Source organism: Aestuariivivens insulae (assembly GCF_022662195.1).
In the GTDB taxonomy this organism is placed as follows: Bacteria; Bacteroidota; Bacteroidia; order Flavobacteriales; family Flavobacteriaceae; genus Aestuariivivens; species Aestuariivivens insulae.
In genome coordinates, this window is the sequence record NZ_JAKMCS010000004.1 from 57672 (window position 1) to 115342 (window position 57671).

At 35.7% G+C, this 57671-nt stretch carries 57 protein-coding genes, 1 tRNA gene and 1 riboswitch (2 of these 59 cut by a window edge); of the genes, 34 read left to right on the forward strand and 24 right to left on the reverse strand.

What is annotated here, in order from left to right; all coding sequences use genetic code 11:
* The 3 genes in view from MR062_RS06225 to MR062_RS06235 are tightly spaced (each overlapping or abutting the next) and all read right to left on the reverse strand, a layout consistent with a single transcriptional unit that may run on beyond the window.
* Positions 1–273, reverse strand: partial view of a hypothetical protein gene (locus MR062_RS06225; protein WP_242203230.1) — the 5' end (the start) only. Its footprint begins 294 nt before the window's first position; the window shows 273 of its 567 coding nt (coding positions 1–273); it begins with the start codon at positions 271–273; its stop codon lies beyond the left edge, outside the window.
* On the reverse strand, positions 230–856 hold the full coding sequence (locus tag MR062_RS06230) for a hypothetical protein (RefSeq protein WP_242203231.1): 627 nt from the start codon (positions 854–856) through the stop codon (positions 230–232). The genes MR062_RS06225 and MR062_RS06230 overlap by 44 nt, the downstream gene beginning before the upstream one ends.
* Positions 849–1616 (reverse strand): TIGR04255 family protein, encoded by a 768-nt coding sequence (locus tag MR062_RS06235; protein ID WP_242203232.1) that lies wholly within the window; start codon positions 1614–1616, stop codon positions 849–851. Before MR062_RS06235 ends, MR062_RS06230 begins: the two co-directional genes overlap by 8 nt.
* Positions 1617–1847: 231 nt before the next feature.
* Between MR062_RS06235 and MR062_RS06240 the strand changes: the two genes are divergently transcribed.
* A complete protein-coding gene (locus MR062_RS06240) occupies positions 1848–2324 on the forward strand; it encodes a hypothetical protein (protein ID WP_242203233.1) in 477 nt (158 codons plus the stop codon).
* A 170-nt stretch (positions 2325–2494) separates the two neighbouring features.
* Here the strand turns inward: MR062_RS06240 and MR062_RS06245 are convergent, their stop codons facing one another.
* From MR062_RS06245 to MR062_RS06300, 12 genes are all read right to left on the reverse strand, one after another.
* Complete coding sequence (locus tag MR062_RS06245; RefSeq protein WP_242203234.1) at positions 2495–2932, reverse strand: JAB domain-containing protein; 438 nt, start codon at positions 2930–2932, stop codon at positions 2495–2497.
* Between the two features lie 67 nt (positions 2933–2999).
* Positions 3000–3650 (reverse strand): NUMOD1 domain-containing DNA-binding protein, encoded by a 651-nt coding sequence (locus MR062_RS06250; RefSeq protein ID WP_242203235.1) that lies wholly within the window; start codon positions 3648–3650, stop codon positions 3000–3002.
* The gene (locus tag MR062_RS06255) at positions 3643–4758 is read right to left on the reverse strand and encodes an AAA family ATPase (protein WP_242203236.1); all 1116 of its coding nucleotides are present in this window, start codon (positions 4756–4758) and stop codon (positions 3643–3645) included. Before MR062_RS06255 ends, MR062_RS06250 begins: the two co-directional genes overlap by 8 nt.
* Positions 4759–5052: 294 nt before the next feature.
* A complete protein-coding gene (locus MR062_RS06260; protein ID WP_242203237.1) occupies positions 5053–5307 on the reverse strand; it encodes a hypothetical protein in 255 nt (84 codons plus the stop codon).
* Between the two features lie 110 nt (positions 5308–5417).
* Complete coding sequence (locus MR062_RS06265) at positions 5418–6155, reverse strand: AAA family ATPase (protein ID WP_242203238.1); 738 nt, start codon at positions 6153–6155, stop codon at positions 5418–5420.
* Between the two features lie 111 nt (positions 6156–6266).
* Positions 6267–6677: a hypothetical protein gene (locus MR062_RS06270; RefSeq protein WP_242203239.1), complete on the reverse strand. Its 411-nt coding sequence runs from the start codon at positions 6675–6677 to the stop codon at positions 6267–6269.
* Between the two features lie 214 nt (positions 6678–6891).
* Positions 6892–7323: a hypothetical protein gene (locus MR062_RS06275; protein ID WP_242203240.1), complete on the reverse strand. Its 432-nt coding sequence runs from the start codon at positions 7321–7323 to the stop codon at positions 6892–6894.
* A gap of 9 nt (positions 7324–7332) precedes the next feature.
* Positions 7333–7671, reverse strand: coding sequence for a hypothetical protein (locus MR062_RS06280; protein WP_242203241.1), 339 nt, complete (start codon positions 7669–7671; stop codon positions 7333–7335).
* 2 nt (positions 7672–7673) lie between these two features.
* Complete coding sequence (locus MR062_RS06285; RefSeq protein ID WP_242203242.1) at positions 7674–8060, reverse strand: hypothetical protein; 387 nt, start codon at positions 8058–8060, stop codon at positions 7674–7676.
* Between the two features lie 11 nt (positions 8061–8071).
* On the reverse strand, positions 8072–8419 hold the full coding sequence (locus MR062_RS06290; protein WP_242203243.1) for a hypothetical protein: 348 nt from the start codon (positions 8417–8419) through the stop codon (positions 8072–8074).
* Positions 8420–8424: 5 nt separating this feature from the next.
* On the reverse strand, positions 8425–8847 hold the full coding sequence (locus MR062_RS06295; protein WP_242203244.1) for a hypothetical protein: 423 nt from the start codon (positions 8845–8847) through the stop codon (positions 8425–8427).
* A 35-nt stretch (positions 8848–8882) separates the two neighbouring features.
* A complete protein-coding gene (locus MR062_RS06300) occupies positions 8883–9743 on the reverse strand; it encodes a hypothetical protein (RefSeq protein ID WP_242203245.1) in 861 nt (286 codons plus the stop codon).
* 114 nt (positions 9744–9857) lie between these two features.
* On the opposite strand from MR062_RS06300, the gene MR062_RS06305 reads away from it, so the two are divergent.
* The 6 genes from MR062_RS06305 (at position 9858) to MR062_RS06330 (ending at position 13898) form a co-directional block, all read left to right on the forward strand.
* The gene (locus MR062_RS06305; RefSeq protein WP_242203246.1) at positions 9858–10100 is read left to right on the forward strand and encodes a helix-turn-helix domain-containing protein; all 243 of its coding nucleotides are present in this window, start codon (positions 9858–9860) and stop codon (positions 10098–10100) included.
* A 230-nt stretch (positions 10101–10330) separates the two neighbouring features.
* Positions 10331–10579 carry a hypothetical protein gene (locus tag MR062_RS06310; protein ID WP_242203247.1) on the forward strand — a complete coding sequence of 83 codons (249 nt, stop codon included), beginning with the start codon at positions 10331–10333 and terminating at the stop codon, positions 10577–10579.
* Positions 10580–10837: 258 nt separating this feature from the next.
* Complete coding sequence (locus tag MR062_RS06315) at positions 10838–11440, forward strand: hypothetical protein (RefSeq protein ID WP_242203248.1); 603 nt, start codon at positions 10838–10840, stop codon at positions 11438–11440.
* 119 nt (positions 11441–11559) lie between these two features.
* Positions 11560–11889 carry a helix-turn-helix domain-containing protein gene (locus tag MR062_RS06320; RefSeq protein ID WP_242203249.1) on the forward strand — a complete coding sequence of 110 codons (330 nt, stop codon included), beginning with the start codon at positions 11560–11562 and terminating at the stop codon, positions 11887–11889.
* The gene (locus MR062_RS06325) at positions 11886–12932 is read left to right on the forward strand and encodes a DNA cytosine methyltransferase (RefSeq protein ID WP_242203250.1); all 1047 of its coding nucleotides are present in this window, start codon (positions 11886–11888) and stop codon (positions 12930–12932) included. Before MR062_RS06320 ends, MR062_RS06325 begins: the two co-directional genes overlap by 4 nt.
* Before the next feature lie 6 nt (positions 12933–12938).
* Positions 12939–13898, forward strand: a complete 960-nt coding sequence (locus tag MR062_RS06330; RefSeq protein ID WP_242203251.1) for a HaeIII family restriction endonuclease — start codon at positions 12939–12941, stop codon at positions 13896–13898.
* Between the two features lie 207 nt (positions 13899–14105).
* On the opposite strand, the gene MR062_RS06335 is transcribed toward MR062_RS06330, so the two are convergent.
* A complete protein-coding gene (locus MR062_RS06335) occupies positions 14106–14678 on the reverse strand; it encodes an outer membrane beta-barrel protein (RefSeq protein WP_242203252.1) in 573 nt (190 codons plus the stop codon).
* A gap of 347 nt (positions 14679–15025) precedes the next feature.
* Between MR062_RS06335 and MR062_RS06340 the strand changes: the two genes are divergently transcribed.
* Positions 15026–15427 carry a hypothetical protein gene (locus MR062_RS06340; protein ID WP_242203253.1) on the forward strand — a complete coding sequence of 134 codons (402 nt, stop codon included), beginning with the start codon at positions 15026–15028 and terminating at the stop codon, positions 15425–15427.
* 138 nt (positions 15428–15565) lie between these two features.
* Complete coding sequence (locus MR062_RS06345; protein WP_242203254.1) at positions 15566–15907, forward strand: hypothetical protein; 342 nt, start codon at positions 15566–15568, stop codon at positions 15905–15907.
* Here the strand turns inward: MR062_RS06345 and MR062_RS06350 are convergent, their stop codons facing one another.
* Entirely contained in the window at positions 15908–17101 is a 1194-nt protein-coding gene (locus MR062_RS06350) for a site-specific integrase (RefSeq protein WP_242203255.1), read from the reverse strand.
* A gap of 325 nt (positions 17102–17426) precedes the next feature.
* Here MR062_RS06350 and MR062_RS06355 point away from each other — a divergent pair, with 325 nt between their 5' ends.
* A complete protein-coding gene (locus tag MR062_RS06355) occupies positions 17427–19244 on the forward strand; it encodes a DUF885 domain-containing protein (protein WP_242203256.1) in 1818 nt (605 codons plus the stop codon).
* An 82-nt stretch (positions 19245–19326) separates the two neighbouring features.
* On the opposite strand, the gene MR062_RS06360 is transcribed toward MR062_RS06355, so the two are convergent.
* Together MR062_RS06360 and mce are read right to left on the reverse strand one after the other, a co-directional pair.
* Positions 19327–19400 (reverse strand) — tRNA-Ile (locus MR062_RS06360).
* A gap of 76 nt (positions 19401–19476) precedes the next feature.
* Positions 19477–19881 carry a methylmalonyl-CoA epimerase gene (gene mce, locus MR062_RS06365; RefSeq protein WP_242203257.1) on the reverse strand — a complete coding sequence of 135 codons (405 nt, stop codon included), beginning with the start codon at positions 19879–19881 and terminating at the stop codon, positions 19477–19479.
* A 76-nt stretch (positions 19882–19957) separates the two neighbouring features.
* Between mce and rbfA the strand changes: the two genes are divergently transcribed.
* Complete coding sequence (gene rbfA, locus MR062_RS06370; RefSeq protein WP_242203258.1) at positions 19958–20353, forward strand: 30S ribosome-binding factor RbfA; 396 nt, start codon at positions 19958–19960, stop codon at positions 20351–20353.
* Positions 20354–21571, forward strand: coding sequence for an ABC transporter permease (locus tag MR062_RS06375; RefSeq protein WP_242203259.1), 1218 nt, complete (start codon positions 20354–20356; stop codon positions 21569–21571).
* Positions 21572–21838: 267 nt separating this feature from the next.
* Here MR062_RS06375 and dusB read toward each other — a convergent pair whose 3' ends face one another.
* The gene (gene dusB / locus MR062_RS06380; RefSeq protein WP_242203260.1) at positions 21839–22834 is read right to left on the reverse strand and encodes a tRNA dihydrouridine synthase DusB; all 996 of its coding nucleotides are present in this window, start codon (positions 22832–22834) and stop codon (positions 21839–21841) included.
* A gap of 125 nt (positions 22835–22959) precedes the next feature.
* Here dusB and lepA point away from each other — a divergent pair, with 125 nt between their 5' ends.
* From lepA to MR062_RS06405, 5 genes are all read left to right on the forward strand, one after another.
* Positions 22960–24756 (forward strand): translation elongation factor 4, encoded by a 1797-nt coding sequence (lepA, locus tag MR062_RS06385; protein WP_242203261.1) that lies wholly within the window; start codon positions 22960–22962, stop codon positions 24754–24756.
* Positions 24757–25285: 529 nt separating this feature from the next.
* Positions 25286–26692: a glycogen synthase gene (locus MR062_RS06390; protein WP_242203262.1), complete on the forward strand. Its 1407-nt coding sequence runs from the start codon at positions 25286–25288 to the stop codon at positions 26690–26692.
* Between the two features lie 6 nt (positions 26693–26698).
* On the forward strand, positions 26699–27964 hold the full coding sequence (locus tag MR062_RS06395; protein WP_242203263.1) for a glucose-1-phosphate adenylyltransferase: 1266 nt from the start codon (positions 26699–26701) through the stop codon (positions 27962–27964).
* A gap of 3 nt (positions 27965–27967) precedes the next feature.
* Positions 27968–29878 (forward strand): 1,4-alpha-glucan branching protein GlgB, encoded by a 1911-nt coding sequence (gene glgB, locus MR062_RS06400; RefSeq protein ID WP_242203264.1) that lies wholly within the window; start codon positions 27968–27970, stop codon positions 29876–29878.
* Positions 29879–30012: 134 nt separating this feature from the next.
* Positions 30013–32415 (forward strand): glycoside hydrolase family 31 protein, encoded by a 2403-nt coding sequence (locus tag MR062_RS06405; protein ID WP_242203265.1) that lies wholly within the window; start codon positions 30013–30015, stop codon positions 32413–32415.
* A 117-nt stretch (positions 32416–32532) separates the two neighbouring features.
* On the opposite strand, the gene MR062_RS06410 is transcribed toward MR062_RS06405, so the two are convergent.
* Positions 32533–33318, reverse strand: a complete 786-nt coding sequence (locus MR062_RS06410) for a PhzF family phenazine biosynthesis protein (RefSeq protein ID WP_242203266.1) — start codon at positions 33316–33318, stop codon at positions 32533–32535.
* Between the two features lies 1 nt (position 33319).
* Positions 33320–35167: a cation:proton antiporter gene (locus MR062_RS06415; RefSeq protein ID WP_242203267.1), complete on the reverse strand. Its 1848-nt coding sequence runs from the start codon at positions 35165–35167 to the stop codon at positions 33320–33322.
* Between the two features lie 104 nt (positions 35168–35271).
* Here MR062_RS06415 and MR062_RS06420 point away from each other — a divergent pair, with 104 nt between their 5' ends.
* The 6 genes from MR062_RS06420 (at position 35272) to MR062_RS06445 (ending at position 43366) form a co-directional block, all read left to right on the forward strand.
* Positions 35272–36120 (forward strand): universal stress protein, encoded by an 849-nt coding sequence (locus tag MR062_RS06420; protein ID WP_242203268.1) that lies wholly within the window; start codon positions 35272–35274, stop codon positions 36118–36120.
* The gene (locus MR062_RS06425) at positions 36117–38321 is read left to right on the forward strand and encodes a SulP family inorganic anion transporter (protein WP_242203269.1); all 2205 of its coding nucleotides are present in this window, start codon (positions 36117–36119) and stop codon (positions 38319–38321) included. The genes MR062_RS06420 and MR062_RS06425 overlap by 4 nt, the downstream gene beginning before the upstream one ends.
* 72 nt (positions 38322–38393) lie before the next feature.
* A complete protein-coding gene (locus MR062_RS06430) occupies positions 38394–39254 on the forward strand; it encodes an MBL fold metallo-hydrolase (RefSeq protein WP_242203270.1) in 861 nt (286 codons plus the stop codon).
* A 20-nt stretch (positions 39255–39274) separates the two neighbouring features.
* Complete coding sequence (locus MR062_RS06435) at positions 39275–40882, forward strand: S8 family peptidase (RefSeq protein ID WP_242203271.1); 1608 nt, start codon at positions 39275–39277, stop codon at positions 40880–40882.
* 81 nt (positions 40883–40963) lie between these two features.
* Positions 40964–42778, forward strand: coding sequence for a M1 family metallopeptidase (locus MR062_RS06440; RefSeq protein WP_242203272.1), 1815 nt, complete (start codon positions 40964–40966; stop codon positions 42776–42778).
* Between the two features lie 6 nt (positions 42779–42784).
* On the forward strand, positions 42785–43366 hold the full coding sequence (locus MR062_RS06445; protein WP_242203273.1) for a DUF922 domain-containing protein: 582 nt from the start codon (positions 42785–42787) through the stop codon (positions 43364–43366).
* 14 nt (positions 43367–43380) lie between these two features.
* Here the strand turns inward: MR062_RS06445 and MR062_RS06450 are convergent, their stop codons facing one another.
* Both MR062_RS06450 and MR062_RS06455 read right to left on the reverse strand, forming a co-directional pair.
* Entirely contained in the window at positions 43381–44538 is a 1158-nt protein-coding gene (locus MR062_RS06450) for a succinylglutamate desuccinylase/aspartoacylase family protein (RefSeq protein WP_242203274.1), read from the reverse strand.
* A 3-nt stretch (positions 44539–44541) separates the two neighbouring features.
* On the reverse strand, positions 44542–46428 hold the full coding sequence (locus MR062_RS06455) for a CBS domain-containing protein (RefSeq protein ID WP_242203275.1): 1887 nt from the start codon (positions 46426–46428) through the stop codon (positions 44542–44544).
* A gap of 650 nt (positions 46429–47078) precedes the next feature.
* Positions 47079–47175, forward strand: a riboswitch (TPP riboswitch).
* Positions 47176–47282: 107 nt separating this feature from the next.
* Between MR062_RS06455 and thiS the strand changes: the two genes are divergently transcribed.
* The 11 genes from thiS to MR062_RS06510 all read left to right on the forward strand — a co-directional run.
* On the forward strand, positions 47283–47486 hold the full coding sequence (gene thiS, locus MR062_RS06460; RefSeq protein WP_242203276.1) for a sulfur carrier protein ThiS: 204 nt from the start codon (positions 47283–47285) through the stop codon (positions 47484–47486).
* Positions 47487–47536: 50 nt separating this feature from the next.
* A complete protein-coding gene (gene thiC / locus MR062_RS06465; protein ID WP_242203277.1) occupies positions 47537–49396 on the forward strand; it encodes a phosphomethylpyrimidine synthase ThiC in 1860 nt (619 codons plus the stop codon).
* Between the two features lie 184 nt (positions 49397–49580).
* Positions 49581–50162, forward strand: coding sequence for a thiamine phosphate synthase (locus tag MR062_RS06470; protein WP_242203278.1), 582 nt, complete (start codon positions 49581–49583; stop codon positions 50160–50162).
* Positions 50163–50384: 222 nt separating this feature from the next.
* Entirely contained in the window at positions 50385–51167 is a 783-nt protein-coding gene (locus MR062_RS06475; RefSeq protein ID WP_242203279.1) for a hydroxymethylpyrimidine/phosphomethylpyrimidine kinase, read from the forward strand.
* Positions 51154–51795, forward strand: coding sequence for a thiamine phosphate synthase (thiE, locus tag MR062_RS06480; protein WP_242203280.1), 642 nt, complete (start codon positions 51154–51156; stop codon positions 51793–51795). The genes MR062_RS06475 and thiE overlap by 14 nt, the downstream gene beginning before the upstream one ends.
* 2 nt (positions 51796–51797) lie before the next feature.
* Complete coding sequence (locus MR062_RS06485) at positions 51798–52568, forward strand: thiazole synthase (protein ID WP_242203281.1); 771 nt, start codon at positions 51798–51800, stop codon at positions 52566–52568.
* Between the two features lie 121 nt (positions 52569–52689).
* On the forward strand, positions 52690–53844 hold the full coding sequence (gene thiH / locus MR062_RS06490; RefSeq protein ID WP_242203282.1) for a 2-iminoacetate synthase ThiH: 1155 nt from the start codon (positions 52690–52692) through the stop codon (positions 53842–53844).
* 367 nt (positions 53845–54211) lie between these two features.
* Entirely contained in the window at positions 54212–54589 is a 378-nt protein-coding gene (gene rnpA / locus MR062_RS06495; RefSeq protein WP_242203283.1) for a ribonuclease P protein component, read from the forward strand.
* A 101-nt stretch (positions 54590–54690) separates the two neighbouring features.
* Positions 54691–55509, forward strand: a complete 819-nt coding sequence (locus tag MR062_RS06500; RefSeq protein WP_242203284.1) for a DUF4349 domain-containing protein — start codon at positions 54691–54693, stop codon at positions 55507–55509.
* A 2-nt stretch (positions 55510–55511) separates the two neighbouring features.
* Positions 55512–57146, forward strand: a complete 1635-nt coding sequence (locus MR062_RS06505) for a S41 family peptidase (protein ID WP_242203285.1) — start codon at positions 55512–55514, stop codon at positions 57144–57146.
* A 67-nt stretch (positions 57147–57213) separates the two neighbouring features.
* Positions 57214–57671, forward strand: the 5' portion of a protein-coding gene (locus MR062_RS06510; RefSeq protein ID WP_242203286.1) for an OmpA family protein. It continues 406 nt past the right edge of the window; only the first 458 of its 864 coding nucleotides appear in the window; its start codon is at positions 57214–57216; the stop codon falls past the right edge of the window.

Genomic DNA, 57671 nt, shown 5'->3' on the forward strand with positions numbered 1-57671 from the left:
TTTACTTATCTTTTTTATAAAATTAGGTGTTGTATAATCAAGCCTATTAACTGAAACTTCATCTTTTTTTGCTGGAGTAGTAAAAGAATTGTTTCGCAAAGAATCATCATTCTTTATATTCATTGGAGAGAAAATAGTCCTTGTGATTTTCTCTGAATCATCAAAATCATTTGAAATATCTAAATTGACTTCACTCTGTAAATCGCTAATATTATTTGGATCTAATTTATTAGACAGCCCTAATATGTTGCACAAGCACTTCAATATTCTCATCTGAAATTTCTAAATTATCAAAAAATAAAGGTTCAGAAGAATTAAATTTTGCAAAATATGAAAATGACTTATTTCCTACCTCTAAATAAACTTTTTCATTTAGGTTATTCATCCATTCAAAAGAAATAGTTCCGTGAGGATTAGGATAAAAATCGTCTATTCTTCCAATTAAATCATCCTCAAGTAAATTTAATAAATAAATAGTATTGCCAGCACTTTCAACTTCTAGAGGTAATGCTTCATAACCATCCCAATTATTAATTAAAGATTTGAAAGAAAGAATATTTTGGATTACTTCTTTTTTTGTGAATCTAACTGTTTTTAATTTGTTTGCTGTCTCTATAAGATTGTCTATCTGCAAACCACAATTATAAACTTCATCAATTGAGGTTTCTTGTACCTCTTTGTTTATAGTATAAACAGATTCTTTAGCATAAATACCAGGAGACGAACATAATAATGCTGTACCTAAAACACCTATTTTTAAATTTTTAAAAAAGGGAGTTGTTGCATCATTATAATCTTGAATTAAGATATCTAAATCAGTTTCAGTCTCTATTATGTTATATCCTTTATTATCCATTATTTAATAGATTTTTAGCATTATCGTTTATCAATGTACAAAAAACATTGTAGGTTTCTTCATTAATTTCATCAAAAATTGAACCAATATCTGTTAATTGACTAATTGAATGCTTTACTAATTCAATATCAATAATTACTTGCCCAATTTTCATGTTCTTAATAGGCGGTATATTCATACCATATTTAATGTTAAGATAATAGTCGTCATTCCTATAATTAACTGACTGTAAATTATGATTAATCAATTCAGTGTTAGGAAATGAATCAATATTACCTATAACACTGTTATTTAATAAAAAATATAAAATCCCATTTGGATTATTATTGTTATCAAACTCAATAATATTGATTTTTTTTAAACTAATTCTACCTAAAGTATCTAATTTATCTTTGAAAAACTTGTTAAATAACTCAAATAAATTCCTAATATCGTCAGATGACTTGTACGCCGTATTATCAAATGACAATTGTAAAAAAGAATCATTAATATCTAAAGTAGTAAGACCATCACTTGATTTTAAGACAAAGCTTTCTTGACCTTTTAATTGTTCAAATCTGGGATTTTGATTACCTAATGTTATTTGAACACCATTACCTTGAGCTTTTATAAATCTTGGGAAAAAATCTGAAAAAACAGATTTAACAAAATCTTCATCTTTTAATACTTCTGTATTCTTTTTAAAATCAATTTTAAAGATTACTTTTCTTAAAAAATTTCTTTTAAAGATTTTATATTCTGATTTTTGAAATCCAAACACTCTGTAAAATGATTAAAACATTATTCGGCGAAATTACTAAAAAATTAAGATACTAACTAATAAAACTACACCTAACACCATGTCCTATTAATTGCTTGTTCACTGCCTACTTACGAAACTTCCTCGGAATTTTCTATCTGTGATTTATTTGCTAAATTAGGTGTTTAAACCACGCAACTAATCTTATACAAAACTGTTGTAGCACATTAGGACCTAACTCAAATGAAAAGAATGAACATCTATATAATCTTTGGAATTTTAGCATTAATCGGAATAGTTGCGTTTAGTAGTTGGAATTCAAAACGGAATTTAAAAACTAACAAAATTGTTAGAAATCAGATAGAAAATCTAATAACGGAGAAACAAGAAACAATTCGGACTTTAACATTGGTGGTTGCTTACGATTTTGGACAAAACCTGGAAACAATAACGGAAAAAGCAACACCTGAAATAATAAAAAGCACAATGGATTCAATTAACTGGAATGAATTTCACATGGTGCAATTAGAAGATGAAAGTGATAATGGGTTTAAAGGTTTACATGTTAGTGGAAGTTTAGTAGAAGATGGATTGGCATCTGGATTTGTCACTGATGACGACCATATTTTAATGGTAAAGCCAATAAAAACTGTCAAACAAATGACTGAAATATTGCTTGACTTCTTAGAAGGAGAAGAATACTGGCGAAGTAAATATGAATATAAATAACATGCTACAATTACGTGTCTTATGAAAAGCACTAGTCTAATTCTCCAAAGTTAAAACTCATATTGCTTCAGACTAGAAAAGGATATTCCCCTCTACTGGGGACGAACCTAAACTTGCAATCACCTGAAAAACCAATAGGTTACACTACCCCATAATAAACAGGCACCTTTTTAGACACCTTCATCTGCAAAACTGTAGTATGCACGTCTAGAAATAATGAGGTTATCCAGCACATTAATATCTAGGTATTCAGATGCCTTTTTAATCTTCTTATAAAGGTTTTTATCTGCTTCGCTAGGTCTTAAATTGCCGCTAGGGTGATTATGGGCTAAAATAATCCCACAGGCTGCCGATTTTATTGCTACTACAAACAAAAGCTTTAAATCTACCAATGTTCCAGTCATGCCTCCCTTGGATAAAGTATGCATACCCAAAACCTCATTATTTCTATTTAGAAGCATTATTTTGAACTCCTCGTAAAGTTCAATGGAATCCATGTTCCAGTGTTCTAGAAATACTTTAAATGCCGTTTTACTGGATGTTATCTTAGTGCCCTTCATCTTCCTAGGTCTATACCTTAGTTGTATCTCTGCTATTTGATTTTTCATAATTTAATGCATAAAAAAAGGGCAGCTTCTGCTACCCTTAAAATTTAATTAATATTGATTTTTTGAACTAACGGTAAGTCCATTTAAACCCTCCTGATTTTTCTCTTTCGCCTCTACAACATCTGGTAATACATGTTTTTGAAACGCCTGATTGCCTCGAAGCTTCAGAAGCTGATTCATAAGAAGCCAATAATTGTCCTCCTAATGAATATTGACATACTTCCTTTCTTCTGGAATCGATTTCAGGAGCAAACGGTTTCTTAAATTCATAACTCCAATAATAGCCTCCATAAATTTTGTTTACATTTAAACAAGCCCTGGAAATATGCTGTTTGGTTGAATTTATTGCTTTACTAGCATCATCCAAACAATCATACCTGCTTATCAGGCTTCCATCGTTTAAGGAGTATTGATACACTGATTTTTTAAATCCCCCTCCACAATCTTCGTTATACCCATCTTCTTTGGCATTAAACTCCAATATATAAAGTTTTTCCTTTTGGGCTAGCTCATCAATTGAGTAAACTGTATCAATTTGCTGCCAGTTGAAGGCTTCAGGACCATAAGTCCTGATAGCCTCCTGAAACTGGTTCAGCCTATTTGAAGTTGACCTTCTTTCATGATCAAGTCTACGTTTTTCAACGGTAGATGACGTAGCACCCACATACACTTTACCATTTTCCTTGTTTTCTACCAAATACAGTATATGCTTACTCATTTTGTTGCGCAACTTGCGTAAGTTGCTCTTTACTCAAATCATAAACATAATTTCCTTTTGGTCCTTTTGGTGTTAAAACACCATTCTTGACTACATTTCTAAGCGTATAATCAAAGCTTCTGCTTGGAATTGTATTATTTGAAACAAACTCCCGTTTTAATTCGGAACTTCTAATTTCAAAATATTCTAATTCCTCAGTCACCTTATTATTTTCAACGGCTTTTGACTCTAAATAATCAATTACCATATCATAATAAGAAGCTGACTCCTCTCCTAAGTTCGAAATAACTTTATGTTCAAACTTAGATTCTTTTGGAATTAACCAATTGGTATCATTTGAAATTTCATACGTAAGAACCATATCCTTGGGTTCCACATAACGATAAAAAACTTCTTTTAAATACCTCTCATTGGTTACTTGATTCCAATTGAATCCTATAGAAAAATCCGCTTCCTGTGACATCACAGAACTCCCGGCCATACTTTCCATGGTCAGCGGACCTCCGGATAGTTTATTGGCATGATGAATAACTATTAAACAAATAGAATTATCATATGCCAAATTTCTCAGCCTAGCTAGCACATCTTTACAAGCATCTCTACTCGTTATATCTGCATTAACAATTCTGGTTAAACTATCCACAATGACTACATTCGGCTTTTTTAAATTAACCAAATTCTCAAATCCTTTCCAGTCTTCTTTAGAATATAAAAATCTTGGAAAATCCTGTGCAGATAGAAGAACGTTGCCATTAAACAACTTGCATTCTTCCTCTGTTAAAGATTTCATTTGATTATTCATTCTTCGAGTTCTATTTCTATAATTTTCCTCAAAATTAGCTATCAGAACCTTCTTTGGTTCTGCAATCAATTCACTACCGAAAAATTGATTTCTTCCTGTAGCTAGTGACATGGCTAAATTTTCAGAAAATATAGTTTTCCCAGATTTACTAGGTCCGAAAAAGTATCCAAATGACACATCTTCGATTCCTCGCCAATAAAATTTTGGCTCTGGTTCGTTTTTCAAAACTTCACCTAATTGAATAGGACTTTTTACATCATATATAGAGCTTTCTCTCTTCGTTTTCTCCATACTTTGCTCTTTCATTTACTTTTATATACGCCCTATTAACGCAAAAAATTAATAATAGCACCATCGTAAATAGGATTGATCCTAAAATTTTTATATACTAATTACACGTAACTTGCGCAATACACGCAACATTACAGGTTAAACCGATAAAAAAAATTGAAAGGGGTTAAGATAGTTATTTGGCTTTTTTAAGGCTCTATTGCCACCAATGTACTGTTAAAACTCATAGGCTCTTAACCAGTGAATTACAAAAGTACTAAAAATATCGATTACTTTTATTTTTGGTGATTTAAAAATTGTTGGATTGATTTAATCATCTACTATAATCTCAAAATGATGGTAATAGTAAAACTGCCCTTTAATCTTATACACAGTTTTAAGTTCCATAGTCACCTTTACCTCTTCGACCCATACTTCCTGACCAGTTTTTAGGTCACCCACATCCTGCAATACAAGTACTTTAAAAGGGCAAAACAACAACTTCAACAGATTGTTCCATGTCACCACGTAAAGCTCCTTAGGATTGCTATATCTGAGCCATTCAGCCAATTCCTTTTCGTTCATTTTATATTTTGTTTTTTAGATGATTTTCTTCATAAACAGCTATAATATTAATTTGACGAAATACATTCAGCTGGGTAACTTGTTGCAAAAAAGCTGTATTATTTACCTTTTCACGCATTTTTTCCTTCAACTATTTCTTCCTTTCGAATAACCTGAGAATCCTTTTCAAACTTCAGCTCATTATTACACCATTCACGAATTTTTTTACCTGTTCCAGAGTTAATTATAAACTTATCACTGGATTCAAAAAGAGATGTTCTGTTCTTGGTAACTTTAGCAAAATGTTCTGAGTCAATTTTAAAAACCAAGGAAAATTCAAACTCTATGTCATTCCTTTGTATAGCCTTTAAGCCAATTTTTTCAGGTACTATCTTCCCATTAATATTATTTAAAACATAATTCTGTTTAGTTCTCATAGTGGCAATTATATGGACATCTGCATATAATATTTTATTTATAAATTCATCCTGTAAAGGGGTAATTTGTTTCCAGTTCATAAATGAATTTTTACCATCAAGCTTTGAGTGAAGCTCCAAAAGGTATGTCCAGCAATGAGAAATTGAATCCAAAACAATAACTTCAATACCTTGATTTATACATAAATCAATGGCTTTAATATATTTACTTGGGCAGTAAGGAGGTTTTAGAGTTAAGACATTAAAATCCCCTAGGTGGGCGTAAAGGTCAGCTGAACCACCTTCTGAATCTATAACTGCTACTTTAGAATAATCATCATTAGTCAAACCCTTAGCCAATAATAAACTTGAATAAGTCTTGCCAGTTCCTGAACATCCTTGAATGGCTAATTTTATTTTTACTTTTTTTCGTTCTGATTTTCTTAGTTCCATAATTGAATTGTTTATTGTTTATACTTTTTTTGATTACACTATCTAATAATTTGTGACATAAAAAAAAGAGCCACATCACTGTAGCCCTCGTTTAAGTCTTCTTGATCGTTGTCATGCCACCACTTCTTCATCAACCACATGCTCCCCTACAATGCTTTCTTCTGCCAATGGTGTTAGCGGAATGGCTTCTGTTGGTTTCTTGCCCAGCAATCTTTCTATATCCACGGATGCTCCTGGCAATTGTGCCACAGCCCTCCCTGCATAGTCCCCTTCAGCCTGTATGGCTAGGCTGATACGCTTGCCCACTTTAAAGATATCTGGGTGTGCCATAATGCTCCTGCTGTAAAAACGGGTCAAAATGTCCTCTTCGCCACCATCTGGGTATTTGATCTTGGCTGTTCCCAAATGATAAGGGGTTTCCTTGTGGTTGTTTAGGGTCAATACTTCTTCCCTGATCTCTGTAATACTTGCTGGAATATGGATTTCAAATAATCCTGTTTCCTTGTTCTGTCTTTGTACCATTGTAAAAATGTTTAATCGTTAATAAATAATTTTCATGTCCAAACCACGGGGGGATGGAACAGAAACAAATGCGAGTAGGGGGTGATCTTTAGATTAAACCACGCTTACGTTGGTTCCAAATTTTTAAAATTGAAAAAGAATGGGGGGTACCAACAAAATATTGATGGTTTCAAAAACTCAAAACCGATCTGAAATTTGGGTAAAAAAAATTTTTTTATTGCTTGACCAGATCAAAAAATAACTGGCTTGAACCTTTGGAGGAAACCATTAGGTTGAGCTTCCCCTGTTTTTTGTAGAAGGTTACCTTTTCTCTTGCCTGTCCATCTAAATGTTCGGCTAGGCATTGATATATGTGGTATTGTATATTGTCCTTTTCAATGGTTTCAACTGGTTCCACCACCCTATAGGCTAATATCTTATTAGGTATCCTTGGGTCTTGGACGATGATGTCCCCTACACCTTTTTCTCCATCAATAGCTATTGCAATATTGAACTTGGTGCTTTCCGTAAAATCCTCATTTGGATTGGCATGGTCTGTATAGCTGGCCCTTTGGCTTACATATGTACCGTTAAACCCTTGGGCATATAGTCCCAAGTTAAGGCACATAATCAGCACCAATGCACTAAACTTGAATAGAATTCCCATAATATTTATTTAATCCCAAAGGATAGCGCCTATTTTAAACTGAAGGTTAAAACTGTCACAGCTTGGACATCTATAATAGCCATCTGTTAGGATGTTATCGAAGCTTTGTACAATTTCATTTTTACCCTTTTTGCCAATAAGCTTTTTATTGTTATAAGGGATAACTTTCCGTGAGTTGCAGTCTGGACAAACCAAGGGCTCAGCTTTTAAATTGCCCTCCACCAAATCCTTACAATTAGTGCAATAACAAGGAAAGTACTGTACCGTTCTATAGTTAAGCATACCGCCCCCTACTGAGGATTCCTTTTCATAACCACATTTACAGATTGCCTTAACGGTTGATCCCATATCTAATTATTGCTTTCCTTTTTCATTAGCTTTAATAGAAAAATCATTATTGTAACAATGGCAAGGACAATAACGGTAATAGAAACGAATTTATATTGCTCCTTTCTTTTGTTTTCTTCCCTGTTTCTTATAATCAGTTCCTCTAGATCTTCTCCTTCATTTAATGATAAACTTGGATTTAATCCATAGTCATATTTACTTTCTCCATAACTGGTATTTCTTCCCAATTCTGTTGAACCAGTATTAGAAATCCTGTATTTTGCACTAGTTGAATCTTTTGCAATATCATATAGACTTATTTGTTTTGAACCTTTAGAAGGATACTTTACTGTGTTATTTTGTTGGATGGCAATGTTAAGCACCATTGCCAATATTATTATTGTCTTCATGTTGTTTTATTTTAAAAAGGCATGCTACCTTCTCTAAGAGGTCTATTTCTGCACTCTTCAATCCTAAATTCATCTTCAGTTTCTTGATGAATAACATATCTAATAATAAATTCATCTGTTTCAGGGTGGTGAAAGCTATAAGCTTTAGCAGTTGGATAACAATATTTACATTTAGAAGGTTTCGCTATAAGTGAATTTACTCCCTGTTTCATTAAGCCATCAAAAAGCTTTTGAAGTTCTGTAATGAATTCTTGTTTTGTACTATGGGAATAGTATAATTCATCAAGTTTATTCAGGCGATCAATGTTAAGTTCCTCAAAAGCACCCAAGACCCCTTTTGTTAATTCCTTCAATTCCATAAAACCTATGCTCTTAATTCTTCCAAAATAGAAACAACAATAAAATTAACATCACTGCCATATTTACTTTTGGAATCCTCATTCACAATTTGATTATAAGATTGCTGAATAATGGCATACAGTTCATTGATATTAACCAATAACATTGGTATTATATCATCATCAACATCTGCCAAATACATCATCATTATGAACAATGGGACATCACCATAGCAACTATCCAATATGATGTCCAATTTATCTCTATTAATGAATTTGGTGTTTGGCAAATGTGTGTTATATGTTTCAACAAGAACCCCAAGATTTTCTATTAATATATCAAAATCGGAATTGCATAATGGAACTTTTTGACCAACATTTATATGTGTGTTAATTAATTGATTCATGAAAAGCAATGGGTTGTTCTCTAAACTTAAAATATAGGACATTGTATTTGTTTATTTATTTTGTTAATGCTTTAGCTTTAATAGGTAATTATATCTACACTTGAAATATTGCCGTTAAAATCAGTATAGCTTATTCTAGCGGGATAGCCTTCTTTATCGTATTGATAGGTGGCATCATACAATAATTCCCCATTCTTATATACTTTGGTAACGTTGTTCCTGAAAAGCTTTAAACCCATATCCTCCGAAGAGATATAGTCAAACCCTGTACAGGTATAGATTCCAAGTATGCCAAAGCCCTGGTTCAATTGAAAAAATGGATTGGGGTTGTTATCATATTCAAAGGTGTAATCATAATTATCATTTAACTCCCCTGATGTATCGTACTCCTTTTTGTTTAGGTTACTTATATTTCCACCTGAATAGGTTAAGGTCACTTTCTCCCATAGACCTATTTCCCTTAGAAACCATTCTGCCGTATGTAAGGTTCCATCGGAATTATAAATAAATTGGTAATTTATAAATGTTCCATCTGCCTGCATCTTGACAAGCTTTTTATTTTCATATACAAAGTTTAACACATAGGTGTCGTTTTTAGCCTTAAAAGCATCTAGGTCAAAAGTATTTGGATCAAAAGTGCCTCCCTCAAAACTTGTAAACCCATCATAGCGCTTTGAGACTTTTCCAGCACTGTTATATTCAAAGTGGTACAATGTTCCGCTACAGTTATCTAGGTATACATAGGTAAGCCTATCGTTCTCATAGATAAACTGTGAGCCATCATCATAACTTGACGGGTCTTTCTTTAGAATTTTTTTAATGTACTTCCCATTTTGTTTAGGAGGTTCTTCTTGATTGTCATTGGTGCTTTCATTACTGCTACAGGCTGTTATAAGGAACAGCAGTAACATACTTGTTTTTAAAAATGTTGTTTTCATTGGTTTAAGTTTTAAGTTAACGGATAGTATTTTGGTTAATAAATATAAAAAAAACATATTTGACAGAACATATATGTTCTGCTGTTTTTTTATCAAATAGAGCAAATTTGTTCTATGGCTAAAAAACCATTAGATAATTTTGATTCTGAAACAATTATTAAATTGGGTAGGCGTATAAAGTTTTTACGTAATGAAAGAAATATGACCCAAATGGACGTAGCCGTGTTGTTGAATATAGACCCCTCTGCTGTTAGAAGATATGAAAGAGGCAGGGTTGAAATGGGGTTTACTACATTAATGAAGTTTGCAGAAGCTTTACAAGTTACAGTTAATGACTTGCTTTATTCTGAAGAATAGAATAACAGACCTCTCCATTTTGATAAAAAGTAGGCTTATTATCATGTCTGAACCAATATAGTCCTTTGTTATTAATTCCAATTTTATCTTGCAAACTTAACTTTCAATACATATTTTAGATAAGTATTATGCTTATATTTATGATTGAAAAGTTTACAATTGATCAAATTAAATCTGAATTAATTAATTCTTGCATAACTTTTAAACCTAAGTCTTTCAAACCATATTTAATGGCTGATAATGTTTCTGTTGATTTCCCTACTAAGAAAAGGTTTTACAAATTCTTTAAACGTATGGTAAAATGCGCTAAACATAATTCTAAAGGACAATTAATTCCTATAATGAAGTTTACGGAAAGCAAAATTGAGCAAAAAGAATATAGCCTGAGTTTCTATGATGCCTATCACAAATATTCAAGGTTAACCTTACCAATAATTGAGACCGAAGAAGTGCTACATTTGGATATTAATCCTTTTTAATATTATAGTAAATAACACTTTTAAAAGATTAGACCTCTTCAATTTTGATAAAAAAGTGGATTAGTTGTCACCAACTTGTCAAGTTCTAAATACTTTTATCACTTATCTAATAGATTTAAATTACTCAGAGAATATAATTTAATCCTAGGCTCTCGCTACTAATCTAGGTTTATTAAATTTATGTTGCCAACAAATGATATTTTTTCATTAAACCACAGTTTTGCAGCATTCATAATAAATTTATAAATCATAACTATCATGGAAAGAAGAACATCAGTTAGACGGATTATGTTAGACTTATTATATATCAAGGAACAAGTCAAGGAGAAATTTAAGGACAATAAAAATTACATGGAAATATTAAACTATTTAGATAAAGAAGATTATTTAGACGATGATATACCCCTGCCCAGTTTTAAGCAAATAGAACAAGATACTCGCATCAAATCTTACCATATAAGGAAACGGTTAATTGATATGTATAATATTCTTTTTAGTTCCGATGAAGACGTTGAGTTAGATTTTAAATCCTCTGAAATTTATTTTTACTTACAAAACAATAAAGAATACGCTTCATTTAAATGCAAAAAACTTAATTACATTCCTAGAATTGGAGAAAATATGGACCTACCATTTATTAAAGAAAAAGTGGGTTGTGATTATTTTTACGTAGATGACATAAGACACTACTACTATAGCAGAAAACAAACAATTTACATCTATTTAAAATCTGGTATGTTTAACTCTTATTGGTATACTAGACTTCATGAGGCTGAAGAAAAAAAAGAACTGCCTTTTAAGGATTTTTATAATCTCTCCGATTGGGAGTTAAAAAGGAGATTATTATTCAAAAAGCCCTAATGAGGTGCTAAAAAATCAAAAACCTATTTATTCTAAAAACCAAAAGAGCTAAAATTTTCCCTCAACACTACTTGAATATTGAGAAAATTATTTAGATTTGTCAAAAAATGACAAGTCTTATGAAAACCACATTTGGTGAATACATCCGACTTCTAAGAACCGAAAAGGAACTCACATTAACTCAACTAGCAGCCAAACTGAATTTGGACTCTGCAAATTTGAGCAAAATAGAAAACGGAATACGAGATTTTGACGAAAAAAGACTGCCAAAATTGGCAAAAATATTTGGTCTCAACCTAAAAGACCTGCGAAACGAATATATTACCGACCAACTCGGAAAAAAAATTTACGAAACAAATTGCACAAAACAACTATTGAAAGTTGCTGAAGAAAAAGCAGAATATCGTAGAACCCTAAATAAAAACTTTCAAACAGAAAAAACAGTATGAAAATAGTATCATTTTTTGCAGGAGCAGGCGGACTTGACCTTGGATTTCAAAAAGCAGGTTTTGATGTGATTTGGGCTAATGAATATGACAAAGAAATTTGGGAAACCTATGAAAAAAACCACCCAAGCACAACTTTAGATAGAAGAAGCATTGTAGACATTCCAGCTAACCAAGTACCAGAATGTGATGGAATTATTGGAGGTCCACCTTGCCAAAGCTGGAGTGAAGCAGGTTCTTTACGTGGAATTAATGACAAACGTGGACAGTTATTTTTCGACTTTATCAGAATTTTAGAAGCCAAACAACCTAAGTTTTTCCTTGCAGAAAATGTGAGTGGAATGCTTTTAGGTAGACATAGTGAGGCTTTAAAAAACATCAAAGAACTATTTAAAAATGCAGGAATTGGATATGAACTATCATTCAAAATGCTCAACGCATCTGACTTTGAAGTTCCACAAGACAGAAAAAGAGTGTTTTTTGTAGGAATAAGAAAAGACCTCGATTTTAAATTTCAATTTCCAAAACCATTAAAAGAAAAGATTACACTTGAACAAGCAATATCAGATTTAAAAGATAGTGTTGTCCCTGCAAAAGAAGGCAATAAAACCAATAAAGAAAATTGTAAAGTTTCCAATCACGAATATATGATTGGTGGTTTTTCATCTATGTTTATGTCAAGAAACCGTGTAAGAAGTTGGGATGAACAGTCATTTACTATTCAAGCAGGTGGAAGACACGCGCCATTGCATCCACAAGCACCTAAAATGAATTTTATTGAACAAAATGTTCGTGAATTTGTCAAAGGAAAAGAGCATTTATATAGACGTTTAAGTGTAAGAGAGTGTGCAAGGATACAGACTTTTCCAGACAATTTTGATTTCCAATATGATAACATTTCAGCAGGTTACAAAATGATTGGAAATGCGGTTCCAGTAAATCTTGCAAAACACATGGCGTTGAGCATCAAATCTCAAATTGAAAGTGTCAAAAAGTCATTTACGAAAACAAAAAAAGAAATTTTAGAATTAGAAAATACATTATAATAAAGTATGGCAAGTCAGACTATTAATGGAAAAGCGTTTGAGTATGCTTTACTTTTAGAGTTTTATGAACGCTTAAAGAACATTACGAGCGTTTCAATCAGCGAAAATGAACCTTATCAAAATGCTAAAGGTTGTTTCGATTCTTTTATTGAGGACGAACAAGATACTTTTAGGATTACAGCAAGTGCAGCAATTAACTTTTTAATCGATATTGAACCAAGGCTATCAAACGGCATCAATGAAAATGACGTTTTGGTTTTAGAAATTGTTAGCGACCAAGCAGGACAAACAGGAGATGTTCGTGATGTTTTAATGATTCGTTCACTTCAAAAATGGGAAATTGGAATTTCTGCAAAAAATAATCACAGAGCCGTAAAACATTCAAGATTATCATTAAATATTGACTTTGGGAAAAAGTGGTTGGGAGTTCCTTGCTCACAAAATTATTTCAATGAAATCAAGCCAATTTTTGATATGTTGACTGACCTAAAAACAAAAGATAAATCCACTAAATGGATTTCGATTGATAATATGCACGAAGTAGTCTATGTGCCCATTTTAAATGCTTTTCGAAAAGAGCTTTTACGACTTGACAAAGAAAACCCAAATATTGTTGCCGAAAATTTAGTTCAGTATTTGATTGGTAATGAGGATTTCTATAAAGTAATCAAGGGAAAGAAAAAAGTTGAAATTCAGGCATACAATCTTAACGGTTCACTGAATTTACCTTTTGAATCCATAAAACCTAAAGCTAAAATTCCGAAACTGAAACTTCCAACAAGACTAATCGAAATTGTTTACCAAGACAATTCAACTACAACATTATTAGTTTCATTAAACGAAGGTTGGCAAATATCGTTCAGGATACACAATGCAAGTTCAAGAGTTGAGGCATCTTTGAAATTTGACATTAATCTAGTGAGCGCACCTCATACCTTATTTACTAATCATATTTTTATAGCATAATGCAACGCCTAAAGCCATAAACATATGCAATTCGCGCCAGCCAATGCTAAAACCAAAAATTGCTAAAGAGTATGTCTTTAATGCTGAAAAAACAAACTGAATAAAAAAGCCAATGGGTTAGCTATGGTAACCGTTGCTCAATCCCATAATTTTGAAAAGAGGAGCTAACCACTCTCCTTCAACCTATTAATCACCTAGCTAGTCCTCCTAAATATTAACGCCCAATCCAATTTTAATAATATGAACTGCTCCGTTATACCTAGAGTTAACTATCGGTTTCTCAACCTCTAATAAAATATAATCATACTGAGCTTGCACAAAAAAGCCATTATATATATTATACTTTAACCCTGGATTAATATTTAATCCACTTTGGGTATTATTAAAACTCATAGCGACACCATAATGTCCACCAATTTTATCATCTCTTCCTTTGGTTTTAAAAATCATTGAGGAATATCCCAACCTTAAATAAGGATTAAATTTTAAAACGTTAAACTCAACAAATATTTTAGGCTGGATAACATAGGACTTAATATTAAATTCAATTACAGAGTCATCACTCTTTAAAACACCTACATTTAGAGCCAAACCCAAACTTAAAACACTGTTTTTATAAGCCTTATAGTTAAATTCAGTATCTATAACACCATTATAAAAATCATTAATGAAATTGTGATCAAACGGGATGGGGTGATTTAATCCTACGGTAAATTTTGAATCCTGGGAAAAACCTTTAAATAATACTAAAAGCAAGATAAAGAATAAGGTTCTTTTCATAAAATAAGAGGTTTAAAATCAAGACAAATGTAGGAATAATAAAAGCAGACTTATCAGGAAGAGCTTCTTATTTTTTTTATCTCCAAACTAATCCTCTTCTGTGCTACACTTTACCTTATTTATAGTTAGGGCAAGGTAGGCAGGTTAAAATCTAAAAACCATTTAACCCCAATAACTTTTTACTAAAAACCACCTACCCACCCTACCTACTATTTATTTTACCTTCTTAGAAATCCTATTAATAAACCAACTAATCCTCTTTTAAAATTAGTTAAATGACTACTTGTAGACGTAAGTTATTTCCCTATATTTGAACACTAAATAACACCGTATTATATAATCTATTTATGAAGCTTCTGAAGTTTTTATGCTCTATCTTATCTATTACTGTATTCACATTCTCTTGTTCCAACTCAGATAGCCAACCTGAAGAGGTAGCATTAAAAGAGGTAACACATAACGTCATATATTGGGAGTTTACACCAGACACAGGTAACAACACATCAAGATTACGCTATGAAATAGAATTCCAAAATCCAAATGATGTAGCTATTAACGGGTTTTATAGAATAACCCAAAATGCTGATGGCTTTGTAACAACCCTTTTCTCCTCTAATAAATCTCCTTGCTATGAAATAGAAGCTAATTCCACCTGCACTCTTAGTTTTGATGAAGAAGACTCACATGATTTAGGAAAATTAAACTCTATTAATTTAATATCTGTAGAATATAATATTGAAGAAAAATAAGCAGTATTGTATTAATTAACAATAGTCATGAATAAAGCAAAACATCTTTGTTATTTACTTTTGGGAATTACACTCTTAGCATGTTCCAGTAGTGTAGATGAAAATGAAGAATCAATTAAATGCTTTAACAAAAACTCCATGGAATCATTTGTAATGGAGCCTGGCCAGTGTGTTATTATTTCAGAGAACCCAGACATGAAATTAGTTTTGATTGGATTTGAAAATCATATTAAGTCTAATGATATGACCTATAAAACTACTGTAACAGTTAGACTAGAGGAACTTAACTTCACATGGGAGACACTCCATGAAATTAAGGACGACCCAGACACTGAAATAATAAAATTTACAGGAGAAATCCTTACTGGAATCAATGAGGATTCCTATGCAATTTTTGTTGATGATATTGAATTTACTGAAACAGAAACTGAGTTTATTTTTCATAAAGCAACTATTAGAGTGAAGTACTCTACCAATTAATTAGCCACCTCCCTTTAACCTTTCCATTTCAAGACTAATCCTCCTTTGGACTACCTTTCCATAGCTATCTTGTGTTATTTTCATATTACTATGCCCAAGTAGTTCACTAACAATCTCCATTGGCACATCATTATATAACAATACAGTACTAGCAAAAGTCCTTCTAGCCATATGGGTGGTTAGCTTTTTATCAATACCCACAATAGCGCCAATTTCCTTCAGATAAGAATTGTACTTTTGGTTACTAATCCTAGGAAACACATGGTTTTCATCACTTAAATACTTATCCAATATAGCTTCTGCTTTAGGTAATAATGGAACGGATAAGGCTTTGGATGTTTTCTTCCTGTTCATCTTTATCCACCTGTTACCATCAAAACCAATTACAATATGTTTAGGCTCCAAATCCATAAGTTCCCTGTACGGTAACCCTGTATAGCAACAAAAAACAAATAAGTTCTTTACAAACTTTAACCTAGGTTGTGAAAACTCATGTACTTCAAGCTTTTTAAGCTCCTCTGGAGAAAGGAATACTATACTGTTCTTGGTTCTTTTAGCCTTGTAGAGCATAAACGGGTCTTTATCCAAGTGACCTTCAGCTACAGCAATCCTAATAGGCTTTCTAAAGCGCTGTATCATCTTGTTAATAGTAGCTTGACCCAAACCTTTCTCTGTCTTTAGATAGTACTCAAAATCGGCTAAGAACTGTAATTTCAACTTATTTAAAGGGAAATCATTACGCTTATGTTTATGCTTTATAAAATCCTTTACATGTTTATACGCATAATCAAATTTTATCCACGTAGCTCTTTGTATATCAATACCGATTAGCTTTTTTAAGGACTCTAGATAGCGTTTAAAGGCTTCTACGGCTCCTTGCTCCTTTTGTGTTTTTTCTCCTTTATATTGCAGGTATATGTCCTCTACGGTAAAACTTTCTTCCTTAACCTGTAGCATTAAAAAAGCCTGACTAAGTTTGGTCTTAATCAGGCTTAATTGTGTGTTCTTTAATTCTGCATCTGGTTCTGGTGGTTCAACGTATTGTTGTTTCCTGCTCCAGTGTTTAGGGTTGATGAATAGTCCTGTAGAGAATACTCTCCTAATCTTATTATAGGTGATTCTACACATTATGGCACATAAACCTTTACGGTTTGCTTTACGCTTATTAATATTGAATAATATATTGAGTTTCATGATAATTAAATTTTAAAAATGGGTGTCTTTTAATTTGTAGTTGGTACCTCAATAGGTGTCTTTTTTAGAAGAAAAAACTTGACAAGTTGGCATTTTAAAACATAATCCTGTTTTAACAGGAATAAACAACAAAAGAATAATAATTAAAATAGGTTTGTCAAACTATATTTTGATAATTAATATGTATGAATTATCTTTAAACAAAACACAAAATCACCTTATAATGAAAGTATTATAAAAACAAACTTAATTGTGTTTTGGCATACCTACTGTTTAACGTCAGCCAAAAGTGAACTTTTATAGGTTGATTTTTAAGAGAGAAAAAATGAAATACTTATTATTAAAACTAATACTGCTTCTTTGTTCAGTTACTTTATTCATTTCTTGCAAAAAGGAAAACACAAAAGTATATATTGAGATTGCAGCAGAGTCTAAAAAGCTAAATGACTTTTTTCAAATGAGTTTCGAAAGAAAATTAGATAATAGCCCACAATTTCAAACATTACTGGGAATTAAAAAAGATTATGGAGAATTGGATGATATTTCTCCTTCTGCCGATGAAAGAAAGTTAATGATAAAGAAAGAAGAATTACAATGGTTAAATGACTCAATTAATACCAATGCACTTTCTAAAGATGCGTTATTAAATTATAAACTGTTTAAGCAAAATATTGAAAATAATATTTCAGATTATAAATACAGATTGTACAACTATCCTGTAAACCAAATGTATGGAGCACAATCTTGGCTGCCATCAGTTTTAATAAGTATGCATCAAATAGATAATATTAAAGATGCAGAAGATTATATTTCTAGATTGAATGGTTTTAACAAATACTTTACTCAATTAGTTGAAAACTTAAAAGAACGTGAGGCAATAGGTGTTATGCCCCCAAAGTTTGTATATGACAAAGTGATTCAAGATTCAGAAAACATTTTAATAGGTCAACCATTTGATAAATCAAACAAGGAAAGTACGTTGCTGAAAGACTTTATGAAAAAAGTGAACAACTTAGATGCTGATGACAAAATTAAATTTAATTTAGAAAAACAAGCAAGAGAGGCTCTTTTAACCTCTGTTAAGTCTGCATATGAAAAACTTATTTCTTTTACCAAAGAACAGAAGACTAGGGCTAATAACGATCATGGTGTTTGGAAATTTCCTGATGGCGAAGCCTTCTATAACAATGCATTAAATAGAACAACTACAACAAATTTAACAGCAGATGAAATCCACAATATAGGGTTAGCAGAGGTCGATAGAATTCATGAAGAAATGAATGTTATACGAGAGAAAGTTGGATTTAAAGGAAGCTTAAAAGAGTTTTTTCAATTCATTAAAACAGACAAACAATTCTATTATACAGAAGATCAAAAAGGAAAAGATGCTTATTTAAAGGAATCATCCAATCTAATTGATAGTATGAAAGCAAGATTGGATGATTTCTTTATCACTAAGCCCAAAGCTGATATAATAGTAAAAGCAGTTGAACCATTTAGAGAGAAATCGGCTGGAAAAGCTTTTTATTATCCGCCAACAGAAGATGGTTCTAGGCCAGGAATCTACTATGTTAACTTATATGACATGAAATCTATGCCAACATACCAAATGGAAGCCTTGGCATACCACGAAGGATTGCCGGGGCACCACATGCAACTTTCTCTTCAGAAAGAATTGGAAAACGTTCCTATGTTTAGAAGACATATAAAATATATCTCTTATGTAGAAGGTTGGGGATTATACTCAGAGTATCTCCCAAAAGAAATGGGTTTTTATGCCGATCCTTACTCAGATTTTGGTAGATTGGAGTGGGAATTATTTAGAGCGTGTAGATTGGTTGTAGATACTGGAATTCATGCTAAGAAATGGACACGTGAAGACGGAATAAAATATTATATGGATAATACCCCAAATCCTGAATTAGATATTATTAGGATGGTAGAAAGACATATTGTGATGCCAAGCCAAGCAACAGCTTATAAGATCGGAATGATGAAAATCTTAGAATTACGCAAAAAAGCAAAAAATACTTTAGGAGATAAATTTGACATTCGTGAGTTTCACGAAGTTGTTCTTTCAAATGGATCCATTCCTCTAAATGTTTTAGAAAACTTCGTAGATGAATATATTAACTCTTATTAATATTTCACCCCCCAATATTGCCCACTTAAAATAAAAAAGCCTCGTAAACAAAGTGTTTACAAGGCTTTACGATTTCAAATCGTGGTCCCACCTGGGCTCGAACCAGGGACTTTCTGATTATGAGTCAGATACTCTAACCAACTGAGTTATAGGACCTATTAGTTTACACTAATATTGCTCTTTTAAAAGAGTGTGCAATATTACTACATATTTTATAACTCTACAAGAAATTTTATGGCTTTATCTCTTCGCATAACTCTATAAGCACCCCATTGGTACTTTTAGGGTGCAAAAAAACCACTTTTTTGTTATCGGCCCCTAGTTTTGGACTTTCGTTAAGCACAACAAAACCCTCTTCTTTTAAACGGGATACCTCTGCTTCTATATCATCAACATCAAACGCAATGTGGTGAATGCCCTCGCCCTTTTTCTCAATAAACTTGGCAATAGGGCTATCTGCATTTGTAGCCTCCAAAAGTTCAATTTTATTGGGCCCTATTTGAAAAAACGACGTATTAACCCCCTCACTTTCCACAGCCTCTATTTTATAATGTGGCTTACCAAATAATTTGGAGAATAGCGCGTTAGACGATTCCAGACTTTTAACGGCAATACCTATATGTTCAATTTTATTCATTTAGTTCCAAGGTGTTAATACAGTAAATTTTAAACGTAAAGGTAAATAATCTTTAAATATCAATTACTTTTGCATTATGGAAGAAAGTCAAAGACAAAAAAAGATAGCATCCGTTTTACAGCGCGATTTAGCAGAAGTCCTTCAAAACTCTGCTACACAAGGAGGGATGCGGGGCATTTTAATTTCGGTATCCAAAGTAAAGGTTACTGTAGATTTGTCCGTTGCCAAAGTGTATGTAAGTGTATTTCCTAACAATAAAGCCGCCGAAATATTAGAGGGCATTACCTCTAATGCCCCCTTAATAAAGCATGAACTGGCACAGCGTACCAAGCACCAATTACGCCGTATGCCCCAATTGGAGTTTTTTATTGACGACTCTTTAGAATACATCGATAAAATAGAGCAGTCCCTAAAAGGAAAGGATAACCCTATTGCAAATCCAGACTTGCTCGACAAAAGAAAAAAATCGTAGTTGAATGTCCCACTCTACATAGCAAAGCGCTACCTACGCTCCAAGAGCAGCAACCATGCTATTAACATTATATCCTATATCGCATTAACTGGCGTTGTTTTAGGAGCCGCATCCTTATTTGTCGTATTATCGGGCTTTGCCGGATTAAAAGACTTTACGCTTCAGTTTTCAACCATTATAGACCCCGATTTAAAGGCCCAGGCCGCTATTGGAAAATCCTTCGTTTTAACCGAAGAAGAAACCCTTAAGCTCAACCAAATTTCAGACGTAATAGCCTACTCGAAAGTTGTTGAGGAGCGTATTTTTATTAAATCAGACGATAAGTCCTACCCCAGCGCTTCCATAAAAGGTGTTGACGATAATTTTAAACGGGTCAATACCGTCGATTCAATATTGGAACAAGGCAATTGGCTTAGGGAAAAAACAAACCAGATTGTTGTGGGCTCGGGCATTTCCAGCAGCCTTTCCTTTGGTGTTTTAGACTATAACAAAACCATTAGCATTTATGTGCCCAAGCCCGGAAAAGGGCAAATCACCTCTGCCGAAAAAGCGTTCAATGCCGTTAACGCGGTTAACGTTGGTGTCTTTTCGGTTAACGAAACCCTAAACGACACCTATGTGTTTGCTCCCTTAAGCTTGGCACAACACCTATTAAACTACCAACCCAATCAAATTTCGGCCATAGAGTTTAAACTCAAGGATGGCGCCGATGAGACTATAGTAAAACAACAAATACAAGACGTTTTAGGCGATAAAGTAATTCTTAAAAACAGGGCACAACTCAACGACGCACTGTACAAAATGTTAAACACCGAAAACTTGGCCGTTTACCTCATTTTTACCCTAGTGCTTATTATTGCGCTATTTAACGTTATTGGGTCCATCATCATGATGATTTTAGACAAAAGGAACAGCCTGCAAACCCTATTTAACCTCGGTACTACAATAAAGGATATTCGTAAAGTCTTCTTCATTCAAGGTAGCCTAATGAGCATTTTGGGCGGACTCATTGGTATAATGGTAGGTCTGTTACTAACCTTAAACCAGCTTTACGGCCCCATAGCATTAAAAGTGTTCATAACCCCCACATTGCCCTATCCAGTACAAATAAAAATCGTTAACATTTTTATAGTCCTGTTCACGATTTCGGTATTAGGCATTTTGGCTTCCAGAATAGCCTCCGCAAGGATCACTAAAAATCTGGTACAGGATTATTAATTTTTTTTGGGCAAGTGCGCTTATGGCGCACCGCGCTATCCACTATAGTTTTTTAAAATATTCAAGGTTTTTCAACAACTATAATTGTTAGCCATCTTGGTTCTTGATGCTTTGCGCTTTGGCTCCCTTACTGGATATTTTAAAAAAGCTGCCGCTACTATCGCTCTTGCGGGATAGTGCCATTTATTAACACAAAGGCTTCAATCTCCGTCAATCCCTATCAATCTCAATCAATCCTTTCAAAAGGCAAACAGAAAAGTAAACTAATTATTCCGTAAATTGATAATCCGAAAACTTTTCCAAGACCTCATCGAAAGTAGCAAACACATCCTCGGGCCTATCGCTGGTTACCATTTTGGTACGGTATTCCTTAAAATGCGGAATCCCCTTAAAATAATTGGTGTAATGCCTGCGGGTCTCAAAAACCCCTAAGGTTTCCCCTTTCCAATCTATGGCCATTTGCAAATGCCTACGTGCGGCCTCCACACGCTCCTCTATTGTAATAGGAGCCATATGTTCGCCCGTTTCAAAATAATGCTTCACCTGCCTAAAAAACCACGGATTGCCAATACTGGCACGGCCAATCATAGCCCCATCCAGCCCATAGCTGTCACGCATTTCCACAGCCTTTTCAGGCGTATCCACATCACCGTTACCAAATACGGGAATGTACATACGCGGATTATTCTTCACCTCGGCAATAGGCTTCCAGTCGGCATTTCCCTTATACATTTGGGCTCGGGTACGCCCATGAATGGCAATGGCCTTACAGCCCACATCCTGAAGCCGTTCGGCAACCTCAACAATTCTAATGGAATCATGGTCCCAGCCCAAGCGTGTTTTTACCGTAATGGGAATATTGGTACGCTTCACCATTTCGGCAGTAAGCTGTTCCATAAGGCAAACGTCCTTTAAAATTCCAGCTCCAGCACCTTTGCTCACTACCTTTTTAACAGGGCAACCAAAGTTAATGTCAATAATATCGGGGTTCGACTTTTCAACAATATCAATAGTTTGCAACATGCTATCCAGATTGGCCCCAAATATTTGGATGCCCACAGGGCGCTCCTTCTCATAAATATCCAGCTTCATAACACTTTTGGCAGCATTACGTATTAAGCCTTCGCTGGACACAAACTCAGTATACACCACATCGGCACCTTGTTCTTTACAAAGCGCACGAAACGGCGGATCGCTAACATCTTCCATTGGTGCTAACAACAACGGGAAATCGGGCAGTTCTATGTGATCTATTTTTACCAAGCTTAAAAATTTGGTGCAAAATTACTCTTTTTTGTTGAATCTCCCCCCAGAACCTTAAAAACCTAGCAAGTCTGAACAAAAAATCAGCTATATTTGCAAATTCAATCTAGGCATAGATTCCACTTATGAAGCACATTAGAAACTTTTGCATTATAGCACATATAGATCATGGTAAGAGTACCCTTGCCGATCGTTTGTTGGATTTTACGGGTTCGGTAACCGATAGGGAAAAACAGGACCAGTTATTGGACAACATGGACCTGGAACGCGAACGTGGTATTACCATTAAATCGCATGCCATACAAATGGACTTTGTGTACAAAGGTGAACAATATATATTAAACCTTATAGACACCCCTGGTCACGTCGATTTTAGTTACGAGGTCTCCCGTTCTATTGCTGCTTGCGAAGGTGCTTTGCTTATTGTGGATGCCGCACAAAGCATTCAGGCACAAACCATATCCAACCTTTATTTGGCTTTGGAAAATGATTTGGAAATTATTCCCGTATTAAATAAAGTGGACTTGCCTAGTGCCAGCCCCGAAGAAGTAACCGATGATATTGTAGATTTACTGGGCTGCGACCCCGAAGAAGTTATTCACGCCAGTGGTAAAACAGGTTTTGGCGTTGATAATATATTGGCCGCCGTTATAGAGCGTATCCCTGCCCCTAAAGGCAGCCCCGATGAACCCTTACAGGCTTTGATCTTCGATTCGGTTTATAATCCGTTTCGTGGCGTGGAAACTTATTTTAGGGTGATAAACGGTTCCATTAAAAAGAACCAGAATATTAAGTTTATTGCTACGGGAAAAACCTATTTTGCAGACGAAGTAGGTACACTTAAACTCAAACAATTGCCTAAAAACGAAATAAAAGCAGGCGATGTAGGTTATGTTATTACAGGAATTAAAGAAGCCAAAGAGGTTAAGGTTGGTGATACCATTACCGATGCCAAACACCCTACCAAGAATGCTATTTCTGGTTTCGAGGATGTGAAACCTATGGTGTTTGCTGGTATTTATCCTGTCGATACCGAAGATTACGAAGAACTTCGTGCCTCAATGGAAAAACTCCAACTTAACGATGCTTCCTTAGTATTTCAACCCGAAAGTTCTGCAGCTTTGGGCTTTGGTTTCCGTTGTGGGTTCTTGGGAATGCTCCATATGGAAATCATTCAAGAACGTTTGGAGCGCGAGTTCGATATGACCGTTATTACTACGGTTCCTAACGTATCGTACCATGCCTATATTAAAAAGCATCCAGACGATATCATTATTGTTAATAACCCTACCGACCTTCCCGATCCTTCAACATTAGATCGTGTAGAAGAGCCTTACATAAAAGCCACCATTATTACCAAGGCTGATTTTGTGGGCAACGTCATGAGCTTGTGTATTGAAAAACGGGGGATGATTACCAATCAAACCTATTTAACGCAAGATCGGGTGGAGCTTAATTTCGATATGCCTTTGGCCGAAATAGTTTTCGATTTCTACGATCGTTTAAAAACCGTTTCAAAAGGCTATGCCTCTTTCGATTATCATCCTATTGGTATGCGACAATCCAAACTGGTGCGTGTAGATATTCTATTGAACGCACAACCCGTCGATGCCCTTTCGGCCTTAATACATGCCGATAATGCACAGAATATTGGCAAAAAGATGTGCGAAAAACTAAAAGAGCTTATTCCGCGTCAGCAATTCGATATTCCAATACAAGCTGCTATTGGGGCTAAAATTATTTCTAGGGAAACCATTAAAGCGCTTCGTAAAGATGTTACCGCCAAATGCTACGGAGGTGATATTTCGCGTAAGCGTAAGCTGTTGGAAAAACAGAAAAAAGGTAAAAAACGCATGCGTCAAGTAGGAAATGTTGAAATTCCACAACAGGCGTTTATGGCTGTATTGAAGTTGAATGATTAGCAATTAGCGTTATTACAAACTACCAACCTATTAGTTTTCTATCTAAATTTTATTCATTTTTTAATTATATGATTGCGATTATTGTAAGTATTTAACTAACAATATCTCATTTTCGAGAATATTATTAATCAATCACATAAAAACCTTTATTTTCTTTAAAAATAGTGGTTCGGCAAAGAAAGTATGCAATAATTTTGTATGTTTAAAGACACATCCAAGCAATTACATGGCTTGGGGTTATCAGTTAATAAGTTAATGGTTATTATGTGTTAACCTGTATTCAATTAATCATAGTAAACCTTAAAAACATTAAATCATTGATTTTAAATCTAATGTGATTTCTCTTTGTAGCGTTTTCGGGATTAGGAATGGTGAAATTCAATTGTTTTATGTTTTTGTTGTAATTTACTAAAGGTTATTTACAGTTAATCCAACAATCCGTAATACTAACTTAATAACCTGTTTGTTTTTTTGAAACCGAAAAATTTTGTGCTTCAAAGCACATTATTTCAACTAAGAACCAAAGCCTGTGAATATAATCCATATAAGTGCTGAATGCTATCCCGTTGCCAAAGTTGGTGGTCTTGCCGATGTTGTTGGTGCTTTACCAAAATACCAAAATACTGCAGAGACCTCATCTCAAGTAATCATGCCTTTCTACGATGTAAAATTTACAAAGGAACATAACTTTACCCCAATATTTGAATCGGAATTGGATTTAGGTGAAGAACAATACCAGTTCCGTATTTTAAAGCTTAGTGAAAATGTATTGGATTTCGATATTTTCTTTGTCGATGTTCCTGATTTAATATTTAAGGATTATGTATATTCCTTTGATGATACCAAACGCTTTTTGGCCTTTCAAATAGCAGCTTTGGATTGGATGCTTACCTGGGACAGTTTACCAGATGTTATCCATTGCCATGACCACCATACAGGATTGACCCCTTTTATGCTTCAAGAGAGCCATAAATATGAAGCCTTTAGAAAAATCCCTAACATACTAACCATACATAACGCCCAATACCAAGGCTGGTTCTCTCATGATAACGTAAATTTAATCCCGCCTTTTAATTTTAATAATGTAGGCTTGCTAGATTGGGGCGGTCAAATAAACCCTTTAGCAGCAGCCATAAAATGTGCCTGGAGGGTTACTACGGTATCGCCTAGTTATATGGAGGAATTAAAAACCAACGCCAATGGTTTAGAACATTTATTAGCTCAAGAAAGTACCAAATGTATAGGTGTTTTAAACGGTATAGACACCAAGGTTTGGAACCCTGAAACCGACGATTATATTGTTAAGAACTACAACGAAAAAACCATTGACCCTGGAAAAAAAGCCAATAAAGAACATCTATGTGACACCTTTGGCCTAGATAGCAACAAGCCTCTTTTTGCCTTTATAGGAAGGTTGGTTGGCGAAAAAGGATCCGATTTATTTCCTGAAGCCTTTAAAATAGCATTACAAAATCCAGACCTATCTATACTCCTTTTAGGCTCTGGCAATAAAGACACCGAAAGCCAATTAGAAGCTTTAAAAGACACCTTTAAAGGGCATTACAATGCCTTTATTGGTTACGATGAAAAACTGTCGCATATCATTTATGCAGGAGCAGATTTTCTGTTAATGCCCTCTAGGGTAGAACCCTGTGGGTTAAACCAAATGTATGCCCTGCGATATGGCACCATACCAATTGTAAGGAGCATTGGTGGATTAAAGGATACGGTAACTGATATCTCAGAAGATAATGGCTTCGGTATATGCCATGACCATGTTACGGTAGATGAAATAACCCATGCCATTGAAAGAGGAGACCAGCTGTATAAAAACCAAACTCGGTTTAAGGCTTTAAGAACACAAATAATGAAGATAGACCATTCTTGGGATGCTTCAGCAAGTCAATATATTAAACTGTATAACTCTATAAACTAACTCGCTATGATAAACGACAAAGTCTTATCCATAATTTTAGGAGGCGGTCAAGGCTCCAGATTATACCCCCTTACAGAAAAAAGGTCAAAACCTGCGGTTCCTATTGCTGGAAAATATCGATTGGTAGATATTCCTATCTCAAATTGTATCAATGCAGACATAAAACGTATATACGTCTTAACACAGTTTAATTCAGCTTCATTAAATCGCCATATAAAGAATACTTATCATTTTAGTTTTTTCAGTTCGGCTTTTGTTGATGTATTGGCAGCTGAACAAACACCGCAAAACAAAGGATGGTTTCAAGGTACTGCCGATGCCGTGCGCCAAAGTATGCACCATGTTGTAAGGCACGATTTTGAATATGCCCTAATCCTTTCTGGCGACCAGTTGTACCAAATGGATTATGATAAAATGATAAAAGCCCACGAAGAAAGCGGTGCCAAAATATCCATTGCGACTATTCCGGTAAACGAAAAAGATGCCACTGGTTTTGGGATATTAAAAGCAGATGAAAACAACGTCATCACCTCTTTTATTGAAAAACCAGACGCCAGTTTATTACCCGAATGGACATCGGATGTTAGTGATGATATGAAAGCTCAAGGGCGAAATTATTTGGCTTCAATGGGTATCTATATTTTTAACAGGGATTTACTAATTGAGTTAATGAATGATCAATCCACCATAGATTTTGGTAAGGAAATTATCCCTCAAAATATCGAAAAACACAAAACCCTTAGTTATCAATATGAAGGTTACTGGACCGATATAGGAACTATCGAATCGTTCTTTGAGGCCAATATTGGACTTACCGAAGACATTCCAAAGTTTGATTTATACGACAAGAAAAAACGAATATATACCCGGGCCCGTATGTTGCCAACTTCAAAAGTATCGGGAACTATGTTGGAAAAAGCAGTTATTGCAGAAGGCTGTATAATTAGTGCTGCCAAGATAGAAAAATCGGTTATTGGAATCCGTTCTAGAATAGGTGAAGAATCAACAGTAATCAACACCTACATGATGGGTTCGGATCACTACGAAAACACCTTGGATATAAACAGAAACGAAGTCGAAATCCTTATGGGAATAGGTGAGCGTTGTTTTATAAAAAATGCCATTATAGATAAAAATTGCCGTATAGGTGATGATGTTAGAATAAATGGCGGGAAACACCTTGAAGATACCGAAACAGATACCTATGTCGTAAGAGACGGTATTATTGTTATTAAAAAAGGGGCTATTATCCCCAACGGAACTGTAATTTAATATATGACAAACGTAATAGCCCACACTCTTTTTTCTGAGTTCGATATCAACCTGTTCATAGCGGGAAAACACTACCGTTTATATGAAAAATTTGGGTCGCACCCACTTACCATAGACGGTATTCAAGGCACCTATTTTGCAGTATGGGCACCCAGTGCCAAGCAAGTCTCCGTTATCGGTGATTTTAATTATTGGAATGGCGAGGAATATCAACTTAACGTAAGGTGGGACGCTTCAGGTATTTGGGAAGGCTTTATTCCACATGTGGGCAAAGGTAATTTGTACAAGTACAAAATCCATTCACACCATAACGGTATTATAACCGAAAAGGCCGACCCTTATGCAAGACGGGCAGAGCATCCGCCCAAAACAGCATCAATAATATGGGACGACAACTATAAGTGGAAAGATAACCAATGGATGAAAAAGCGTAAAAAGCACAATGCTTTAGATGCGCCCTATTCGGTTTATGAAGTGCATTTAGGCTCGTGGAAAAAACAAGTGCAAGAAAACCGCTTTTTGTCGTATTACGAACTGGCAGACGAATTGGTAAACTATGTTAAGGACATGAACTTTACCCATGTCGAGCTTATGCCCATTATGGAGTTTCCGTACGATCCGTCATGGGGCTATCAAGTAACAGGCTATTTTGCACCAACATCCCGATTTGGCTACCCCGAGGAATTTAAATATCTGGTCGATAAATTACACCAAAACGATATAGGCATTATTTTAGATTGGGTACCATCGCATTTCCCAGAAGACGCCCATGGCCTAGGCTTTTTTGATGGATCACACTTATACGAGCATCCCGACCCCCGTAAAGGCTATCATCAAGATTGGAAAAGCTTGATCTTTAATTACGGGCGCAATGAGGTAAAATCCTTTTTAATAAGTAACGCTATATTCTGGCTGGAACAATACCATGCCGATGGATTGCGGGTCGATGCCGTGGCATCTATGCTCTTTTTAGATTACTCTAGGGAAGACGGTCAATGGGAGCCCAATGTTTATGGCGGTAGGGAAAACCTGGAGGCGATTGCCTTTTTAAAAGAATTAAATGAAGAAGTCTATAAATCGTTCCCCGATGTACAAACCATTGCCGAAGAATCAACAGCCTTTCCCGGCGTTTCCAAGCCCGTATTTTTAGGTGGCTTGGGGTTTGGCATGAAATGGATGATGGGATGGATGCACGACACGTTGGAATACTTTAAAAAAGATCCTATTTACAGGCAGTACCATCAAAACGATATTACCTTTAGTTTAGCTTATGCCTTTACAGAAAACTTTATGTTGCCTTTGTCTCACGACGAAGTGGTATATGGCAAAAACTCTATTTTAGGCAGAATGCCAGGAGACGAATGGCAACGCTTTGCCAACCTACGTTTGTTATACAGTTACATGTTTACGCATCCAGGAACAAACCTAATGTTTATGGGAGGGGAGTTTGGCCAATACAGCGAATGGGACTTCCAAAGCAGCTTAGATTGGAACCTATTGGATTACGAACCACATAAAAACTTTCAAACCTTTTTTAAAGCCCTTAATTCTTTTTATAAAGAAACCCACGCGCTATTTGAAAAACAATTTAGCCACGATGGGTTTGAATGGATTAGTTACGACGATCACCAAAACTGTGTCATGTCCTATATAAGAAAAGGGAAGGATCCTAAAAATGATGTCGTGGTAGTTTGCAACCTTACGCCAGCCGCTAGGAAAGGCTACAAAATAGGCTTACCAAAAAAGGGGAAACTTAAAGAAATCTTCAATAGCGACCAAACAACATTTGGGGGTAGTGGGGTATCTAATAAACGTGCCCTAACTATAAAAGAAGAGCCTTGGAACGGAAAAACGTTTTCGGCTAAAATTACGCTTCCTCCGCTAGGGGTCGCTATTTTCCAATTTCAGCCTTAATATATTGATACTTTTATGATTATATAGCTAATTGTTTGATTTTAACGCAAACAATTAGCTGTATTTTTACTAAATATAAAGGCTTAAAACTTAATATATTTTTTACTTTCGTTGTTTAATTAATTTCATCTTTTATGATATTAAATACAGAACTAGAACATAAAGGGAACCTGTTTCCTTCCAAAATAATTTCATACGAAAAGAACCTTAACGTACTCTCATTTAAAACCGAAAATGGCGTTGTTTTACAAGTTACCGTTCGTCGCGATAGTATCTTACGTTTTAGATATACCACAACAGGTATTTTTGATAACGATTTCTCTTATGCCATTACAAAATATGCCAGTAGAGGGTATAACCATCTTGAAGTAACCGAAGATGAAGACCAATACATTATTACAACCTCAAAGCTTATTTGTCACATTTCGAAAGCAGATTTAAGAATATCTATTTTTGACGCTAAGGACAACTTACTTGTTTGTGAAGACGAATTGGGATTCCATTGGGAAGAAAGCTATGAGCTGGGTAGTGATATAGTTAAAATGTCTAAAGCGGCACAGCCAGGGGAAAGTTATTATGGTTTAGGTGACAAACCTGTTGATAATAACCTAAAAGGAAAGCGTTTTGAAAACTGGGTAACCGATTCTTATGCCTACGGCAGGGACACCGACCCCATTTATAAAGCGATACCCTTCTATACTGGATTACACCACAAAAAGGCTTATGGTATCTTTTTTGACAACACCTTTAAAACCTTTTTCGATTTTTGTCAGGAACGTAGAAACATTACCAGTTTTTGGGCTCATGGTGGAGAAATGAACTACTATTTTATCTATGGTCCAGAAATGTCTGAAGTAGTTGCCAATTACACCGATTTAACTGGAAAACCACATGCACTGCCACCACTTTGGGCCTTAGGGTACCATCAATGTAAATGGAGCTACTATCCAGAATCGAATGTAAAAGCGATTACGGCTAAATTTAGGGAATTACAAATCCCCTGTGATGCCATTTATTTGGATATTGATTACATGGAGGGATTCCGTTGCTTTACATGGAGCAAGGAATATTTTCCAGACCCTAAACGCATGGTTAAAGAATTGGCCGAAGATGGGTTTAAAACCATTGTAATTATAGATCCAGGTATTAAAATAGATATGGACTATAGTGTCTTTAAAGAAGGACTTGAAAAGGACTATTTCTGTAAACGTGCCGATGGCCCCTATATGAAAGGAAAAGTCTGGCCAGGCGAGTGCTATTTTCCAGATTTTACACGTGCTGAAGTAAGAGAATGGTGGTCTAATTTGTTCAAAGAACTTATTGAAGATATAGGCGTAAATGGTGTTTGGAACGATATGAACGAACCTGCGGTAATGGACGTTCCTGGGAAGACATTCCCTAACGATGTACGTCACGATTACGATGGCAACCCTTGCAGCCATAGAAAAGCACATAACGTTTATGGTATGCAAATGGCACGTGCTACGTATCAAGGGTTAAAGAAATTCTCGTATCCTAAACGTCCGTTTGTAATAACTAGGGCTGCATATTCTGGAACACAACGCTATACCTCTAGCTGGACAGGTGACAATGTGGCTTCATGGGATCACCTCAATATAGCCAATTTACAGGCACAGCGTATGGCCATGTCCGGGTTTTCGTTTGTAGGCTCAGATATTGGTGGATTTGCAGAACAACCCAACGGCGAACTATACGCCAGATGGATTCAGTTAGGTATATTCCATCCGTTTTGTAGAACCCATTCCTCTGGTGATCACGGCGACCAGGAACCTTGGGCCTTTGGTGACAATATTACCAATGTTGTAAGGAAGTTTATTGAGCTAAGATACCAATTGCTACCTTACTTATATACCGCGTTTTGGAGGTATGCCGAAGAGGGTATTCCTATTCTAAAACCATTGGTGCTTTACGATCAAGAAGATTCCCAAACCCATTATAGAAATGACGAATTTGTTTTTGGTGAAAAAATACTGGTATGCCCTATTAATGCGCCAAACCAAAAAGGAAGACGCATGTATGTTCCAAGAGGGCAATGGTATAATTTCTGGACCGATGAGGTCGTAACAGGAGGCCAGGAGCTTTGGGTTGATGCCGATTTAGATAGCATGCCCATTTTTGTTAAGGAAGGCGCTATAGTCCCTAAATACCCTGTACAGCAGTATGTTGGCGAAAAAGTTGTTGATGAATTGTTGCTAGACGTGTACTATAAATTAGGCAAAGAAACCTCTGAAGTGTACGAAGATGCCACCGATGGTTACGACTATATAAAAGGCAGGTACAGTTTAAGGACTTTCAAACTACAAGGCAAGAAAAAGGAATTGATTATTCAGCAGCATAAATCGGGTAAATTTATAACTACCTATAAGACCTTTAAATTGAACCTTCATGGGTTGCCTTTTGAAATTTCGAAAGTGCAAATCGATAATGAAGAAATAGCCTTTAAAGATATTAAGCTAAATGGAGATAACACTTTGGTGCTTACTAAAGAGTTTACCGAGCTACATATTATGGCTTAGGCATAAGAAATTAAAAAGTAGAAAACTGAAATGTCACACTGAGCATTGCTGAAGTGTGACATTTTAGCTTGGCATAAAAATTTCTTAAAGGTTTCTGTTTTGGAATATATCTAGGATTCACAAATAAATCTCCCCAATTAAATACAGCTTACATTGCCCACATATTTCAACCCTTTCATTTAAGTAGTTGCATTGCAAATACCCGCCTCGTTTGGAAAGCTGTAATGCTGTTAATTGGGTTTTACCTAGTTGTTTGGACCAATAGGGCGTTAAGGTAGTATGTGCCGAGCCAGTTACAGGGTCTTCATTAATTCCAGACTGGGGCGCAAAAAATCGTGACACAAGATCAACAGCGTTCCCTTTAGCCGTTATAATAACGCCGCGACCATTTAATTTTGAAATCTCACTATATCTGGGGGTTATTGTTCTTATATCGTTTTCATTTTCAAACACAAATAAATAATCTGTTTTGCCCTTATAAGCCCATTGTGGTTCTAGATCAAAACAACGGGTTATTTCATTAGATAATGGAACTGCTTCTATGGTGTCTACTGGAAAATTTAAAGTTAATAGTTGTTCGTTTTTGGTAACGGTCAAGACACCACTTCGTGGAGAATAAAAGTCAATCTTGTTTTCAGTATGGTTTTCGTAATTGAACAACACAAAAGCTGCTGCCAATGTCGCATGTCCACAGAGATCTACTTCAACTTCTGGTGTAAACCATCGTATTTCATATTGATGGCCTTGCTTAACGTAAAAGGCGGTTTCTGCAAGGTTGTTTTCCATCGCTATATTTTGCAAAATAGCATCCTCTAACCAGGTTTCAAGAGGGCACACTGCCGCTGGATTTCCAGAAAAAACCTTATCTGTAAACGCATCGATTTGATATATTTTTTGTCGCATGTTAAACTAACTTTTGCATTTCCTCGGCATCGAAAGGCTTTCCTAAGTATACCAATTGAAACCCTTTTTGAATAGTATCTATATCTAGATTGTGCGAAGAGATTATGTGTAACTCTCCATCTGTATCTTTAATAAACAAAGGAATGGTGTCCTGATCATTATTGGTGATTTCAATAAGTTTATCGTAATGATCTTTATCATTCAATGCTATTTCCTGAATTGAAGGATGCCTAGCTGTCAATTCTATTAACGCATTGTAGTCGTCTGTATGAGAAAATAATCCCTCCTTAGGGTTATAGTTATCGTCTAACATTTCTTGGGGGGTAACCAGTCTAAATGAACCGTTTTCACCAAACTGCTCTCCAAACTTGTTAATTGCATATTTATTAATATCTGGGTTCCCGGTTAAGGCCATTAAATAGCCCATATCGTTTAACTCGATATTATCCATTAAGGTGTCTGAATATATATTTGTAGTAATCGCTTCCAAATCCATTTCATTGGCTTTTTCTACATTACGTTCGTTACTATCAATTAATACCACATGCCTTCCGTTAGACTCCAAATAATGCCCTATCAACCTGGAAATTTTAGAAGCCCCAACAATGAGTATCCCTTCCGATTTGGTTAAAAACACGCCAACCAATTTAGCAAATAACCGTGCTGTGGTTGCATTTAATAACACCGTCCCTAAAACTATCATAAATACAAGAGGCGTAATATACTCTGCTCCTGGCACACCTTGCTTAATGAGTTTACTGCCAAAAAGAGAAGCGATACCAGCAGCAACAATCCCCCTTGGGCCTACCCAACTTATAAAGAGTTTTTCGTTGAGTTTAAGGTGTGATCCTGCCGTACTTATAAAAACGGCTAGCGGTCTTATTAACAGTATAACTGCTAAAAAAATAGCAACGGTTTTCCAGGTATACAATAACATTAAATCTTCAATGTTGATATTAGCGGCCAAAAGAATAAATAGGATGGAGATAAGTAAAACACTCAACGATTCCTTAAAATACAGCAATTCCTTAATATTTTTAAGCTTACTGTTCCCTAATACCATACCCATAACCACCACAGCTAGTAGACCAGATTCGTGGGCGAAAATTTCAGATTCTACAAATACCAACAATACTGTGGAAAGAGACACTACATTTAATAAATAATGGGGTATCAGTTTTTTATTGATTGCAAAAGCCAATGCATGGGCAAATGTAAATCCAAAAGTAGTTCCAAAAAGAATGATTTTACCAAACTCAATTAATGCTGTTTTAGTAAAACCACTATCGCCTTCAACACTAATAAACTCAAACACCAATACAGCAACCAAAGCACCTATAGGGTCTATTAATATACCTTCCCATTTTAGTACGGCCGAAACATCTTTCTTTAGTGGAATATTCCGAAGTATTGGCGTAATAACCGTAGGCCCTGTAACAATAATAAGCCCTGAGAACAGAAATGAAATTTCCCAGCTTAGATCGAAAATAAAATGGGCCAAAATACCCGCTCCAAAGAAGGTAACAGCAGACCCCAGGGTTATTAATTTGGTGATAACAGGCCCTAGTGTTTTTATTTCAGATCGCTTTAAGGTCAATCCGCCTTCAAATAAAATAATGCTAATGGCTAACGATACAAAATAAAAAAGGCCTTCCCCAGGAAAAAGGCCTTGCTTTCCATTCCAAATAGGTTCTATCCACTTACTACCATCTTCGGAAAAGTACTCGGCAGCAATTGGCCCAACCAATAGCCCAATTATAATTAACGGAAGGATGGCAGGAATTTTAAATTTCCAAGCAAACCACTGAGCCAATATTCCTAAAATAATAATTCCTGCAAGTTCTAACATAAGCTATATTCCATTTAAAAAGCACTAATTTAAACAAAACGGTTGATTTTATATTTTTAAAAAATGTTATCTTTCAGCTTTTAGAATTTAAAGTTTTACATATTTTGACCTTGAACCCTTTTAAGAGCATAGGTATTGGCGTGGCATTTTCACCTAATTTAAAAGCAAACCTGTATGAAGCAGCAAGGTTGTCTGTTTTCTTTAAATCAAAATTGTTTTTAATTCATGTTGGTAACGCTTCAGATGATAAAATTAAAGCCCTAAAAGTTATACTTAACGCCTTTAAAAAAGAAGGATTAGAGTATGAGGCCGTTTTTAAACCTGGCGACCCTGTTCAGGTTATCTTATCGACTACCGAAGAAAAAAACATAGATCTGCTAATTCTTGGGGCAGTTCAACGAGAACAGTTTTTAAAATATTACGTGGGTTCTATCGCCCGAAAAATCACAAGACAGGCTAAATGCTCTGTTTTGTTGCTTATAAAACCTTCGGTAAAAAGAGTGCCCTGTAAACATATTGTTGTAAATGGGTTAAAAGACCCTAAAACTAAAAACACAATTACCTGTGCTTTCTATGTAGCTAAAATGCTTGATGCCGAAAAATTAACAATCGTTGAAGAGATTAAGCAAGATGCCATTACAGTGAAGGTTGATGATGATAAATCCTTAAGGCGGGTTAATATTATGAAGGAACGCATAAAGCTAAGGGAAAATTCAAGAATTAAAGAAATTATAGAGAGCATCCCAAAACGATATACCGAAAACATACTTATAAAATCACAACCAATTTTTGGTAAACAAGGGTACACTATTGGGCATTATGCCCAAATATCGCGTGCCGATTTATTGGTGATGAACGCCCCTAGTAAAATGACATTTTGGGATCGTTTGTTTCCGCATGACATTGAACACATTTTAACCGAATTACCAACCGATGTACTGATTCTTCAATGAGTCCGAAAAAAAACAACATTAAAGAATTTTTTAAGACCTTACCAAAAAACATATTTTCTGGTTTTGTGGTAAGCTTAATCGCATTGCCTTTGGGTCTTGGTCTGGCCATGGCCAGTGATGCTCCCCCTATTGCTGGAATTATCTCTGCCGTTATTGGAGGTATTGTTGTTGCTTTTTTTGGAGGCAGCCATGTTACCATTGCAGGTCCGGGAAATGGTTTGGTTGGTGTTATTTTAATTGCCATTACGACGCTTGGCTTAGAATCTGCTTATATTGCCATTGTTTTTTCTGGAATTTTGCTTATCCTTTTAGGTTTTTTTAGGATGGGTACTTTAGCCGATTTTTTTCCCTCCTCGGCCATTCAAGGTATGTTAGCTGCTATCGGGCTTATTATTTTAGGGAAGCAATTTCATATTATGTTAGCCCACAGAATTAAGCGTGAAGATACTCTAGACTATCTTATAGAGATACCTTTTTCTATTAACGACGCCCTACATTACGAAAATAAAGGGCTCATCTTTGCTGCATTAGCTGGGATTATTAGTTTGTCTATCATGCTGTTTTATTCAAAACTTCGTAACAAATACCTGCAGCTTATCCCTGCCCCTATGTGGATTGTTATTCTGTCCATCTGTTTTAGTTATTATTTCGAATTGGTATTGCATGAACATAACCCCATAGCAAAGGAGTATATGATTACTGGTATTCCTACCATTAATCACATTATTTCAGATATCCCTATTCCTAATTTTAATAAAGTTACTACCCTATCGTTTTGGGGTAGTGTTTTGGCCTTGACCCTAATAGCTGGCATAGAATCCTTATTAAGTATAAAAGCAGTAGATAAGTTAGACCCCGAAAAGCGGCGTTCTAATGTTAACAGGGATTTAAAAGCTCTTGGTTTAGCTACTGTGGGTAGTGGGTTTTTGGGAGGTCTTAATGTTGTAACCGTTATTGCCAGAAGTTCGGTTAATGTTAATAATGGTGCCACAAATAGATCGTCCAATTTTTTTCATTCGGTATTTCTTATTTTGTTTATTGTACTGTTTAGTACACAATTAACCCGAATACCTTTACCTGCTTTAATGGCTATTTTAGTGTACACAGGTTATAAATTGGCATCTCCTAATGTAATAACCAAAATTTTCTCTATTGGTAAAGAGCAACTTGTTATTTTCTTTGTTACGCTTATTGTTACACTAAAAATAGGGCTTATTTCGGGAATTCTAGCTGGAGTAATAACTACGTTTTTAATTCATATTATTTTAAGTAAAAGTATTGGTCTGTTTATAAGAAATGTGCTAAAACCAAACGTATTAATGTATAAAGAGGAAAATACCAATAACTACTACGTTAGTGTAAAACATTTTTGTAGCTTTTTAAACTACTACCGCCTTAAACAGCACCTCGATGTAGTGCCCGAAGACCAAGATATAATTGTTGACTTTTCGCTTTGTGAATTTGTTGACCATACTGTTATGGAAAACATGTACAACTATCAGGAGTTGTTTAATAAGAAAGGTGGCCATTTTGATGTGATTGGGCTGGATATGCATGATACAGATTCCAATCATCCTTTTGCTTTAAGAAGGCTATTACCTGTACCCAATCTCATTAATAATAGTCTAACACGTAGGCAAACCCATATGGAAACGCTTGCAAAAGATTATAATCTTAGTTACAACTTTAAAAAGCAAAAACAAGTTCACTTTTTAAATGATTTTTTGTTTTTCAATACTAAAAGTATCAGTCATATATATAATGAATTATCTCATCAAGATAAAACCATAAGCCTGTTTGACATTGAGTTTTCGGAAGGTGAATTCATAGCCAAAGAGGTAATACGAACTACCATGCTTCATATTAATTTAAAAAAGAGCATTCCCGAGTTCACACTAGACAGAGAAGGGTTTTTAGAAAAGATGTATGCTTTTGCCGGGTTTAAGGACATTCCTTTTGAAGACCATATAGATTTCTCTAACCGCTTTTACTTGTTGGGTGACAATGAAACCGCTATACGTAAGTTTTTCAATGATGACCTCATTCACTTTTTTGAAAGCAACCCATACTACCATGTCGAATCCAATGGACAGGCCATATTAATTTTTTCCAAAGAGCGTTTGGCCAGCATTAAGGAAATAAAGGCTCTTTTAGATTTTGGCAAACGCCTCAAGGATGTAATATTATCAATAAAGGTTTAATTACAATTCTTTTCTTAATATATTCTTAACATTTTTAGTGCTTTAATAGATATTTGTTAATTTGCACGCCTTATGAACTTATACCCTATTGAAACCGGTAATTTTAAGCTGGATGGTGGCGCCATGTTTGGCGTTGTACCTAAGGCCTTGTGGCAAAGAACCAATCCAGCCGATGCCAACAACATGATCGACCTTGCCGCACGATGTCTATTAATTGAAGACGGTAACCGCCTTATTTTAATAGATACAGGTATGGGCAATAAGCAGTCGGAAAAATTTTTTGGCTATTACCATTTATGGGGCGATCATACCTTAGAAAAATCTTTGGCTCGATATGGGTTCCATAAAAATGATATTACCGATGTGTTTATGACCCATCTGCATTTCGATCATTGTGGTGGGAGCATTCAATGGAATAAGGACAGAACAGGTTATGAACCAGCCTTTAAGAATGCAAAGTTTTGGACTAATAAAAACCACTGGCAATGGGCTACCCAACCCAACAGAAGGGAAAAAGCCTCTTTTTTAAAGGAAAATTTATGGCCCATGGAAGAAAGTGGTCAACTTCATTTTATGCCTTTATCGAACAGTGATTTTATTAATAACTCTAATCTGGGCATTGATGTTTTTTTGGCCGATGGCCATACCGAAAAACAAATGATTCCGTTAATATCCTATAAAGGCAAAACCATTGCTTTTATGGCAGACCTGCTCCCAACCGTAGGTCATTTACCTTTACCATATGTTATGGGTTACGATACTAGACCTTTATTAACGTTGGATGAAAAAGAAAAGTTCCTTAACCAGGCAGCAGACCAAAACTATTACCTCTTTTTGGAACACGATGCCCATAACGAAATTATTACCGTACAACATACCGAAAAAGGGGTTCGCCTAAAAAGAACATTTAAAACAACAGATATATTTAATTAAAAAATAAAATTTAATACTTAATGAAAACAATAAAATCGTTGATAGCTGTTGCAGGGGTATCTGTACTGCTTTCAGGTTGTGGAAGCACACCTCTTGTAATATCCACTCCAATAGAAAATATAGACTCTTCACCTTTAAAGGTTTCAGAATTAACAGAAGCCGAACAACACAACTGGGGTCATTTAGACTTGATAAAAGATACCATTCCTGGTATGAGTGTTGATAAAGCTTATACTGAAATTATAAAAAACAAAAAAGGAGCGTCTGTTATAGTTGCCGTTATAGACTCTGGAATAGATATAAACCACGAAGACCTTAATGATGTGCTGTGGACCAATGAAGATGAAATCCCAAACAATGGCAAAGACGACGATAACAATGGTTATATAGATGATGTACATGGTTGGAACTTTTTAGGAGATGGTTATGACGAACAATTAGAATTAGTGCGCATTTTGGCTAGTGGAGATACCAATAACCCTGAATATGCTTCTGCTAAGGCCGAATATGAGAAAGAATACGAAAAATGGCTGGGAAGAAAAACACAGTACGACCAAATATACCAGCGCGTAAAAGGCACCGATGACATCCTTACTAAACATTTTGGCAAAAAAGATTATACCAAAGAAGAGGTTGCTGCTATAAAAACTGAAGACCAGGAATTGGGTCAAGCGGTTCAAATGGCAAACTACATGTTTAGTAATGGATTGGACTCCATGGCCGATGCTTTAAAAGAAATTTCCAATGCTTTAGAAAGTATTAACGATAGGCTAAATTACAATCTTAACAAAGATTTCAAAGGTAGGGTAAACGGTGACGACCCAGACGATATGAGCACCAAATATTATGGTAATGGAAATGTAATGCCTGTTAAAAAAAGTGAAAGCCATGGGACGCACGTAGCCGGTATTATTGCCGCCGAGCGCAACAACGGGTTAGGAGCCAATGGTGTAGCCAATAACGTTAAGCTTATGAGCATTAGAGCGGTACCAAATGGCGATGAGTACGATAAGGATGTGGCATTGGCCATTCGTTATGCTGTAGATAATGGAGCTAAAGTTATTAACGGTAGCTTTGGAAAAAGTTATTCGCCACATAGCGATTGGGTAAGGGATGCTATCGCTTATGCTGATAAAAACGATGTGGTGTTTGTTCATGCCGCAGGTAATGACAGTAAAGATGTCGATGTAGAACCAAACTTCCCAGACGATAATGTTAATTATGTAGAAGTGTCCAATAGCTATATTAGGGTTGGAGCGTTAGCTCCAAAATATGGCTCTAACTTAGTGGCTGGTTTTTCTAATTATGGTAAAAAGAATGTTGATGTATTTGCTCCCGGGGCAAGTGTGTATTCTACCACTCCAGAGAACGAATACGACACTAAAGGAGGTACTTCTATGGCTGCTCCTGCCGTTGCTGGTGTTGCTGCCTTAATCCGTTCTTATTTTCCAAAATTAACAGCGGCTCAAGTAAAAAAGGTTATTATGGATTCTGGTTTACCACTAAAAACCAAAGTGGTTGTTGGGGGCGATACTAATGACATAAGATCTTTTTCAGAATTATGTAAATCTGGCAGAATAGTTAACGCATACAACGCTTTAATTATGGCCTCTCAATTAGCAAAATAATTAATTTATAAATAACGAGTCTGTCTTAAAAGCTTCATTATGAATGAAGCTTTTAAGACTTCTCTATAAAATTGTTAGCAGATGAAATATCGTTTGTTTTTCCTTTCCTGTTTTGTTTTATTTGGAACATCAAGTAGATCACAAAACCATACAATTTCAAATACAAAACCAGCGTACTGGCAACAACATGTCGACTATAAAATGGAAATCGACATGGATGTAAAAAACTACCAATATAAAGGAAAACAACAACTGGTTTATACCAATAATTCATCCGATGTTTTGCGTCGAGTGTATTACCATCTTTACTTTAATGCCTTCCAACCAGGTAGTGAAATGGATGTACGCTCGCTAACAGTTCCAGATCCAGATTCGAGAATTGGTGATAGAATTAGCAGCCTTAAACCCGATGAAATAGGCTATATAAATGTTAATTCCCTAAAGCAAGATGGCATTGACTTAAGCTATAAAACAGTAGGAACTGTATTGGAAGTTGATTTAGCAAACCCCATACAACCAGGAGAACAAGTAACTTTCGATATGCTTTTCGATGCCCAAGTACCTGTTCAAATCCGTCGTTCTGGCAGAAACAATAAGGAAGGTGTGGCCTTATCGATGGCACAGTGGTATCCTAAATTAGCCGAATACGATTTTGAAGGATGGCATGCCCACCCATATATAGAACGTGAATTTCATGGGGTTTGGGGAAATTTTGATGTTAAACTAACCATAGATAAAAACTATGTTGTTGGCGGTACAGGTTACTTGCAAAACCCCAACGAAATAGGCCACGGTTATGAAACAGAACCCATTAAAAAGACTAGGGGCAAAACCTTAACATGGCATTTTATAGCGCCTAATGTACACGATTTTACATGGGCTGCAGATCCAGATTATACTCACGATACCATGCAGGTTCCCAATGGACCATTAATGCATTTTTTCTATAAGAGCACTATGCCCAAAGAAAAGTTAGAGAACTGGAAAAACCTACAGCCTAAAGCCGTTGAGTTAATGCAATTTTATAGCGACAACATTGGCAAATACCCTTATGATCAGTACTCTGTAATTCAAGGCGGAGATGGTGGTATGGAGTACGCCATGTGTACCCTAATTTTAGGAGAAGGTACATTCGATGGCCTATTTGGAGTTACTGCCCATGAAATGGCTCATACCTGGTTCCAGTTTTTATTAGCTACCAACGAAAGTAAACATTATTGGATGGATGAAGGTTTTACAGAATATTTTGGCGAGTTGGCAGGAAGCCACATCCTTAACTATAGCTTTGAAGAAAAAACGAAAAGCGTATATGATGTTTATAGATTTTTAGCCAAATCTGGTAAAGAACAACCCCAAACCACACACGCCGACAGATTTAATTTTAGACAGGCTTACTCGATATCTGCATACTATAAAGGCTATGTATTTTTAGCACAATTGGCATACGTTATTGGAAAGGACAATCAGGAAAAGACCATAAAGAAATATTTTGAGGATTTTGCCTTTACCCATCCTGTTCCAAACGATATTATCCGCACCGCCGAAAAAGTGTCTGGTTTAGAACTCGACTGGTATTTAATGGATTTTGCACAAACCACAAATACGATTGATTATGGCGTTAAAGCATTTGAAGGGAATACCGTTACTTTAGAGCGTATTGGTTTAATGCCTATGCCTATAGACTTAACCGTTACGTATACCGATGGCAGTACAGAGGATTTTTATATCCCGCTACAAATGATGCGTGGTGAAAAGCCAACGAGCGCCACCATTATTAACGATTGGGCCTGGGCCTACCCCACCTATACATTTCAAAGCAAAAAGCCTGTACAATCTGTTGAAATAGATCCCAGTGGTTTAATGGCTGATGTAGATTTGACTAATAATAAAATGTAATAAATTTTGAAATATTCTATTGTTTTTTTATGTGTTTTTGTTTCCATGATTAGTTTTTCTCAAGAAAGGAAAGAAATAATGAAAGACACCGTTATTCCTTGGAACAAATCACAAAAACTAAAATGGAAAGATTTTCTTGGCACACTTGATCCCGATATTTTTGCCTATGCACTTACTAGTTATAAAATAGATATTATTCCAGAAAGTGTAGCTGTTGATAATAACGACAATATACTCAACTATAAGACTTTGAGTGTAACAGCCAATTTCTATAAGAAGCAATCATGGAGTGTCTCACAAGATTTAAACTTATTGAATCATGAACAACTTCATTTTGATATAGCAGAACTGTTTGCTAGAAAAATAAGAAAACGGTTTTCTGAGTTAAAAACAATTGAGGAAAAGCGATTTTCTGTTTACTGGAATGAATATAGTAAATTATGGAAAGACTGTAGAGCATTCCAAAAGCAATACGATATAGAAACTAATCACGGAGCTAAATTAGATGAAAATAAGAAATGGGCAGAAAATATAGGTTCTTTGTTAGAAGCCTTTAAAGAATATGCCTGTCAAAAAAGCAATCTTTAGATCTTAAATCTTAATTAATACCACCCCTCCCCTTTATACATTTTGGTTTTGGCTACACGTTCCCGATTATACAAGAGTAAATGGGTAGCATCGGTTTGTTTGCTACGATAACCCAAAAGGTGAAAAATGGGCTTGGTCATAAATTTGGCCACCTTTAGGTTTACTTTTAAAACGCCTTTTTCCTTATTATGCCATGATATGCCTGGTAATAAACTTAATACTCCATCTGCTTTTAAGAACCTTAACCAGGCGGATAACTTTAAAAAGTTAGCGTTAATGCTTCTAATGATAAAAAAACCCTCAGAACCTTTTTGCTGGTATAACGGCATAAAAATTTTGGCGTTATATTTTGAAGTAATTATCCCCTGGCTGTGGGAGGCCAATTTTTCTCCTTTGCGTATATTTTGAAAACTATCAAAACCATTACACATTTTAAAATGGTTATCTTGTGTAATGCAGTGCAAATCTATAATCTGAAAAAAATGGGAACTATACTTACCTGCCTTTTTAAGTTGGTTATAATAGGTATTAAAATCTTCAGGATTAGATAACTTTACAAGCCCGGTAAAAACCATGGCCAAATTAATAAAGGCCTCATGGTTTTTAACAGATTGAATATCGTCGTGCTGTCCCGATTCAAACCCTAAGGACACATAACCTAACTGATTGATATAACTTAACAAAGCCCCGTTTAAGTATTCCTCAATACCAAGAACAATAGGTGTTGGAAACTGTTTGGAAAACGAACGGTTAATTAAGGCGTCGTTAATGGTAATAAAAGGCAAGGACTTGCTGGAGGTTGTGTGCAAATCGAAAAAATAAAAAGGGCCTTTGTGTTTTTGTAAAATGGTTGTTAAAAGTGAATATAGCTCTCGTAATTCGGTTTCTTCGATTGTTAATTTGGGCTTGCTTTTAAGGGTATTGATACGATCAACTGTCCAAATTCTGTTTAAATCTTCATCAAGGTATCTTTGGTTTTTTTCAAGTGCTTCTAAATTTCCGGCTATGGCATAAATATTCCCTCTCACATGCTCTTGGGTAAGCGCTTTTAATACTTCCTTTAAAGCATAAACACCAGCCTTTTCATTACCGTGTATACCAGCAAAAAACACTACCGTAGGTCCTGTTTTTAAACCTGTAATCTGTCTAATAATTCTATTAAAACGAGCCATTTATTATAAATCATTATTCGTTATTACTCCAATTAACTTGTCTCGCCTTATTACGGGTAAAAAACTAATGTTATTATTAACCATTAGTTTTGCCGCATCCTCAATTAGCCAGTGTTCTTCTACGGTTATAACATCTTTTTTCATAAGTCTATTTACAGAAATGGTTGCCTTTTCTTTTTTATTGGCATATAATTCAACATCTTTCCACGATAATATGCCTTCCAGTTTTTTGGCATGGTTTGTAACTGGTAGATGGTGTATCCCTTTCCACTGCATCATGTTTAACACCAGTTCTATACTATCATTCTTATCCACTGTAAAAATATCGGTGTTCATAATGTGCTTAACAATGCGTATGGTATTGGGTAACTTTTCTGTGTTTTTATCAAGAATTTCCCACGTTGAAACGGGATGGCCCATAGTCTGCTTTTCGTAAATTCTAGAAGTTAAAATTTGCATAGCTTCGTACCTTTTATAGGTTTTTAATAGGTTTCTGTAGCTTCTAACGCCCCATTCAGAACCACTATGGGATGTTATCCTGTCCTTAATTATTTTTAAATAATACTCGGCATCTTCTGGAGAAACACCAAATTTATAAAGCCCTTTATAAGCCATAGGAAGCAATTCGTCTAGAATTAAACGTTGACTGGAAATGTTTTTACCGTTCCAATAAAATTGGGTTGCCATACCATATCTAGCAGCATTAAAGAAATTATTCTTAACATCTTTAAAATCCCAGATGTTATGAATGTTATTATACTTTTCGGGTTTACCCATCATAACGCCTACCCAAAATGCCATATTGGCAATTTCGTCTACTAGCGTTGGCCCAGCAGGAATGTATCTGTTTTCTATTCGTAAATGTGGCTTATTTTTAAATACGCCATAACACACTCTATTCCATGGATAGATCGTACCGTTATGCAAATTAAGCGCCCTTAGTTTAGGGATTTCACCATTATTTATCATATCTACACTATCCTTTATGTACGATGTAGTTAAAAAGCTTCTAAAGCGCGAAATGTTGTCCCTAAAAATATCGGTAATAGTTCCTGTTTGCCAATGACATCCAAAACTAACCCGAGATTGGTTTTCATCTAAAACATAGGAATTGGTCCTGGTGTCTATACTTTGGGTGAATAAAGCAATTCTAGTTTCTCTCCAAAGCTCTTTGCCAAATAATAAAGGCGAATTGGTACACACACTCAGCACAGGGCCAGCAATAGCTTGTACCCAGTTATACGTATCTACAAATGTATTAGGGTTAACCTGTAAATGTATTTGAAAACTTGTATTACAGCCTTCTAGCATTACAGAATCATTGAGTAAATTTAATTCATCAACCCCTTTAATGTGGATGTTGAAATCTTCACGCCTAAAGTCTTTAATAGCTTCATTTAACACTTCATAGCGTATCATGGGCGTCATTTTATCTAGCGTGATGTTTTCCAGACTTATGGAAGGCAATATCCCTGCCAAGACAATTTTAGTGTCGTACTTGCTGGCCGATTTTTTTATTTTATGTAACAAGGATTTTAACCGCTTATGGAAAACAGAAAAGCACTTCCCTTTAAGTACTATAGGGTCCAAGTTTGCTTCCAGGTTATAATTACCTATTTCTGTTGTGAAGTGATCGTCGTTTATAGTCTCTAATACCTCCAACGAATTATTGCTTGGTGAAAACTCGTTATTAACCAAACAAAATTCCTGTTCTGCCCCAATTCTAATAGGCTCTTCTTCTATGAGGCCCTGGTCTATCATCATATCAAGGGCTTTTATATCATTTATCAAATGATGGATATAATTCCCCCTATCTTTTTTTTTGGAAAGCTTAGTAACATTTAAATCACCCATGTCTACTAATTTTAGCTTTTGGCCTTTATCATTCATTTTTTGTTTTATAAAATATAAATAACTAAAAGCCAATACATTAATTGTTACCAAACCATTATAGACAAAAAACACTTTTAATGGCTTAGTTTTAAAGCTATTAAATTACTGTGAAACTGTACTATATACTATGATATTTATCATACCCCGCACTAAGCTAGTTCTCATTACTTTTTTATTTTTATGGTGCCTTTACTTAAACAATACTGCATTCTTAAGGCGTTCCACAAATTCGCCTTTTAAGATTAAAGGGGTTAAACAGGATTTCTATAAAATTAGATGATAGAACACATTGTATCCTGCAACTCTTTCTATCACCGGTCATCGGTCATTTGGTTCGTTTTCAACAAGGCGCCAAGGTGCTAGGCGTTTCTTTACTGAACACCAAAGGATTACATTCCGCAAAAGCGATAGGAGCGACAGCTTTTTGCCCCTCCCAGCCTCCCTACTTCGACTGCACTCAGTACAGGCTCGGGGAGGAGTTTCTTGATTTTTAATACGTTTGTGTAAGAGTCCCTCCCCTTTGGGGAGGTTAGGTGGGGCTACGGTGGCTTGCCATTTGCCCTAAAAACCAACTGGAAAAATGACCTTTAATGTGCACCCTTCTTATTTACATGGTAATGGCTTCTATTTTTTTAGTACATTAGCAGCGTAAACTTTAGGGGTGTTCTAAATTTATAGAACTGAGACAAACCCTTTGAACCTGATGCGGTTAGTACCGCCGAAGGGAAAAGTTGAATAGCCTGTTGAAATATAGGCTGGCACACCTTTTCATAAGAACACTTCCTGTCGTGAAGTGTCTTTTTTCAAAGTCTTTTTTTTCCTATGGTTTACAATATAAAAACGTATTGTAAATGATAACGATTCTCCTTAATAACCGCGTCGTGAATATTGATGAAACCATCAGTATTTCTCAATTGTTACATCACGAAAACTATCCTCAAATGGGCATTGCCGTGGCCATCAATCAACACATTATTTCCAAAACCAATTGGGAAGAACAGCTATTACAAGATGGGGACAAGATATTAATCATTCAAGCCACGCAAGGCGGATAAATAATTACGAAAGCCCATATGGGCAATTAACAGATGAAAAACCACAAATCATGAAGAATAAAGACACTGCACCAAAAGAAGGCCAAATTACAAGAAATCCGTTTCCTAACTCTAAAAAGATTTACGTGCCCGGAAAAATCCATCCACAAATTAAAGTGGCTATGCGTGAAATTACGTTGAGCGATACCAAAGATTCCATGACGGGCAAATTAACTCCTAACGAGCCCGTAACGGTTTACGACACTTCTGGTCCTTATACCGATCCTAATAAAGCCATTAATGTTCATAACGGTATAGAACGCATTCGTGAGCCATGGATTTTAGATCGCGGTGATGTAGAACAGTTAGATCAATTTTCATCAGCATATTGCAATCAACGTTTAAACGATTCTAGTTTAGACCATATGCGTTTCGCCCACCTTAAAAAGCCGCTGCGTGCTAAAAAAGGAAAGAATGTTACCCAGTTACACTACGCTAAACAAGGCATTATTACTCCAGAAATGGAATATATCGCCATTCGTGAAAATCAGCGTATCGATGAAATGACCGAAATTAGAAAACAACATTCGGGTGAAGATTTTGGAGCTTCAATTCCAAAAAAAATCACACCAGAATTTGTACGCGAAGAGGTTGCTCGTGGTCGTGCCGTTATCCCTTCAAACATTAACCATCCCGAAGCAGAGCCTATGATTTTAGGGCGCAACTTCTTGGTTAAAATAAACGCTAACATTGGAAATTCGGCAACAACCTCATCAATAGAAGAGGAGGTAGAAAAAGCGGTTTGGGCTTGCCGTTGGGGTGCCGATAATATCATGGATCTGTCTACTGGCCAAAACATTCACGAAACCCGCGAGTGGATTATCCGTAATGCCCCTGTTCCAGTTGGTACTGTGCCCATCTATCAGGCTTTAGAAAAAGTAAATGGTATTGCCGAAGACCTTACTTGGGAAATTTTCCGGGATACCATTATCGAACAAGCCGAACAAGGTGTTGATTATTTTACCATTCATGCCGGGGTATTGTTACGCTATGTACCCATGACGGCCAATCGTGTTACCGGCATTGTATCGCGTGGTGGCTCCATTATGGCCAAATGGTGTTTGGCGCACCATAAGGAAAACTTCTTATACACCCATTTCGAAGAGATTTGTGAGATTTTAAAATCTTACGACGTTGCCTTCTCTCTAGGCGATGGCTTACGCCCAGGCTCTATTGCCGATGCCAATGACGAAGCACAATTTGCCGAACTGGAAACCTTAGGCGAACTCACAAAAATTGCCCGAAAACATGAGGTGCAGTGCTTTATTGAAGGTCCAGGCCATGTGCCCATGCATATGATTAAAGAAAATATGGAAAAGCAAATTGAAGTTTGCGATGAAGCGCCTTTTTACACTTTAGGCCCTTTAACCACCGATATCGCTCCGGGTTACGACCATATTACATCGGGTATTGGAGCGGCCATGATTGGTTGGTACGGTTGCGCCATGCTATGTTATGTAACCCCAAAAGAACACTTAGGTTTACCCAATAAAGAAGATGTAAGAACAGGAGTAGTGACCTATAAATTAGCGGCCCATGCTGCCGATTTAGCGAAAGGTCACCCTGGTGCACAGCATAGAGATAATGCGCTTAGTATGGCGCGTTTTGAATTTCGTTGGGAAGACCAATTTAACTTAGGCTTGGATCCTGAGCGTGCCCGCGAATACCACGATGAGACTTTACCGGCCGATGGTGCCAAAATTGCGCATTTCTGCTCCATGTGCGGCCCAAAATTCTGTTCCATGAAAATTTCACAGGAAGTCCGTGACTTTGCCAAGGAAAATGATATAATAGAAAATGAGGTGATCCAAAAAGGGATGGCCGAAAAATCACAGGAATTTAAAGACAAGGGGTCGGAAGTGTATTTATAGATCATTAGGGAGTTACCACGCTTTTTTTAAGAAAAGCGTGGTCGGGCTTTCCGCTATATCTTTTTTTCGTCCCTCAAAAAAGGATGCCGCTTCAATCCCTAACTCGATAAACTAAGTGTCGAGACCCTTTTGATTAAAATTTCAAAGGTTTTCAATTGTCAACATTCAGTATAAGAAATAAAAAATGATAGTTCTAATAGCTCCAGAACATGATGTTGTAAACGAAATTGAAATACTGCATAACTTATTTCAAGAAGGCTTACAGTACTATCATTTAAGGAAACCACATAAAGATTATCAGTCTCATTGTGATTATTTAAATCAAATCGATGCTAAATACCATCATAGGATTGTGGTGCATCAATTTCATGAACTGTTGGAACATTATAATTTAAAAGGGATTCATTTTCAGGAGGCTATGAGGCGTGAGACTTCCGTGGAATCTCTTAAAAGCATCAGAAACAAGCACAACATAAGCATAAGCAGCTCTTTTCATTCAACAGAAGAACTGGCTAATTGCCCCTTTAATTTCGATTATCACCTGTTAAGTCCGGTGTTTTCATCCATTTCAAAACAAGGTTACCTAGGCCAAGGGTTCGATGTAAATCACATTAACAAAACCATAATAGGCATGGGCGGTGTAAGCACTAAAAATTTAACAGCGTTTGATAGATTAGGGTACGACGGGGTTGGTGTATTAGGTGGTATTTGGCAAGGTGAAGCACCAATTAAAAATTTTAAAACCATGCTACGCCACTTCGAGTGATTTTGATTGAAGAGACCAAGTATAGCTAAAAATAATATCGAGAAGTTTTACACTTTATGAAGTTAAACAAATTAAATGCAAAAGAATTGTCATTCCGAACGAGGCACGAGGAGGAATCTCATAATATGTGGGATTTCCCAAAGTTTATCTTGAACGTGGTCGAAAAGTTCATTCCTCTCACCCTGCCTGCCAGTGGGCAGGTATCAAAATGATAAAATAAAAATGCAACACGATAAAAAATACATATTGTCAATAGCAGGTTTAGACCCCAGCAGTGGTGCCGGTCTAACCCAAGACATCAAAACGTTTGAAGCCCATGGCCTTTATGGCCTGTCTGTCTGTACCGCTATTACGGTTCAGAACGATACTGAATTTAAGCAGTGCATTTGGACCGCTCCTAAAGTGATTTCTGCTCAAATCAAAGTCTTATTTGAGCGTTTTCAAATCACAACTGTTAAGATTGGAATTGTTCAGTCCTGGGGCATTTTGCTTGATATTTTAGCGCAATTGAAACGATTAAACCCTGAAATCAATATTGTTTTAGACCCTATTTTTAAGGCCAGTGCCGGTTTCGATTTTCACACCAAAGAAAGCCAAACGCTTTTAGATGCCATTTGGAAATACTGCGGCATCATAACGCCAAACTATGAAGAAATACAAAGCCTTTACCCTAATTTAAATGTTCAAGACACTATAGAACACATTTCAAGTTTAACAAACATCTATTTAAAAGGCGGGCATCGGGTAGACCAAAAAGGCTGGGACGAACTGTACCATAACAAAATTGTTAAGGTTAATGTCCCTCCAAAGGTTGAAACCGTTTTCAATAAACATGGTAGTGGTTGTGTGTTGTCTTCGGCATTAGCTTCCAATTTAGCTTTAGACATCCCTTTAGAAGACGCCTGTAAGCTCGCCAAATACTACACCGAACAATTTTTAAACTCCAATTCGAGTTTGTTGGGAACACATCATTTCACACAAAAACAAAACCATGAACATCGCTAAATTACATTATATATCGCAAGGGGAAACGCCCGAAGCCCATTTAGAAAACATCCAAAAGGCCTGTACGTTTGGTGCCGAGCTGGTGCAACTTCGGCTTAAAAATATAAATGAGGACACCATTTTAAAAACCGCTGAAAAAGCCCGCGACATTACCTCGCATTACCAAACACGTTTAATCATTAATGACCATTACAAAATTGCAAAAGCAGTAAATGCCGATGGGGTTCACTTAGGAAAAAATGATGCTTGTCCAACTCTTGCCCGTGAGTACCTTGGCAAATGGTTTATTATTGGTGGCACTGCAAATACAATAGAAGACTGCGAAAATTTAATAAGCAAAAATGTTGACTATATTGGTTTGGGTCCTTATAAATTTACCACCACCAAAACCAATTTAAGCCCTGTTTTAGGCTTGAAAGGGTATCGAGTAATTCATGATGCTCTAGAAACCAAAACCCCTATTATTGCTATTGGCGGTATTGTAGAAAGCGATATTACACCACTTTTACAAACCGGTGTTTACGGCATAGCCATGTCGGGCGCCATTACTCAAGATTTTAATAAAATTTCAACCTTCAATAAAATACTGAAGGCCTCAGTAATACAAGAACAACGACACACCTTTTAATTATGAAAGATTTACTAAACATAGCAGATAAAACATTTCAATCCAGACTCTTTACAGGAACAGGAAAATTTAGCTCGAACAAACTCATGTCTGAAGCGTTAATAGCCAGCGAAAGTGAATTAATAACAGTAGCTTTAAAACGTGTGGACGTGAATAACGAACAAGACCAAATGCTACAAAGCATCATGCGTCCTCAAGTTAGTTTATTACCTAACACGTCTGGTGTGCGCGACGCTAAAGAAGCTGTTTTTGCTGCACAATTGGCCCGTGAAGCTTTAGAAACGAATTGGATTAAACTGGAAATCCATCCAGACCCAAAATATTTATTACCCGATCCTATTGAAACCTTAAAAGCAGCTGAAGAATTGGTAAAACTTGGGTTTGTGGTGATGCCATACATCCATGCCGATCCCGTATTATGCAAACGTTTAGAGGAAGTTGGCGCCCAATGCGTCATGCCTTTAGGTGCGCCAATAGGCACCAACAAGGGGTTAAAAACCTTAGATTTTTTAGAGATTATTATAGAACAAAGTAATGTTCCCGTTATTGTCGATGCCGGTATTGGTAGTCCGTCGCATGCCGCTTTTGCCATGGAATTAGGTGCCGATGCTGTTTTAGTGAACACAGCCATTGCCGTATCGCAAAACCCAGTGGAAATGGCCATCGCGTTTAAAATGGCCGTAGAAGCGGGCAGAAAGGCCTATAACGCCAAACTGGCAACGGTAAAGCATCACGCAGAAGCCAGTAGCCCTTTAACGTCGTTTTTAAGTTAATGTAACGTTATTACGAGGCGTTGCATTGAGCTTGTTGAAATGAGAACGACGAAGTAATCCCGTCTTAAGAAACAGATGGCTTCGTACCTCGCCATGACAAGAAAAGAATAAATATAAACACATGAAATATAATAGCCAAAAGCTAAAAACCAACAGCTTTACACATCTATTTAATTCTTACAATTGGGATGATACATTAGCTAGCATCAATGCAAAATCAGCTCAAGATGTTGAATTCGCACTTGCTAAATCCAAACGCGATTTAGAGGATTTTAAGGCCCTCATTTCACCAGCTGCCAAACCTTATTTGGAGCAAATGGCGCAATTAAGTCGTTTGATCACTAAAAAACGTTTTGGTAATACCATACAAATGTATGTGCCCATGTATCTATCTAACGAGTGCCAAAATATTTGTACTTACTGTGGTTTTAGTATGACGAATAAAATTCCGCGTAGAACCTTAACCGATGCCGAAATTTTAAAGGAAGTGGGGTTTCTAAAATCAAAAGGCTACGATCATATTTTATTGGTAACTGGCGAAGCGAACAAAACCGTTGGGGTGCCATACATAAAACATGCCATGGAGTTGATTAAAGATCAATTTTCAAACATCACAATTGAGGTCCAGCCTTTAGATCAAAACGAGTATGAAGCATTGATTGAAGCCAACTTATATGCCGTTTTAGTCTATCAGGAGACCTACCATAGGGCCGAGTATAAAAAACACCATCCGAAAGGGAAAAAATCGAATTTCGATTATCGATTGGAAACCCCCGATCGCTTAGGTAGGGCCGGCATCCATAAAATTGGGTTGGGCGCTTTATTTGGTTTAGAAGATTGGCGAGCAGATAGTTTCTTTACCGCCTTACATCTAAAATACCTTCAAAAGACCTATTGGAAAACCAAGTATTCCATTTCATTTCCACGTCTTAGGCCTCATAGCGGCGGTTTAGAACCCAAAGTTGAAATGACCGATAGTGATTTGGTACAAACCATTTGTGCATTCAGGTTATTAGATGAAGATGTTGAGTTATCGATGAGCACACGCGAAAGTGAAACCTTTAGAAATAACATTGTACACCTTGGAATAACCTCATTAAGTGCAGAGTCGAAAACCAATCCTGGCGGTTATGTTGTAGAGCCACAATCGTTGGAACAATTCGAAATTTCCGATGAACGCCCTACCGAAATTATAGCCAAAATGCTTGAAGATAATGGTCTAGAGCCTGTTTGGAAAGACTGGGAAAACACATGGAAAGATAACAATACTTATTAATTTTTAGTTTTAGAAGCTATTTTAAAAGTGATAGAGTTTGTCTGCTAAAAATGAAATACTATTGGGTAAACTTTTTTAACCACCTCGTCTTCATTCCGTTTACTCGGAATGAATCCACTCCTCCTTTAAAAGGAGGAGAGTTAAAATACATCAATAAACACCACTCCTTCTCCAGTCATTGAGCTTATCGAAATGAAGGGAAGGTGGCTTCAAACTCAACTAAGAGTTTAAAGTCGGAAGGGTTTTATGATAGAAAGAGGACAATTGGTCTTGTTTATTTAGAGTATTAAACATTAATAATCGATCCTGTTTTACATCCCTTCAAATATCATTGATAATGCCTACTTTTGTGGTCTTAAAGCAACCTATGGCGTATACATTTCCAAAAAAAGAAAAACTTAAAAGCAAAAAGCTTATTGAACAATTATTTTCTGAAGGGAAATCGGTAACAGCATTTCCGCTACGCCTCGTGTTTTTGGAAACAGCCCTAGAACATAATGTCACAGCCCAAACGGGAGTTTCTGTTAGCAAGCGCCTTTTTAAAAAAGCCGTAGACAGAAATAGAATAAAACGCTTAATGCGTGAAGCCTACCGCCTAAACAAAGCACATTATTTTAACAACATTACAACACAATATGCGTTTATGATTTTGTACATTGGTAAAGAAAAACCAAATTTTATTGATGTTGACACAAAAACGAAACTCTTGTTTGATAAGTTTTTAAACAAGAGTTCCAAAGCGTAATATTTTTAGTTTTGACATGAGCCTTAACCATTAAGTTTATACCAACCGAAAATGATTATTGGAATGCCTTCTAACAGATAAAAAACAATAATTATATACAGATGAAATCATTTATCGCCCTTTTATTACTTACTCTACCTTTAATGTGTTCTAAGGAACATACAAAAAATGATAAACTAGAAGCTTTTTCCTATGATTCTGAAGTTATTAGTGATGTAAAAGCTTCGCCCTCTTCTATTAATGCTATTGTGTCAACGCCTCAAGAGGTTTATCCACAAAAAACCATAAAAGAATCTTTTATACGTTTCGAAACACAGGATTTAGAAAAAACATATGACCTAATTCAAAAAACCATTCAAGAGCATAAAGGCTTTATTCAAGACGATAGGTCCAATAAATCCTATAATACCATTACAAGACATTTAACGATAAGAATACCCAGCAATAATTTTAAAATCGTTCTGGATTCTGTAAGTAAACATGTGCCTTATTTTGATACCAAAAACATATCTTCCAGAGATGTTACAGAAGAATTTATTGATTTAGAAGCCCGGCTAAAAGCTAAACAAACTTTAGAAAAACGGTATTTGGAATTACTTTCTAAAGCAAAAAACGTAAAAGAAATTCTAGAAATAGAACGAGAGCTTTCTAAGATAAGAGAAGAAATAGAAGCGAAACAAGGCCGTTTAAAATATCTCGAAAATAAAGTATCGTTAAGTACTTTAGATATAGAATTTTACAAGCGTACTTCAGAAAGTGGTGTTACCCTTTCATATGGTAATAAAATGTGGAATGCCGTAAAATCTGGGTTTGATGCTTTGTCTATATTTTTTATTGGCCTTTTACATATTTGGCCTTTTATAGTTATACTTGTTATTGTTATCTTCTGGTTTAGAAAATGGTTGAAAAAAAAGAAATAAAAATGAAAAATCTACTAAGAAAAAGAGTTCTAATTCCCATTATAGCTAGTGTATTATTTTTAAGTACTACGGCCTTTAAAAACGATTTCTTTGAAATAGCCAAACAAATAGAAATTTTCACCACGCTTTTTAAAGAACTCAACATGAACTATGTTGATGAAACCAATCCCGGGGATTTAATGGATACTGCCATTAAGAGTATGTTGGAAGATCTAGATCCCTACACAAGGTTTATGAACGAACAAGATGTTGAGGCCGCCCGAATTAACAATACAGGAGATTACACCGGTATAGGAGCAAAAGTTAGAACCCATAAAAACAAACTGGTTATTGTAGAACCATATAAGGACTATCCAGCCGATAAAGCCGGTTTAAAAGCCGGTGACGAAATTATTAAAGTTGGCGATATCCTTGTTGAAAATTATAAAGATGATGCCGGAAACCTGCTAAAAGGGAGCCCTGGAACCGCGATAAATGTTACCTACAAGAGACAAGGAAAAACGCAAACCGCCACGATTAACAGAGCAGAAGTTGAAATAAAGGCTGTGCCCCATTTTTCGTTGGTAGATGACAAAACTGGATACATTGTGTTAAGCCAGTTCAATAATAAAGCCTCTACAGAAACCCGTTATGCCCTAAGGGATTTAAAAGCCCAAGGCGCAGAACGTATTATACTGGATTTAAGAGGTAACCCTGGCGGATTGTTGCACGAAGCTGTAAATATTGTTAATCTTTTTGTTCCAAAAGGACAATTGGTGGTAACCACAAAATCTAAAGTAAAAAAATATAACCGCACCTATTATACTAAAAATGCACCGATAGATACCGACATACCCCTTGTTGTTTTAATTGATGGCAGTAGTGCATCGGCAAGCGAAATTGTATCAGGTTCTTTACAAGATTTAGATCGTGCCGTAATTGTAGGGTCCAGAAGTTTTGGTAAAGGTTTGGTACAACGCCCTAAACCATTAACTTATGGTACCCAAGTAAAAATTACCATATCCAGATACTATACGCCTTCAGGTCGTTGTATCCAGGCATTGGATTATTGGCACAGAGATGAAAAAGGAGAAGCGGTACGCGTTAAACAAGAAAATTACAATGAATTTAAAACCAAAAACGGACGTAAGGTATTTGATGGTGGCGGAGTTTTCCCCGATGTTAATCTGGGCAATTCAAAAAAAACGCCTATAATAACCTCTTTAACCAACGATAATCTAATTTTCGATTACGCTACCAACTATTATTACAATAATACCCTAAACGACATTAATACATTTAAGCTTTCAGATTCTGATTTTTCAAACTTCAAAGACTACTTAAACACCAATAATTTTTCTTTTGAAACCGATACCGAAAAAAAGCTTTATAAAGCTATGGAGTCTGCTCAAAAAGAAGCTTTGGATGATGATATTACAAATGAATTCAAATCTTTAATACAACGTTTAAATAATGTAAAGACAGTGGTTTTCGATGAAAACAAGGATTATTTACTAAAACTATTAACAAACGAAATTGTAAAACGCCATGTTTACAGGGAAGGATTATACGATTACTTAAAAATACACGACGAACCCATAAAAAAAGCTACGGAAATTTTAAAAAATCCTAGTACATATTCTAATTATCTTCGGTAATATTTTGTAAATTCATTCAACAAATTAAAAATAGTATATTTACAAACTTATTCCTTTGTTGTTATACATGAATAAGCTATTTACCTACATATTACTAACACTTTGTTGTTGTTTAGCAACAGCTCAAAACAATATAACACACGATGTTTATTTTGAGACAGATCAATACACACTCATCTCAACGGAAAAAAATCGTTTACTGCTTTTTATTTCAGAATTATCCGATGTAGATATTGAATCCATTGCCATTTTTGGCTTTTGTGATGATGTTGGGGCACCCAGTTATAACCTAAAACTTTCACAACAACGCGCCGAGTCTATCAAAGAAATTTTTTCAAATAATGAAATCAGTGAATCTTTAATCACCCATGTAGATGGTAAAGGAGAGGTATTATTAAAGATAGTTAACGAAAAAGACATCTCTAAAATAAGGGGACTCAACAGAAAAGTAGAGATTATTATAAACCCCAAACCTCCCATTATAGAGAAAAAGAAAGAGGTAATTAAAAAACCTGTTGAAGAAAA

Excerpts from the sequence above, each read along its gene's own strand:
- MR062_RS06230 (WP_242203231.1), bottom strand. The coding sequence starts at position 856 with ATGGATAATAAAGGATATAACATAATAGAGACTGAAACTGATTTAGAT.
- MR062_RS06240 (WP_242203233.1), top strand. The coding sequence starts at position 1,848 with ATGAACATCTATATAATCTTTGGAATTTTAGCATTAATCGGAATAGTT.
- MR062_RS06245 (WP_242203234.1), bottom strand. The coding sequence starts at position 2,932 with ATGAAAAATCAAATAGCAGAGATACAACTAAGGTATAGACCTAGGAAG.
- MR062_RS06250 (WP_242203235.1), bottom strand. The coding sequence starts at position 3,650 with ATGAGTAAGCATATACTGTATTTGGTAGAAAACAAGGAAAATGGTAAA.
- MR062_RS06255 (WP_242203236.1), bottom strand. The coding sequence starts at position 4,758 with ATGAAAGAGCAAAGTATGGAGAAAACGAAGAGAGAAAGCTCTATATAT.
- MR062_RS06260 (WP_242203237.1), bottom strand. The coding sequence starts at position 5,307 with ATGAACGAAAAGGAATTGGCTGAATGGCTCAGATATAGCAATCCTAAG.
- MR062_RS06265 (WP_242203238.1), bottom strand. The coding sequence starts at position 6,155 with ATGGAACTAAGAAAATCAGAACGAAAAAAAGTAAAAATAAAATTAGCC.
- MR062_RS06270 (WP_242203239.1), bottom strand. The coding sequence starts at position 6,677 with ATGGTACAAAGACAGAACAAGGAAACAGGATTATTTGAAATCCATATT.
- MR062_RS06275 (WP_242203240.1), bottom strand. The coding sequence starts at position 7,323 with ATGGGAATTCTATTCAAGTTTAGTGCATTGGTGCTGATTATGTGCCTT.
- MR062_RS06280 (WP_242203241.1), bottom strand. The coding sequence starts at position 7,671 with ATGGGATCAACCGTTAAGGCAATCTGTAAATGTGGTTATGAAAAGGAA.
- MR062_RS06285 (WP_242203242.1), bottom strand. The coding sequence starts at position 8,060 with ATGAAGACAATAATAATATTGGCAATGGTGCTTAACATTGCCATCCAA.
- MR062_RS06290 (WP_242203243.1), bottom strand. The coding sequence starts at position 8,419 with ATGGAATTGAAGGAATTAACAAAAGGGGTCTTGGGTGCTTTTGAGGAA.
- MR062_RS06295 (WP_242203244.1), bottom strand. The coding sequence starts at position 8,847 with ATGTCCTATATTTTAAGTTTAGAGAACAACCCATTGCTTTTCATGAAT.
- MR062_RS06300 (WP_242203245.1), bottom strand. The coding sequence starts at position 9,743 with ATGAAAACAACATTTTTAAAAACAAGTATGTTACTGCTGTTCCTTATA.
- MR062_RS06305 (WP_242203246.1), top strand. The coding sequence starts at position 9,858 with ATGGCTAAAAAACCATTAGATAATTTTGATTCTGAAACAATTATTAAA.
- MR062_RS06310 (WP_242203247.1), top strand. The coding sequence starts at position 10,331 with ATGGCTGATAATGTTTCTGTTGATTTCCCTACTAAGAAAAGGTTTTAC.
- MR062_RS06315 (WP_242203248.1), top strand. The coding sequence starts at position 10,838 with ATGGAAAGAAGAACATCAGTTAGACGGATTATGTTAGACTTATTATAT.
- MR062_RS06320 (WP_242203249.1), top strand. The coding sequence starts at position 11,560 with ATGAAAACCACATTTGGTGAATACATCCGACTTCTAAGAACCGAAAAG.
- MR062_RS06325 (WP_242203250.1), top strand. The coding sequence starts at position 11,886 with ATGAAAATAGTATCATTTTTTGCAGGAGCAGGCGGACTTGACCTTGGA.
- MR062_RS06330 (WP_242203251.1), top strand. The coding sequence starts at position 12,939 with ATGGCAAGTCAGACTATTAATGGAAAAGCGTTTGAGTATGCTTTACTT.
- MR062_RS06335 (WP_242203252.1), bottom strand. The coding sequence starts at position 14,678 with ATGAAAAGAACCTTATTCTTTATCTTGCTTTTAGTATTATTTAAAGGT.
- MR062_RS06340 (WP_242203253.1), top strand. The coding sequence starts at position 15,026 with ATGAAGCTTCTGAAGTTTTTATGCTCTATCTTATCTATTACTGTATTC.
- MR062_RS06345 (WP_242203254.1), top strand. The coding sequence starts at position 15,566 with ATGGAATCATTTGTAATGGAGCCTGGCCAGTGTGTTATTATTTCAGAG.
- MR062_RS06350 (WP_242203255.1), bottom strand. The coding sequence starts at position 17,101 with ATGAAACTCAATATATTATTCAATATTAATAAGCGTAAAGCAAACCGT.
- MR062_RS06355 (WP_242203256.1), top strand. The coding sequence starts at position 17,427 with ATGAAATACTTATTATTAAAACTAATACTGCTTCTTTGTTCAGTTACT.
- mce (WP_242203257.1), bottom strand. The coding sequence starts at position 19,881 with ATGAATAAAATTGAACATATAGGTATTGCCGTTAAAAGTCTGGAATCG.
- rbfA (WP_242203258.1), top strand. The coding sequence starts at position 19,958 with ATGGAAGAAAGTCAAAGACAAAAAAAGATAGCATCCGTTTTACAGCGC.
- lepA (WP_242203261.1), top strand. The coding sequence starts at position 22,960 with ATGAAGCACATTAGAAACTTTTGCATTATAGCACATATAGATCATGGT.
- MR062_RS06395 (WP_242203263.1), top strand. The coding sequence starts at position 26,699 with ATGATAAACGACAAAGTCTTATCCATAATTTTAGGAGGCGGTCAAGGC.
- glgB (WP_242203264.1), top strand. The coding sequence starts at position 27,968 with ATGACAAACGTAATAGCCCACACTCTTTTTTCTGAGTTCGATATCAAC.
- MR062_RS06405 (WP_242203265.1), top strand. The coding sequence starts at position 30,013 with ATGATATTAAATACAGAACTAGAACATAAAGGGAACCTGTTTCCTTCC.
- MR062_RS06410 (WP_242203266.1), bottom strand. The coding sequence starts at position 33,318 with ATGCGACAAAAAATATATCAAATCGATGCGTTTACAGATAAGGTTTTT.
- MR062_RS06415 (WP_242203267.1), bottom strand. The coding sequence starts at position 35,167 with ATGTTAGAACTTGCAGGAATTATTATTTTAGGAATATTGGCTCAGTGG.
- MR062_RS06425 (WP_242203269.1), top strand. The coding sequence starts at position 36,117 with ATGAGTCCGAAAAAAAACAACATTAAAGAATTTTTTAAGACCTTACCA.
- MR062_RS06430 (WP_242203270.1), top strand. The coding sequence starts at position 38,394 with ATGAACTTATACCCTATTGAAACCGGTAATTTTAAGCTGGATGGTGGC.
- MR062_RS06435 (WP_242203271.1), top strand. The coding sequence starts at position 39,275 with ATGAAAACAATAAAATCGTTGATAGCTGTTGCAGGGGTATCTGTACTG.
- MR062_RS06440 (WP_242203272.1), top strand. The coding sequence starts at position 40,964 with ATGAAATATCGTTTGTTTTTCCTTTCCTGTTTTGTTTTATTTGGAACA.
- MR062_RS06450 (WP_242203274.1), bottom strand. The coding sequence starts at position 44,538 with ATGGCTCGTTTTAATAGAATTATTAGACAGATTACAGGTTTAAAAACA.
- MR062_RS06455 (WP_242203275.1), bottom strand. The coding sequence starts at position 46,428 with ATGAATGATAAAGGCCAAAAGCTAAAATTAGTAGACATGGGTGATTTA.
- thiS (WP_242203276.1), top strand. The coding sequence starts at position 47,283 with ATGATAACGATTCTCCTTAATAACCGCGTCGTGAATATTGATGAAACC.
- thiC (WP_242203277.1), top strand. The coding sequence starts at position 47,537 with ATGAAGAATAAAGACACTGCACCAAAAGAAGGCCAAATTACAAGAAAT.
- MR062_RS06470 (WP_242203278.1), top strand. The coding sequence starts at position 49,581 with ATGATAGTTCTAATAGCTCCAGAACATGATGTTGTAAACGAAATTGAA.
- MR062_RS06475 (WP_242203279.1), top strand. The coding sequence starts at position 50,385 with ATGCAACACGATAAAAAATACATATTGTCAATAGCAGGTTTAGACCCC.
- thiE (WP_242203280.1), top strand. The coding sequence starts at position 51,154 with ATGAACATCGCTAAATTACATTATATATCGCAAGGGGAAACGCCCGAA.
- MR062_RS06485 (WP_242203281.1), top strand. The coding sequence starts at position 51,798 with ATGAAAGATTTACTAAACATAGCAGATAAAACATTTCAATCCAGACTC.
- thiH (WP_242203282.1), top strand. The coding sequence starts at position 52,690 with ATGAAATATAATAGCCAAAAGCTAAAAACCAACAGCTTTACACATCTA.
- rnpA (WP_242203283.1), top strand. The coding sequence starts at position 54,212 with ATGGCGTATACATTTCCAAAAAAAGAAAAACTTAAAAGCAAAAAGCTT.
- MR062_RS06500 (WP_242203284.1), top strand. The coding sequence starts at position 54,691 with ATGAAATCATTTATCGCCCTTTTATTACTTACTCTACCTTTAATGTGT.
- MR062_RS06505 (WP_242203285.1), top strand. The coding sequence starts at position 55,512 with ATGAAAAATCTACTAAGAAAAAGAGTTCTAATTCCCATTATAGCTAGT.